We start from the raw sequence: 57,671 nt of genomic DNA on the forward strand, positions 1-57,671 counted from the left end.
TCGTTGATCTCGCCCGCCTCACCGTCGACGATGAGGTCCACGTACCCCTTGATCGAGGTCAGCGGCGTGCGCAACTCATGGCTGACCATCGACACGAACTCGTTCTTCATAACCGCGATCTCCCGCGCGGCCGTCACATCGTGGAGAGTGGAGACGCAACCGATGTAGCGCCCTGCACGGTCGATGACCGGGTTGGTCCGGACCTCAAGCACCCGGTGCTCCGGCACTTCGATCATCACCTCGGCCACGTCGTTGCTTCCCGGTTCGCCAAGGATCGGCGAGTTCTTCCGAAATACCTCACATGTCACACACGCCGCCGCTTTGTCCCGGTATGGGACAGGAGTACCATCCGGCCCCGGCGTCCCACACCGCAACCAGCAGCGAAGGTCCTCGGACCCGTATTGCGGGCAATCGAGCACGTTGCAGCTGCGGATGTCCCAGCACGGCTCGACGCTGTCCTCGTCGGGCAGCACCTGACCGAGCAGCTCGCCCATGCTCACATGCTGCCCGATGGCCTCCCGGACCTTGTCGCCGAGCATCTCGACCGCCGCAGGATTCGCGTACGTCACGCGACTGTCGGGGGCGAACACGAGCAAACCATCTCCTGCGCCGGCAAGAATCGCCTCTGCACGCTCCTGCTGGCTGACGAGTTCGGAGTCATCGCGCATCACGATCGCTACGCCGGCCTGACTCCCGCTATCGAAGGGAACCGCCTTGCAGCTGAGGACGCGGTTGTTCACGTTCACGACGACTGGCACTATGGGTGCGTCGCCGCCCTGGCTGACAAGCTCCCGCACCAAGTCGACGAGCTCCGGCACACCGATGGACGCCATGTCCTTGCCGACCACATCCCCACGAGAGATGCCAAGGAACTCCTCGGCGACCTCATTGAACAACCGTACACGGCTGTCGTCGCCGACGATGACATAGCCCTCGGAAGCGTTGGCCATCAGTGTGCGGATGTGGAGTTGCTTCCTGGCCTCTTCGCCGGGCTGCGCCACTGCGACCGCCCCTCTCATTGAACGAAACTGCGTATCACTTGGGTTTTCGACGCGAACAGACCTTCACCTGCCTTAAGCAGGAACGCCAGCTCAGCTGTCGTAGTAGGCCATCGAGACGCGCACATCGGAGGATCCATGGGAACGAAGCGCATCCTCATCGCCGACGACAACCGCTTCATCCGAACTCTCGTAAGAGCGGCCTTGTCTTCGCTCGGACACGAGATCATCGAGGCTGTCGACGGGCAGGAAGCATGTGACCTTGCGTTCTCATGCGAGCCGAACCTGATCATCCTGGATGTTGTTATGCCCCACATGAGCGGGTTCGAAGTGCTCGAGCGCATCCGGACCACCGACGGCGCGCCGACGTGTCCCATCGCGATGCTCACAACAGCGGCTACCCCTGGCGACCACAAGCACGCCGACGAGTTCGGTGCCGAAGGCTACATTACCAAGCCGTTCGACAACGCTGAGCTGCGACAGAAAGTCACCGAGCTGCTGGAGGACTGAACTCGGCCCGGCACCGCCGGGGGTGAGCCGTCCGAATCCATGTCCGGAGAAGCGGCCGCAAAGCGGTCACCCTAGGCGAGGTTGCGGTGCATCCGCTCAAGGAGTGACACCGCGGTCACGATCTCCTCGGCGGTCATCCCGCTGGTAGCCTGGAGCATCAGCGATTGGTTCAGCGTCAGCATGCCGGTGACGATCTGGTGGCCTTTGCGAGTGAGTCGCGCCATGTCCGGCGAATGATCGTCCCGGTCCCGGCGCAGCATCCGCTTGTTCTCAAGGTCGAGCAGCAAGCGACCGGCCTCGGGAGGTACGGCGATACGCTCGTCGGGGCCTATCTCGCGAAGGTCACCGGGGGAGCACGTCTGGGTGTAGACACACGCGAGCATGCTCCACTCGTCCACAGTCAGCCCGAAGCCACTGGCTGTCTGATGCATCCGGGTGCGGAGAGCCCCGTCGAGCTGCCCGAGCATGAAGCCGAGGCGAACCTCGGTCACGTGTTGGACCGTGCTGACCCCCACTAGCGTCCCACCCCCATAAGTCACGGACATGAATCAACCTTACCCGTGATCGAACCAGCCGTCACGCTGTTGGCTCCCTCATATCCGCAGTTCATCCCCAGGCTAGGCTGGAACCGGACAAGTGGCGCACCTGCCTCGGTGAGCGGCGTCGACAAGGCTCAGTCGCCAAGCGCATCCATCTCTCGAAGCATTGCCCGAAGCTGCAGGAGAATCGCGGGCACGCTCATGCGTACCGTCGAGACCACGACGTTGTCGTCAAGTCCAAAGTAGTGGTGGACGATCTTGTCCCTCATGCCCGCGATGCGTTTCCACGGGATGTCTGCATAGCGCAGCACCCACTCCTCGGACACTTGCTTGGACGCCTCTCCCAGAACCGTGAGGTGATGCATGACAGCTCCCCGCACCGGCCGCCGGGGATCGGGCAACTCATCGTCAGAAACACCCTGTGCGAAGGCGATGATGTACTCACAGGACTCAATCATGTCCCGAACCGGCGAGCCAATATCACGCTCCCAAGACATGCACTCTCTCCCCGTCAACGTACGACCGCACATGGGGGCGTAGCGATGCGAAGGAGCCCGCATCGGCCTTGCGGCCCAGAAGCTCAGTCAGGTACTCCTCGGACCCGAAGACCGTGTCCAGCGTTGGTACGGCGACCTCCACGATGAGGTCCACATCGCTGTCCGATCGCTGCTCGCCCCGTGCGAACGATCCAAAGACGTCAACTCCGGTCACCCCATAGCGCTCTTGCAGCTCTGCCGCATGCGCCCGAATGCGAACGATGACCTCGCCGAGGTCGCGAACTGGTGCCGAGCGATCGGCCCCGGACGTCTCTAGCACGGCGGCACCGTAACCCGCTTGCTCCTCGGCGGCCAGAGGCGACTCCGTGGCACCCTTGGCCTCCCCGCCAAGGAGAACCGCCGCGACGCCGAGCCCGAGGGCTGTCGCGACTCTCGTGAGACGCGACAGCGAAACGCACCCATACCGCTCACGCTCCCAGCGGGCGATCTGCTGTTGGTGGATGCCTAGCTGCGCGGCGAGCTCGCGCTGCGTAAGCCCGCGTGCGATGCGCGCAGCCACGAGTGCGACTCCGATGTCCTCTTGAACGGTCATGTCCCGAGGATACAACCACTTTGTTGTACTGACAATGATTTCGCTGTTCGCGTCCGCCGCGCGTAGGAGCTGCTAGTGCAGCTCCAACTCGCCGTTTTCGCCGATATCCACAGTGGCTGTGTCCCCTTCGCTCATGCGCCCTTCGATGAGCGCCTTGGCCACGCGGTCGACGACTTCGCGCTGGATGACGCGCTTGAGCGGCCGCGCCCCGTAAACGGGGTCGAAGCCATCGAGTGCGATGCGCTCGATGGCCGCAGGCGTGAGCTCAAGCGCGATCTTGCGCTCGGCGAGCCGCTCACGCACCTTGGCGAGCTGGATCTCGACGATGTCGCCGATCTGCTCGAGCGACAGCGAGTGGAACACGACAAGATCGTCGATGCGGTTCAGGAACTCGGGCCGGAACGTCGCCCGCATGGCTTCTTCGATCATGGCCTTCATGTTCGCGTCGTCGCCGGACTTGGCCATCTCCTGGATGAACTGCGACCCGACGTTGCTCGTCATGATGAGAATCGAGTTGCGGAAGCTCACAGTGCGGCCCTGGCCATCGGTCAACCGTCCGTCATCGAGCACCTGAAGCAGCACGCCAAAGACGTCCGGGTGCGCCTTCTCGATCTCGTCGAGCAGCACGACGCTGTACGGCCGGCGACGCACCGCCTCGGTGAGCTGCCCGCCTTCGTCGTAGCCGACGTAGCCCGGGGGCGCCCCTATGAGCCGCTGCACGCTGAACTTCTCCATGTACTCCGACATGTCGATGCGCACCATGGAGCGTTCGTCGTCGAACAGGAACTCCGCCAGCGCGCGGGCAAGCTCGGTCTTGCCGACGCCGGTCGGCCCCATGAAGATGAAGCTTCCGATCGGCCGGTCGGGGTCGGACAGGCCCGCACGGCTCCGCCGTATCGCCGAGGCAACCGCCGCGACCGCCTCGTCCTGGCCCACGACGCGCTCGTGCAGCTCTTCCTCGAGATGCGCGAGCTTCGCCATCTCTCCTTCCAGCAAGCGCGAGACGGGCACGCCGGTCCACGCGGCCACGACTTCGGCGATCTCTTCGTCAGTCACTTCCTCGCGCAGCATGCCGGCACCCGATTGCAGTTCGCGAAGGCGGCCGTCGGCCCCATCGAGTTCGGCCTCGAGTCCCGGGATGCGGCCGTAGCGAATCTCGGCCGCACGCTGCAGGTCGCCTTCGCGCTCTGCCCGCTCGGACTCCATCTTGGCCTCGTCGAGCTCCGCCTTGAAGCGCTGGACATCCGTGATGACGCTCTTCTCCGACTCCCATCGGGCCTTGAGACCGCTGAGCTCCTCTGAGACGTCGGCCATCTCCGCGCGCAGGACCTCCAGCCTCTCCGCAGAAGGCTCGTCGCTTTCCTTGGTCAGGGCGGCTTCTTCGATCTGCATCTGCCGCAGCCTGCGATCGAGCACGTCGATCTCGGTCGGCATCGAGTCGATCTCGATCCGGAGGCGCGACGCGGCCTCGTCGATGAGGTCGATCGCCTTGTCGGGCAGAAAGCGATCGGCGATGTAGCGGTCCGAGAGCGAGGCCGCAGACACGATCGCGCCATCGGTGATGCGCACGCCGTGGTGGACCTCGTACTTCTCTTTCAACCCGCGCAGGATCGCGATCGTGTCTTCCACGCTCGGCTCGCCCACATAGACCGGCTGGAATCGGCGCTCCAAAGCGGCGTCCTTCTCCACGTGCTGGCGGTACTCGTCGAGCGTGGTCGCGCCTATCGCATGCAGCTCGCCGCGTGCGAGCGCGGGCTTGAGCATGTTACTCGCATCCATCGAGCCCTCGGCGGCTCCGGCACCCACGATCGTGTGCATCTCGTCGATGAAGAGCACGAGCCGACCCTCGGCCTGCTCCACCTCGCGCAACACGGCCTTGAGCCGGTCCTCGAACTCGCCGCGGTACTTCGCTCCGGCCACCATCGCGCCGAGATCGAGCGCGACAACGTCCTTGTCTCGCAAGCTGCTCGGTACATCACCGTCGACGATGCGCTGCGCGAGCCCCTCGACGATCGCGGTCTTGCCCGTACCCGGCTCGCCGATCAGCACCGGGTTGTTCTTCGTGCGCCGTGATAGCACCTGGATCACGCGGCGGATCTCGTCGTTGCGCCCGATGACCGGATCGAGCTTGCCGTCGCGCGCAGCAGCCGTGAGATTGCGGCTGAACCGCTCGAGCGCCTGGAACTGCGACTCGGGGTTCTGGTCGGTGACGCGACTCCCCGCCCGCAACTCCTCGAGCGCTTCGAGCACCCGGGCCGACGTCACCCCGGCACCCTTCATGAGCCGACCGGCCTCACCGGAGTCCTCGGCGATGGCCACCAGCAGGTGCTCGGTCGAGACGTAGGCGTCCTTCAGCTTCTCGGCCTGCTTGAACGCCTCGGCCAACACCGTGCTCAGCCGAGGACCCACGCCTGCCTGGCCAATGCCCGCACCGCTGACCTTCGGCATGGCTTCAATCGCCGAGGAGACCTCGGCCTCAAGCGCATCCGGGCTCGCACCGACCTTCTGTACGATCGGCCGCACGATTCCCTCGGCCTGGTCCAGAAGCGCCTTGAGCAGATGCTCCGGCTCGATGACCTGCTGGGACGCGCCATCGGCGATACCCTGCGCGGCCCCCAGTACCTCCTGCGCCTTGATTGTGAGCTTGTCGAGTCTCATCTCGTGCCTCCATACGTGCCGCCCAGTCGAGAGCGGCTTCCCGCAAGCGCCCGACCGGGCTTCGTCTCTCCACCGTGGGATCCTAGTCTCTCCGCGCAAGCCCTCCGCGCCTGACCATCACGATCTCGGCACGATACTCCCGGCGCACCTGTTCGGTCTCGCGCTGCGCTCTGCGCCTGACGTCCTCCGTGCGTGCGTGCATGCGATCGATCTCTCCTCGGAGACGCTCGACTTCGCTCTCCAGCGCCATGATGCGCTCCACGCCCGCGAGGTTGATGCCCTCCTCCTGCGTGAGCTGCTGGATGAGACGCAACCGCTCGATGTCGGCCTCGGAGTACAGGCGTGTATTGCCGGCCGATCGCTGCGGCTTGATGAGCTCGCGGCGCTCGTAGATCCGCAGTGTCTGGGGATGCATGCCGGAGAGCCCGGCCGCCACGCTGATCATGTACAGCGGCCGTTCCCGTCCGATCCCTGATCGCTTGTTCACCATCTGTACACCTCCCGGGAGTGAGCGCCTGCCTGGCCCCTACCCGATGTGAGCCCTAAGGTCCTCGCTATGCGACGCGCCAAACTCCTCGAGCAACTCCTTGCCTTGCGCCGTGAGCTTGGTCGGGATAACGATGTGGGACTTGACCTTCAAGTCCCCCCAACCTTTGCCCTTGAGCTTCGGGGCTCCCTTTCCGGCGAGCCGGAAGACCTTGCCCTCCTGCGTGCCGGGAGCGATCTTGAGCTTGACCCTCTGGCCGGAAGGCGTCGGTATCGTGACCTCCGTGCCAAGAGCAGCCTCTGTGACCGACAGCGGCAGCTCCATGTGCACGTTCGCACCGTCACGCGTGTAGTAGGGATGCGGGCGCATCCGCGTCACAACGTACAGGTCGCCGGCCGGACCGCCCGACTCACCGGGCTCGCCCTTGCCCTTGAACCTGAGCTTGCCTCCGTCCGTCACACCCGGAGGTACGTTCACCGTGACCGGCTTGACCTTGACCACACGCCCCTTCCCCCGGCAGGTCGTGCACGGCGTCTCCACTATCGTCCCGGTGCCATTGCAGCGCGGACATGTGCGCGAGATAGCGAACATTCCTTGCCCCTCGCTCGTGTGCCCGGTCCCGCCGCACGTCGAGCATTTCGTGCGCGAAGTCCCGGGCTTGGCGCCGGTGCCTTTGCAGACAGAACAGGCCTCCGCCCGCTGGATATCCACCCGCGAAGAGACCCCTTCCAGGGCCTCTTCGAAAGAGAGGTCCAGGTCATATGTGAGATCGCGTCCTCGGCGTGCCGAGGAGCGTGAGCGTGAACCAGCCCCGCCTCCGAACATGCTTCCGAACAGGTCTCCCATGTCTCCAAGGTCGACGTTCTGGTAGGAGAACCCACCTCCACCCGCACCGGGCCATCCTGGGCCGGGACCGCCGGCGCCGGGCGGGGCATTACCGCCGAAGTACTGCCCGTATTGGTCGTACTGGGAGCGCTTGTCGTCGTCGGACAGGACTTCGTACGCCTCGTTGATCTCCTTGAATCTCTCCTCGGATCCACCGGCGTCAGGATGATGCTTGCGCGCCAGCTTGCGGAAGGCCTTCTTGACCTCCTCGGTCGAGGCGTCCTTCTTGACGCCGAGTATGTCGTAGTAGTCCTTCCTGCCGGCCATGGCCTACTCCTCAGGTGCGGACGGCCCCCCGGTGGCGACGACGACCATCGCCGACCGGATCACCCGGCCGTGCATCTCGTAGCCCTTCTGGTAGACCTCGATGACGGTGCCCTCCGCGACATCGGCGTCTTCCTTGCTGCCGACCGCATGGTGCCTGAGCGCATCGAACTGTATGCCAAGGGGGTCGACCGGAGTCGCGCCTTCCTTGGCCAGGACATCTAGCAACTGACCGAGTACCATCTCGACACCCGTTAGCAGGTCGCTGTCTCCTCCGGCCGTCGCGTGATCGATGGCTCGCTCTAGATTGTCGATTGCAGGCAACAGGTTCTCAACGAGGCGCTGCCCCGCACGCAGGGTCGCGTCGTGCTGCTCGCGCACCATGCGTTTGCGGAAGTTCTCGAATTCGGCCTGGACGCGCTGGGCCACCTCAAGGTTCTTCGTCGCCTCTTCGCGAGCGGCTTCGAGATCCTCGGCGAGGCGGTCCCCGCGAAGCTCGAACTCGGCACCAAGGTCTTCTTCCAGCTCGGGGTCGAACTCAGGTTCGGGGACCCGCTCGGGGCCCCGAACCTCGCGTGCGTCCTCGTCGTGCCGGCCCATGCTACTCATCTTCGTCGACTACCTCATAGTCGGCCTCGACGACCTCTTCCTCATCGCCGGCCGGCGCATCGCCGTCACCTTCGTCCGCCGGGGTGTCCTGATAGACGATCTCGGCAAGCTTGTACGAGACCTCCTGCAGCTTCTCGGTGAGGGACTTGAGCTCGTCGGCGTCATCGCCCTCGAGGGCCTTCTTGACATCCTCGGCAGCAGACTCGCACGCGGTACGCGTTTCCTCGGGCACCTTGTCGCCCAGGTCCTTCAGCGTCTTCTCCGTGGAGTACACGAGCGTGTCAGCCATGTTGCGGATCTCGGCATCATCCCTCTTCTTGCGATCTTCCTCTGCGTGGGCCTCGGCATCCGTGACCATACGGTCGACCTCTTCATCGGACAGCGCCGTGGAGCCGGAGATTGTGATCTTCTGCTCCTGACCGGTCCCCCTGTCCTTGGCCGACACATTCACGATTCCGTTGGCGTCGATGTCGAATGTGACTTCAACCTGCGGAATACCGCGTGGTGCCGACGGGATGTTCATCAGGTGGAACTTGCCGAGGGTCTTGTTGTCGGAAGCCATGTTGCGCTCACCCTGGAGCACGTGGATCTCCACGCTTGTCTGGCCGTCTGCGGCGGTCGTGTAGATCTCGGACTTGCGCGTCGGGATCGTGGTGTTGCGATCGATCATCTTGGTCATGACTCCGCCAAGCGTCTCGACGCCCAGAGAAAGCGGGGTCACGTCGAGTAGCAGGATGTCCTTGACGTCGCCTGCAAGTACTCCGGCCTGAATGGCGGCACCTACGGCTACCACTTCGTCGGGGTTGACGCCCTTGTGCGGGTCCTTGCCCGTGATCCCCTTGACCATCTCGACGACGGCAGGCATGCGAGTTGAACCGCCCACGAGAATGACGTGGTCAATATCCGAGGACTTCACGCCCGAGTCCTTGATCGCGGTCTCGACGGGCTTCTTGCAGCGTTCGAGCAAGTCGCTTGTCACCTTCTGGAATTCGGCGCGCGACAGGCTGTAGTCGAGGTGCTTCGGTCCCGCAGCGTCCGCCGTCACAAACGGTAGGTTGATCTGCGTGGTCTGCGTCGTGGAAAGCTCCATCTTCGCCTTCTCCGCGGCCTCCTTGAGGCGCTGCAGGGCCATCTTGTCCGCACGCAGGTCGATACCCTGGTCGGCCTTGAACTTCTCCGCCAGCCAGTCGATGACGCGCTGGTCCCAGTCGTCGCCGCCGAGGTGATTGTCCCCGCTCGTCGACTTGACCTCGAACACGCCCTCGCCGATCTCCATGACCGACACGTCGAAGGTGCCGCCGCCGAGGTCGAACACAAGGATCGTGTGGTCCTCGTGCCCCTTGTCGAGTCCGTACGCCAGAGCTGCGGCCGTCGGCTCGTTGATGATGCGCTTGACCTCCAGGCCGGCGATCTTGCCCGCGTCCTTCGTGGCCTGGCGCTGCATGTCGTTGAAGTACGCCGGCACGGTGATGACCGCTTCGGTCACCGACTCGCCGAGATACGCCTCCGCGTCTGCCTTCAGCTTCTGCAGAACCATCGCCGAGATCTCCTCGGGCGTGTAGTTCTTTCCGTCGATGTCGACGTTGCAGCGTCCATCCTTGCCCTTGAGCACGTTGTACGCGATCGTTCCGCGTTCGGACTTCGTCTCTTCGTACTTGCGGCCGATGAAGCGCTTGATTGAGCTGATCGTGTTCTCAGGGTTGGTGATGGCCTGGTTCTTGGCCGCCTTGCCCACGACGCGCTCGCCGTCCTTGCGGAACGCGACGACCGACGGTGTCGTGCGGTCGCCTTCCGAGTTGATGATGATCGTCGGCTCGCCGCCCTCAAGAACCGCCACAGCCGAGTTCGTCGTGCCAAGGTCGATCCCCAGTACCTTGCCCATAACAGATCTCTCCTTCCTGCTCGCCCTCCTCGGGCGCTTGACCTCCAGGCTCCGGGCTGAGCCCGGGTGTCTGATGCTAAAATCTTAGTCCTATGTTGTCAAGTTTCATTACAACGTAGTTGTATGCCCTGTCCGGCGTAGGCCGAACTGCTTCCGTGAGGTCTTTCGCGAACGAGTGTCTTTACATCGGTGCTGCCGATTTGTAGAGTACGGGCGAATGCTCAGGCACGTGCGACACAAGGGAGGCCCGATGCCGCGACCGATCATCAGTGAGGACGAGTGCTCTGCCTGCGGTATTTGCGTTGACGCGTGCTCCGAGGGCGTGCTTGAGCTCGTCGGGGACACGGCAGAGGCTGTCAACGACGACGACTGCACGGCGTGTGGGGCCTGCATGGAAGAGTGTCCGATGGGGGCTATCGAGGAAATCGAAGAGGACTAGCGTCCCGGGCGGCTTGCGGGAATCGAAGCGGGCCTAGGACCGCCGCTTCGTACTCGAGTCCAGCGCGTGACGGGGGTCGAGTTCCTTCATCTGTCTCCAAACGCGCCGCTTTCGCGAATCATCCACGAGCGACGCCTCCAGCCCGTCGACCGCGAGCGCTACGCGACCGTGCAATTCGATCGGTCGCCCGAACGCGAGATCCACTCCAAACGCCCTCCCCAGGTCATCACGCGCCTCGTCGTCAGTAGCGATGATGGTGACGGGGTCCACGGCCTCGAGAACCTGGCGCAACCGGCTCGCCACATCATTGTCCGTCGCGTCGGAGGTCGGGCGACAAAAAACAGCGAATGTCGAACCCGGGTCGAACCCAAGCCGCTCGATCGCCTTGGCGGCGGCCTCTCCGTCAGGCCCGGACATGACCGGCGCTCCCGAAAGCTCAGCCGGACCCGGTATCCCCTTGACGAATGCGACGCACGGGAATCGCTCACCGGCGATAGCGTTGTCGCTCGCCCCCCGAACCAGGGAGTTGGCACGGGCAAGTTCCGCTTCGACCTTGCGCTGAAACAGCTCAGGCAGCATTCCGGTATCGCTCACACCGTTCCCGCTTCCGCCATCCGAGGCCAAGCCAGCCCGAAGGCACCGCGCCCAGACGGCACTAGGATCTCTCGAACCACCGATATGTCTCTGCCAGCCCGGTCGCCAAAGGCTTGCGCGCGTCCCAGGCGAAAACGCTCCGCGCCTTCGAGGGATCAAGCGCGCTCCGCGCAACATCTCCCACGCGCTCAGCAGCATGTGGGAAGCGAGCTTCCACCCCGGCCGCTTCAGCCATCATGCGCGCCAGATCGTTCACGCTCGTTTCCATGCCGGTGGAGATGTTGAAAGCAGGCCCGCCGTCGCATGAAGCGCTCAGGCGCACATCCACGAACAGGGCCGCGAGAATCGCTCCGACCACATCGTGTACGTAGATGAAGTCGCGTGTCTGCTCCCCTGTGCCGTAGATGGTCGCTGCGGTTCCGGCAGCCAGATGCGCAGAGAAGATCGCGACGACCCCACCTTCCCCCTGCCAGTCTTGCCGGGGTCCGTAGACATTCGAGAAGCGGAAACTCGCGAAGTCCACACCGGACCCGACCAGTTCAGACGCGAGCATCTCCTCGGCAGCGAGTTTGGACTGGCCGTAGGGGTTGCTCGGGGATTTCTGCGATGTCTCCAGCAGAGGAACCGACGTCGGCTCGCCATAGACCGCCGCCGATGAGGCAGCGATCATCCGGATAGCCTGGCAACGTGCGGCGGCCCCCGCCACGCGGCGAGTACCCTCGGCGTTCACCTGCCAGTCCCTCTCCGGATCCACGATCGAAGCGGCCACACTCGCCTGGGCAGCCAGGTGCACGATTGCGTTCGGTCGGAACTCGCCGATAGCTGCAGGCATCTCGAGATTGGTGATATCGAGCTGCCTGAACCACACGCCCTTCGGAACGTTGTCGAGGCTGCCCGTCGAGAGATCATCGATAACGCCGACGGTGTAGTCTGGAACGAGCGCCTCCACGACATGAGAACCGATGAATCCTGCACCACCTGTGACGAGGACCCGCATACCGCCTCCTACTCCTGCTTCGCAGGGATATCGGTCTCGATCTTCCGCACCTCAACTAGTTCGGACTGGACGATCAGACGGTACCTGGCGCTATACGGTGGATGACATGCGGTGAGTGTGAGCGTAGGCACGTCTGTAGTGTCCAAGACCTCCACTCTGTTCGGCGTGACCTGAAACGTCTTGAACACAACGTACCGATAGCGCCGATACGGCGAGTACAGGTAGATGGTATCACCGGTGGCGAGCGCGTCGAGCTTGCGGAACGGAGCGCCGTAGGTCGTGCGATGCCCCGACACGCCGCTGTTTCCCGTGGGTCCGGGCAGGTCGGTGTAGTCGACCCATGCCGGCCCCCGCTTCAGGTTCTCGCGGGAGTGACCTTTCACGACAAGCGCATCGAGGCCCATGTCGGCGCTCACGAGGCGTCCGAACACGCCGCCGTCCTTGAGCGACTCCCAATACGCGACATCCTCGGCCTCGTATCCGTTCCAGTCGAACTGCACGGTTCCATCGTCAAGCAGCCTGTCTGGCGCTGGGGACGTGAGGACCGCCAAGGAAGAGACCTCCGACTCGAGGTCGGCCTGGCGCCACCCTGCGGCAAGGTCCGTGAGGCCGTAATAGGACAGGAGACCGACCGCTATTCCAAGGAAAACGTTCCCCATGCCGTGCGCGATGAGGCGAAGCGGGCGACCGCTCCCGCCTGAGGATGCGGGCATGAGGCGAGCTGCTGCTCTTGTCGACTCCATGAACCGCCTCGATCCGGTGGTCAGAACACCCGCAGGCTACTGCACTGCACTGCACTGCACGCACAAAGTGTGACCTGCGCCTCACGAACTCTGTGACGGAAACCACAACTTCCCTCTAAGGACTGTGTCCTCGCGTGCCGATATCACGAGTGTAAGACATTGAAAGCCGCATATCGCCAGTGCTCCCCGATAAAGGCACGGCTCGCCGAAAGACGAGCTTCGCAAAGTCACGGGTCTAACGGAAGGTTCGCCTTCCCACGACAGCCGGACCGCCGGGTACGACACCGAAGCCATTCAGGCCCGGTTCCGCCCAGCGCCATAGGGAGGAGTCGGGTCGATGTGCATCAGGGGCCGTACCGAAGGGGTGCACCACAATGAAGACCGCAATTCGAACGAATGCGACTCGCATCGGCGTCACGATGCTTGTCGCCCTTCTGATTGCCACTGCGGCGCCCGCCGTGGCCACCGCCATCAGCCCTACTCCTGCTGCAGGCGGACTTCGTGTGACCCAGCTTGCCCCTGACGCCCCGCTTGCACCCAAGGTCCAGGTCGCGCAGTCCGGCATCTCAGCTCTGTCCAAGGTGATGTACCTCAAGGAAGCCCCCCTGCCCGTGATTGTCAAGACCACCTCACGGGGCAGTACGACCATCCAGAGCGTGGCCACGAAGTCCTTGGCGAGGAACACAAAGAGCTCCGGCGGCGATCTCGCACAGGCACAGTCGATCCTCTCGGGGCTGATCGCGAAGTACCCGATACTCGCCGGCGCCACCGTGACCATCGGCGACGCTCGCGGATACCAGGCGATCGCGTACTACCAGTCAGGAAGAATCGTCATCAGCAAGAGCCGCAGCGCAAGCCTGTCCACCATCCTGAACCACGAGGTCTGGCACATCATCGACTGGAGAGACAACGGCAAGATCGACTGGGGCGAGAACGTGCCTCCCAAGTAGCAGACCCGCGCCACGATCGTTCAGCCACTCATGGCAATCGCCCGGCAGCCCGTCTCTCCCACGTACCGGCGCAAGGCCCCGACTCACCTGAGCCGGGGCCTTGCGTCACCAATGCCTGTGCCAAGAGGAATGGGCCGCGCTCGGCGGCCCATTCCGTTGTCATCGCCAGACCCTCAGCACTCGAGCGGCCCATGTGCGTTCATTGCATCATGCACCAATGCGACCGGCGCGCCGTAGCACGAAGCCGGTCACTATCGCGGCCATTGCGAACATGAGAAGCATGAGAACGCTACCACCGGTGAACGGCAGGAACGGCTCGCCGACCACTACTCGCCACGTGTCGCGATCGTTGTCCGGGTTCCGATCGTTCGGGTCCTTGATCACAACAACGTTGTCGACGTTCGTCTTGCCATCGGGCATTGTCTCGTCGATCTTCACGACGTACGTGACCTTGCCGGACTCGCCGGCGGCGAGATAGCTCTTGTTCCACGTGATCTTCCCGCCTGCGACGGTTCCCCCGCCTGCGTCAACGACCGTTGCGTAACGTTCGTCGTAGTCATCGACGATCTTGAATCCCTGCGACGGGCCGTCGCCCACGTTCTTGAACGTGAGGGTGTATGTGACCTTGTCGCCCGGCTTCGCCTTCGTCTTGTCGGCGGACTTCTCGATCGTAAGATCGGGAGGCGTGAACGGTGTCGTCGGATTACTCAGCAGAACGGTTGCCTCGGCGGTGTTGTTGTTCTCGTCCCAATCGTCCGGGTGCGAGATCACCACATCATTGTCGAGAGGCGTGATCACGTCGGCCGGAATCAACTCGGGGTCCTTGACCTGGGCCACATACGTGATCGAACCGGTGGCTCCAGCCGCCAGTTCGGTACCGACGGTCCAAACAAGCGTGTCGCCGTTGTCGACCGCACCAGCAGCGTCCACGACATCCACGAGCGTCTCATCGTAGTCGTCCGTGACGGTGAAGTCCTTGGCCGGGACCGAGCTTTCGTTCTTGTAGGTGACGGTATAGGTGATGAAGCCCAAAGCAGTCGCTGTTGGCACATCCGAGGCCTTGGCGATGGAGAGGTCCATCTCCGGGACGTCGACGTTCCAGTCGTGCGTGTCCACGAGCTCCTTCTCGAACTCGGGAACCAGGTCATCAACCAGGTCTAGCTCCAGATACGGGAAGTCTTCGTAGAAGTAGGCGATGTTGTAGATGTCGTTCTCAAGTGACGGCATGGGCTTGGTGGTCTGAATCGTGACGTGCAGTTCGTGGGTAACTCCGTCAGGCGCCACGTCGCCGACGTCCCAGGTGATCTCGTCACCCGAAACCAGGCCGCCTCCATCCACGTCAAGAATCGAGTAGAGAGCGGCATCCGCATCGGCGAAGTCGTCGACGATGAGCACGCCGAGAGCCGGGCCCTGGCCGTCGTTGCGATAGCTGATGGTGTATTCCACCTCGTCGCCCGAAGCCGCAACTGTCTTGTCGCCGGTCTTCATGTAGGTCATCTCGGCGTAGGCCGCGACATAGACATCCCAGTAGTCCTGGATGCTTTCCTGCATGTGGTGGAGAGTCGCCACGTTGTGAACGACGTTGAAGTTGTCGGGCATCGTATCGCGGAGCTTCACCGTGTAGGTCACGGAGTCACCGCTCTGAGCTGCAACGGTGCCGATATCCCATGTGATCGTGCCCGGAACGCTCGTGTCGCCGCCGCCGGCGTCCACAACGGACTGGACGTAGGTGGTGTCGTAGACATCGTCGAGCGTCACGTTCTCTGCGGCAGTGTTGCCGTCGTTGAACCAGCTGACTGTGTAGGTGACTTGATCACCGGGGTCGGCGTTCGACTTGTCTGCTTCCTTCAGGATCGACAGAATCGGCGCCGCATCGACGTCAACATCCCAGTCATCGGGATACTCGTCGCCGTCGTGGAGCAGTGTCGCGTCGTTGTGGACTACGTTGTACGTCGAAGGAACGATGCTGTGAACTCGAGCCGTGTAGGTAACGCTACCCGAACCTCCTGCGGGCAACGTGCCCATATCCCAGGTGATCGTGTCGCCGTCGTCCGTTCCGCCACCGGTGGACTCGATATCGACGAGAGCCTCGTCATAGTTGTCGACGATCTCCACGTCCTTCGCTGCGGTGTCACCGGCATTGGCCCACGACAGCGTGTAGGTCACGAGTTCGCCTGGCTGTGCGGCGGTCTTGTCCGCCGTCTTCTCGAAGCTCAGGTCCGACGAAGCGTCGACGTCTACCGTCCAGTCATCGGACTCGACGAAGTTCTCGTAGAACTCGTAGATGCTCGCCTCGTTGAAGATGTCATTGATGACGTCAGGCATGACGTCGGCTACCCGAATCGTGACAACCAGCGTGCCGCTGGCACCGGCCGCAAGATCGCCGAGGAGCCACTCGATGCTGTCGTCGCCGTCTTGCGTACCACCGTCGGCGTCAGTGATGGCGAAGAGACCCGCGTCGGCGTTTGAGAAGTCATCGACTATGCGCACGTTCTTCGCCTCGGTAGTCCCTGTGTTCCTGTAGTCGATCGAGTAGGTAACCGTGCCGCCTGTGACAGACTCAATGGCGTCAGCGCTCTTGCTGATATGCAGCTCCGCCGCCGCATCTACTGAGACGTCCCACACGGCCTGGTCGGCCAGTGCGTCGCCCTGATAGAGCGATACGGTGTTGTGGACGGTGTTTGTCACCTCAGGCATGACGTCCTTGACCTTCACCTGATAGGTGAAGCTACCGGTCGCGTCAGGAGCCACGTCGCCGAGATACCAGTAGATCGTGTCGCCATCGTCGGCCCCGCCGTCGGTCGAGACGACCTCGGCCAGGCTCTGGTCGTAGTCGTCGGAGATCCACACGCCGTGTGCCGACGTCGAGCCACCGGTGTTGGACCAATTCACCGTGTAGGTGACGGTCTCGCCCGGTGAGGCGATGATCTTGTCCGCGGTCTTGTCGACGTCGAGCGCGGTCTCGGCCGGCACGCGAACGAGGGCCTCGGCTTCGGCCACAATCTGACGATTCACAAGCAGGTCAGCGTAGTTGATTACGTAGTTGGAGATCTCCGGCATGTAGTCGAAGGCGGTCACGGTGTAGCTCACCGAGCGGGTGACCCCGTCGGCGGGCACGGTGCCGAGAGCGAAGAGGATCGTGTCGCCGTTGTCGATGCCGCCATTGGCGTCGAAGACGCTCACGAGCATCTGGTCATAGTCGTCTTCTATCGAGACGTTCTCTGCATCGAGCGAGCCGGAGTTCGTGTAGTAGAGCGTGTAGGTGATCGCTCCGCCCGGAACCGTCTCGGACGGCACTGCGACCTTGTCGAAGGACCAGTCGGGAGCCGCGTCGACCGAAACCATCTCGGTGTCTTCGTCGACCCATTCACCGTCTTCGAAGATCGCGGCCGTGTTGAAGATCTCGTTGTAGGCAGCCGGCATGACGTCCTTGAGCTTCACCGTGTAGGTCACAGATCCGCCGGACTTCGCTGCAACAGTGCCCACGTCCCACGTGATCGTGCCGGGAACGCTGTCGTCGCCTCCGTCGGCGTCGACCACGGAGTCCACGTAGTCGGTGTCGTACGTGTCCTCGACCGTCACATCGGTGGCTGCGGTCGTCCCGTTGTTGTACCACTCCACCAGGTAGGTGACTTCGTCACCAGGCTCATCGGGTGATACCAGCACGCTCTTCTCGATGGAGAGTTCGCTCGAAGCATAGATGTCGACATGCTCCGAAGCCTGGTCGACAACCTGCTGGTTCATGGAGATGCTGGCTGTGTTGTCGATGTCGTTCGAGAACCCGGGAAGGATGTCGGCAACCCGTATGACGACCTCGAGCGAGTGATGCACGCCATCTGCCGCGACAGGGCCGATCGGCCAAAGCAGTACGCCTCCCGGTCCCGGAATGCCGCCTCCACCGTTCAGCACGGAGTAGAGCAGCGCGTCGTCAGGGGCGAAGACGTCCATGACCGCGACGTCCAGCGCTGCCGTGCTCCCATCGTTCCAGTACTCGATCATGTAGGAGACGGCCTGACCCGGGACGGCGACGTCGACTGACGCGACCTTGGTGATGTGCAGTCTGGGCGCCGCAATGACGCGAACGTCTTCCACGGCGAAGTCCTTCGACACGCCGTCCAGGCGGATGTCCGCCCGGTTGTGGACGGTCTCGTTTGCTGTCGGCAGAACCCCGATCACAGTCGCCGAGTAGGTGATCACATGCCACGATGTGCCCGCAGGGAGGTCCCCAATGTCCCACGTCAGCTCGTCGCCGTCATCCGTTGCGGGCGCATAGCCTGTGGGCGTGACAAGCGTCTCGTCGTAGTCGTCGACGATCGACACGTCTCGAGCGGTCGTATTCCCGGTGTTGCGATACCGGAGGGTGTAGTTGATCACTTCACCTGGAGCCACCTCATCGCGGTCGGCCGTCTTCTCGATCTCGAGCTCGACACGCGGGATGAAGTTCAGTGCCGAGAACTGCACGGTCGTCGTGCGCGGTATCGTGATCGTCTTGGGCGTGACCAGGTTGGTCGAAACCCAGTCCCCGTTGACTACCTCGGAGAGCTCGTAGTCTCCGGGAGGGAGCTTCGAGAACGTCGCCACCCCGTCGGCGGTGGTTGCAGTCAGCGTGAACGGGTACGCCGGATCGAGGTACTTCAACTTGAAGGTGAAGGCGGGAGAGGTCAGCTTGGGATCCGGATCGCTCGTGTCCCCGTCGCCATCGAGGTCGTTGTACTTCGTGACCTCAAGATAGCTGTCGGGAATCGCCGCAGCGCCGACCGGGAACGGAACGGCCTTCTGGCCGATATTGTCGCCAGAGTGCCAAGCCCACAGGCGCGCCTGCGCGCTCGCACCATTGAAGAAGCTCGCCCCCTTGTAGGGAGTGGCCTTGGTCTGCCAGTACTCGGTTATGGCGAGATGCGCTTCGAAATAGACCGCTCCCACAGAGTGCGGAGGGATGAGGAACTCGGCGATCTCCGGAAGCTTGGTGACAAGACCCTTGTCGCCGTCCACTGGCACGTCCTGAAACTCCGGTGTCACCGAATGCAGCCCGGACGATGGGAATCCGTCCCCAGACGGAAGCGAAGACGCAACGTACCAGCTCCAGCCAAAGGTGTCGTCGATTGCGATGGCGCTATTGGCTGCAAGCGCCTCCTTGTAGTCCATCCAGTACTCTGCCGCCGGAACGGCCTGAGTCGTGTTTGAGGAGTTCTCTATCTTGAGCCGGAACGTTATCCACTCACCCTCGACGTAGCCCTCTTTGAGGTTCGAGTGGACCCAGGACCCGAAGTGGCGGCTGTAGCCCTCCATGGTCACGCTGCTGGGAGGGACGTAGTCCCAAGCGATCGACGAAGCAGCGAGCGGTACACTCGGAAGGGCAGGTGGGGTCGAACGGTCCGTCACAGTGGCAACTGCCGAGGAGACTGTCGCTGCAGGCTCGCTGTCTGCGACCGGCGCGACTGGCGCCTCCTCCGACTCAGCGCCCTCGGATTCCTCCGCCTCAGGTGCCGGCGCCTCAACAACGGGATCAGCCAGCTCCTCGACAGGCGGTGGTGATGTGGTCGCCTCCTGTGAAGCTGAGGTGTTCCCATCGGCTACCGCAGGAATCGCGGAGCCGATGCCTGTGAACGATACCACCACTGCAAGCAGCAGCAGTGTCGTCAACAAGCGCGCAAACGGGCCTTTACGGCGAATGCTTCGGGCCATGGTACTCCCACCCTCCTGAACGTGCGTTGCTGACGAATACGGCCGTCTCGGAAAAGAAAAAGGGACCTGCCCATCAGCAAACGGACCGGTCTCACCATTGACTCCGCGCCGGCTCCTGTGGTGACCGTCACGCTCCGGCGCCTCGATGTCTCCCGCTGTCCCAAAGTCCGAGGACGACTATGCTGTTTGCCGACTTTCGGCCTTCTACCTCCCGCCTTTATACCCCGAGGACGGGTCAGGCAGGGGGCCGAAACCCATCCTCCAAAGGGATGAAACCTTGGTCTGCGATGGTATGACCTGCACCACCCCCGGTTGGCGGCAAACGAAGAGAGGGCCGCATTCTCGCGGCCCTCTCGGGACTGACCCGCTCGGCGCTCCGCCTGAGCGAACCACCGCTCTTTCGCTGTTGTCACCTCCTGTATACCCGAACTTTGTCTTGTCTAAGCCCATGCCTTCGTTGGTACTAAGTCTAGAACGCTACTGCGCCCCCTCCTGATTCGCCGCGCGGACCTAGGTGGAGAGCGGCTTGCGCTTCTTGGGTGGCGGCCCGCAGCCATCGACTAGCGCACGCGCAAAGACCTCGTCCATGGAGTCGACCGGTATGATCTCCAAGTCATCGCGCACGTGTGGTGGCAGGAGATCCAGGTCCCGCACGTTCTCCTTGGGTATGAGGGCGGTGGTGATTCCCGCCCGGTGTGCGGCCAGCAGCTTCTCCTTGAGTCCGCCTATCGGCAGAACCCTGCCGCGGAGTGTGATCTCACCCGTCATGGCCAGATCGCGCCGCACCGGGCACTCGATAAGGCACGACGCAAGAGCGATGGCCATCGTGATTCCCGCCGAAGGACCGTCCTTCGGTATGGCGGCAGCCGGTACATGGATGTGCATGTCGTACTTCCTGTTGAAGTCCTCGTCAATGCCGAGGCTAGCGGCGCGAGTGCGGATATATGAGACCGCAGCCTGGGCAGATTCCCGCATGACGTCTCCGAGCTGTCCGGTGAGCGTGAGCTTGCCATCGCCCGGCATCTTGGTTGCCTCGATGAAGATGATGTCGCCTCCAACCTCGGTCCAGACCAGGCCGGTCGCGACTCCGATCTCATCCCGCTCCTCGGCCAACCCGTAGGAGAACTTGGGCGGGCCAAGGTAGGTGTGGATGTTGCGTTTGGTGACCCGGGTCTTGCCTTTCTTGCCTTCGACCACCTTCCGCGCCACCTGCCGGCAGATCATCGCAATCGTCCGCTCGAGATTGCGCACGCCTGCCTCTCGCGTGTAGCGCCGCACGATCTCCCTCACCACTTCGTCGACGATCTCGAGCTTGCCCGGCGTGAGCCCGTGTTCCGCAACCTGCTTGGGGATGAGGTACTGCCGCGCGATGTGCGACTTCTCGTCCTCTGTGTAGCCCGGGAAGTGGATGACCTCCATGCGATCCCGCAGCGCGGGCGGCACCGGGTCAAGGAGGTTCGCCGTCGTGATGAACATGACATTCGAAAGATCGAAGGGCGCCTCGAGATAGTGGTCCTGGAACGCGTTGTTCTGTTCCGGGTCGAGCACCTCCAGCAGGGCACTGGTGGGGTCGCCCCGGAAGTCCATGCCCACCTTGTCGATCTCGTCCATCATGAATACGGAGTTGTTCGTGCCTGCTTGACTGATGGACTGGATGATTCGACCCGGCAAGGCACCCACGTAGGTCCTGCGGTGTCCGCGGATCTCGGCCTCGTCGCGCACTCCGCCAAGGGATATGCGGATGAACTCCCGTCCGAGCGAGCGGGCGATCGACTTGCCGATGGATGTCTTGCCGACGCCGGGAGGTCCCACGAAGCAAAGAATGGGGCCCCTCATGCGATCCGTGAGCTTGTGAACCGCAAGGTACTCAAGCACGCGCTCCTTGACCTTCTCGAGACCGTAGTGGTCCTCGTCGAGGATCTGCTGAGCGGCGACGAGGTCGAGTTTCTCCTCGGATTCGACGTTCCAGGGAAGCCCGGTGAGCCAGTCGAGATAGGTGCGGATGACCGAGGTCTCGGCAGCTGCTGACGGCATCTTCTCCAGGCGACCGAGCTCCTTGAGCGCCTTCTCCGCCACCGGCTCGGGCATGCCTGCCTCGGCGATCTTGTTCTTGTACTCGTCGATCTCCGCCTGGATCTCATCGTATTGACCGAGTTCCTGTTGGATCGCCTTGAGCTGTTCGCGAAGGAAGTACTCTCGCTGCGTCTTGGTCATCTGCTCTTTGACGCGATTCTGGATCTTGGAGCCGATCTCCAGAATCTCCAGTTCCTTGCGCAAGAAGCCCGTCGCACGCTCGAGCCGTTCCCTGGGCTTGATGGCCTCGAGGATCTTCTGCTTCTCCTCGACCTTCAGGTTCAGGTGAAACGTGACGAAATCCGCGAGCCTTCCAGGTTCCTGGATGGTCGAAGCGGCCATCAAGACCTCTTGCGGAATCGGCTTGCCAAGGTCGGATGCTCTCTCGAAATCGTTGATGAGGGCCCGCATCAACGCCTCGGTCTCGACGTCGACCTCGACCGACTCCTCGATAGGTTCCACACGGGCAGCAAGGTACGGCTCGGTCTGCACCCACTCCACGATCCGGATGCGCTGTGCACCCTCAACGAGAGCCTTGGCTGTGCCGTCCGGCAACTTGAGCTCCTGCATGATGGTCGAGACGCACCCGATCTCGTAGACGTCGTCCGGACCGGGGTCCTGGACCTCCGCCTGCTTCTGAGTGACCAGGGCGACCATATGGCCCTCCCTCATCGCCTCTTCGAGGGCGTTGATCGACCGCTCGCGCCCCACGAACAGCGGGACCACGAGATTCGGGAAGAGAATCAGGTCCCGCAGCGGAATGAGCGGGAGCACGTCGGGGATCGTATGCGGTCCGCTGAGTTCAGACATGCGGGGAGATTCCTTTCGTCGGGTCATGCGATAATCATTCTGCCCGATTCTTCGACACCGTACACGCCACGTCCTGTGCACGATACCAGCTCAGGAACTGTGAGCTGACTTGGAGTCCGTTTTGATGCACGCCTCGACTGCGCGACGCCGGGCAATCGTCCCCGCCTTTGCGCTCATGCTGCTGGCATCGCTGACTCTGGCCACGATCGCCGGCAGCGCCCCGGCAACGCCGCCTTCGGGGCGAGAGGATTCGGGCGTACTCCCGGTAACCCTGGACACAGGAGAACTCGCCGTGCCTGCGGACGGCGAGTTCAGCTTCCGAGTAGGCGTCGAGGTTGATCGGCCGACCTCCTATCTCGAGGTACGTCTCCAAATCCGGCGCTCAACAGGTCGGCTGCTGTACCAGAAGACCGAGATTCGCCACGAAGTCGCCACCGGCACCGTCGATATCACCTTCTCGCGCGGACTTGCCGACCTCGATCTTGAAGCCGATGCCTATCCGATCGAGGTCCGCGTGAGATCCGACAGCGGAGAGGTCCGCGAGTGGACGATCGAAGACCGGCTCCTCGTGTTCGACAGGAACCGCACAGCCACACCCGTGGTTCTCGTGGCAGCACTCGACTCGCCCCCGATCTTCGACCCCCAAGGGCGGGCGGCGACCGACCCGTCAACGTCGGACGCCGCCCGTAGACAGACCGATGAGCTGTGCAGACTCATCCTCGGTAAGCCCGAGATTCGAGTCACACTCGCCGCTCCACCTCTGGTGTTCGAAGAGTGGGCACGGATCTCCCTCGGATACGATCTCGCAGCTCCTGAGGGTGTCGTCACCGTTCCCGCCGAGGATCCGACGCCCAAGCGTTACTCGGCGACGCTTGACGTGCTCCGGACGGCGATCGGTACCGGACGTCTCGAGCTTCTGAGTGTGCCGTATGCGCAGCCCGACACGGAGGGCCTGCAGGCAATCGACAGGATGCTCGACCTAACTCAGCACTACGAAAGGGGCCTATCGTCCTCCTTGGCGGCTCTCGAGACCACCCCGAGCCCGGGAACGATGCTTGCTGCCGGAGCCCTGCCCTCGGAGGCTCTCGCTGCGATCGGCGGTCGCGGGCTGACCTATGCGGTGACCACCACGGCGTCTGTGGAACCTCAGGGCGAGCTGGTCCCGGGACTGCATGTGATCGAACGCTCGAATCTGCGGGTGTTGCTGGTCGACCGAAGAGCCTCGGCAGGCCTTGCGAGCGGCGATCCACGCGGACTCGCGGACTCGGTCTTCGACCGGTACCGCTCGGAGACCCCCGGCCAGCCGGTCGTGGCCCTTGTGCAACTCGGTCGTAGAGGCGGGTCCGCGTCCGGCGATCTCGCTCGCTGCGCCACATCGCTCAGCTCGGCGAGCTGGGTGAGACTGGTAAGCGGGACCCAGGCGGCGGCGGGCGACGCCGGCGCGGACATACGCGTCACCGCAGCGCCGGACACCGGAACAGATGCCCCGGGAGGCTACTGGTCCGAAGTGAGCACCGCTCGGGCCTACGCGCAGGCACTCGTAGCCGCGGTCGGCGAGCAGGACAGCGGCGCCAACTCGACTGTCGCCGCCTCTCTGATTGCGGAGAGCCGATCTTGGGCCGGCTCTGATGGAAGCTGGAGCCTCGCAGACCGAGGCCGTGCTTACGCCGCAGCGGCCCGCAGAGCTAGCGAAGCGATCCTGGACGGGGTTTCTATCATCGCCAAGGACGTCACTCTGTCGAGCGCCCGGGGCGATATCCCCGTCGTCATCGCCAACGGCACTGAACGGGAGCTCGCAGTCACACTGCGGGCCGAACCATCAGGACTCGGACTCATCGGCGAATCCTCCAAGAGCTTGGTTCTGAGACCATCGGACAACTTCATTACCGTGCCCGTTGACCTGAAGTCGGCGCTGTCTGGCCGCCTCAAGCTCGGAGTGTGGGCCGGTGATGTCCGCCTGGACGAGACCACCGTGACAGTGAGAGCATCTTACCTGGACAGGCTGGTGACAGTGTCAGGCCTGGCTGTCATCCTGATAGGGTTGTTGCTCTTCATCCGACACCGCGTCAAGAGCGTCTCTCGGCGCGAGACTACACCCCCGGAATGACAAGATGACATCGATGGAGGCAGCTCGATGAAGAAATGGCTCGGTGTCGCCCTCGCTATCGCGGTCTTCGCGGTCATCGCGAATGACGCAGGACGGTATGCGACCACCGTCTACGAACTGTCGAACATCACCCGCAGCACTGCATCAGCGGCAGGCCGGACGAAGGGCTCGCGCGAAACCGTCGGATTGGCTGCTGCGGAGTACGCCGCGACGCGCGGCGTGACCGTCTACGCAGTCGATATTCGTGGCGAGCGCGTCTATGTCTGGACCGAGATGCCCTTGACTCGAACTTGGGCACTCGCACGCATCATGGGCGTCGTCGAGGGTCTTCCGGCCGGAAGCGCATTCAAAGTGAGATCGGAAGCCAATGCGCTTCGCAACTGACCAGGTCGAGATGAGAAACCCCTGACTGGGGTAGACTGACTCCCATGCGCACACTAGTCATCGACACCAACGTGCTTCTCGCCGACCCGGGCGTCCTGCTGTCATTTCCCGATGCGGAGATCATCATCCCCGAGACGGTCCTTGGCGAACTGGACAAGCTCAAGACGTCACGGGTCGATCCCGACCTCCGTTTCCGGGGAAGAGAGGTCAGTCGGATCCTGTTCGAGCTGTCCGAGCAAGGCAGCCTGATCGGCGGGGTGGACCTACCCGACGGGGGCAAGCTGCGCGTGGTGCCGCTCGATAGCGACTCAGAGCTACCCGAGAACCTCTCGACGCGCAACGCGGACGACAGGATACTCGCCGTCGCATTCCAGGTCTGCCGCGAGGACTGCGACTCGCTCACAATGCTCACGAACGACCTCAATATGCTTCTCAAGGCCCAGTCGCTGGGGCTCGCGGTAGAGCGCCACGGCGACGGTGTCGAGGGAAGCTTCGCGCGGCGCTACATCATTCGCCCGTTTCAGCGATACAGGATACCTCTGGCGATTCTCGCCATCGCACTTGCCGTGTTTGCGGCAATCGTCGTCGTCACGATCTATGGCGCCCGCAGCGCGCGCACGATCACCTCTGTGCCGACCGAGTTCCGGGAGCAGCTGTCGCCCAGCGAGCTCAAGATCCTCGACTACCTCCAGACACTGAGCCAGAACGAGAACGATCTCGACACCCGGCTGACACTCGCCAATCTCTACTACGAACTGCGAATCCAGACGGGAGACGTCCGATACTCGACGCTCGCAATCCGGCACTACGAGAAATACCGCGAGGCGAAGCCCGACGCCAACGACGTCCGAACCGACCTGGCCGCGTCCTACTTCTATGCCGGCCAGACCGACCGGGCTCTGCAGGAGGCAGTCAAGGTTCTCGAGAAGGAACCGGATCACATTCAGGCCAACTTCAACCTGGGAATCTTCTACTGGAAGGGACGGACCGACTACCCTGCGGCCGCCAGCCAATTCCAGAAGGTCATCGAACTCACCCAGGGCGGAGATGAGCGGGCGAAGAGCATCCGCGAAGAGGCCCAGACAGCGCTCGACCAGGTGAAGAAGGAAGCCGAGGCTGCGGGACAGCCACTACCGAGCGGGGGGACTCTCTAGAGTCATGGAGAACGTCGATATCGCAATCGTCGGTGGAGGACCTGCAGGGCTCACAGCCGCGCTCTATGCCTCGCGCGCACGCGCCCGAACCATCGTTTTCGAGCAAGGTATCCCTGGCGGCCAGATCGTCACGACCGACTGGGTCGAGAACTACCCGGGTTTCCCCAGGGGGCTCTCCGGCCAAGAACTCGGCGGCCTGATGCTTGAGCAGGCCGAGGAGTTCGGCGCCGAGATCAAGTCATTCACGGCCGTCGAGCGCATCGAGCCGTCAGACCTTGACTTCATCGTTACCACAGCCGACGACGAGCGCTACCTGGCCCGAGCTGTGATTCTCGCAACCGGGGCGGTGCCGAAGAAGCTCGGCGTGCCCGGTGAGGCCGAGTTCACCGGACGTGGCGTGTCCTGGTGTGCGACATGCGATGGCGCCCTGTTCAAGGACAAGATCGTCGCTGTCGTCGGCGGCGGCGACGCGGCCATCGAGGAAACGCTGTTCCTCACCAAGTTCGCCAAACGCGTGCACGTCATTCACCGTCGCGACGAACTGCGTGCTACCAAGTGCATCCAGGAGCGCTGCTTCGCCAACGACAAGATCGAGGTGCAGTGGAGCCGTGTTGTCACCGAGATCGTCGGCCAGGACGGCAAAGTGAGTGCGCTGCGACTGGCGTCGACAAAGGGGGAGCCGGAGTTGCTCCTGCCCCTCGACGGCGTGTTCATATTCGTGGGAGTGGACCCTGTGAACGCGCTCGCGCATGACCTGGCTGACATGAACGAGAGCGGCTACATCACGGCCGACCACGACGGACGCACGTCGTGGCCGGGCATATACGCGGCAGGAGACGTAACCGACTCCGAACTCAAGCAGGTGATCACGGCCGCCGCGAAAGGTGCGTCTGCGGCGTTCGAGGCACTCAAGTACATAGACGAGAAGGTCTGCTCTATCTGACCGCAAGGAAGGGAGATCAGGGGTATGAGCGACATGATGCAGGTCACCGACGCTGGCTTCGAGACCGAGGTCCTTGGCAGCGACAAGCCCGTTGTGCTGGACTTCTGGGCGCCGTGGTGCGGCCCGTGCCGCATGATGGAGCCAGTTCTCAAGGAGATCGCCGAGGAGCACGCGGACAAGATCGTCGTCGGGAAGCTCAACGTTGACGAGAATCCGGCCGTCGCGCAGCGTTTCGACATCCTGTCGATCCCCACGCTTCTGGTATTCGCTGACGGCGAGGTCGCAAAGAAGCTCGTCGGCGCCATGCCCAAGAAGCGTCTTCTCGACGAACTGGCCCCCTGGATCGGCTAGACAGAAGGAGGAACCAACATGTGTGAACACGGCATCAATGCCGAGCAACTCAAGCTCGCCATCGCACAGTCGGACGACGCCCTCGCCATGGTGCAACAGTGGCTCGAGCAGCTCCACCACCTGGCGGATCACGGGCAACGCACCGATTCCAGCATTGCCATCGCGCAGGCGAGCGTTCTCCTTGGCGAGGCTCGCGCCAAGCTTGAGGCGGGCGTGAACGGACTCGATTCCGATGCTTCGGACGGGGTCAATGTGGAGCTGGTCTGAAAGCGGTCCAGGTGCGCGACCAAGACGCCCGGCGGCCAGGCCCGCGCCGGGCGTTTGTGCGTCCACCGGCCCGAAGCGCTCCTCAGTGCGCAACTCGTATCACGCTGTTACAATCGTGCTCGTGAATCAGAAGCGGAAGGCCAAGAACAGCGTCATCCAGCACAGTCAGATCGGCACGACGCCGATCTTCTTCGAGTGTCCCCACTGCGGCTTCCTTTCCAGTGAAGAGAGGTTCGGTGCCGGCGAGACCCTGTGCCCCATCTGCAAGTCCCCGGCCGACGGACGCCGCACCTTTCCGCCGGAGCGCCTCCGCCGCCTCGACGCCCGCATCCGCCACTACCATTCCGAGGGCGAGTCGGAGATCGTCGTGATCCTAGTCGCCGCGTTCCTCGAGGCGATCCTCGAAGACATCATCGACCGAATACTGAGCGCCCGCGGCGCCGACCTGAAGGTACGCGAGGTCGTTCTAGACGGCCAGCGAGCTATCGGAGCTAGAGTCGGCCGTCTCTTCCCACACCTGACGGGTGAGCAGTTCGAGGAGGCCGCCGAGGAGCTTGGCTACCGGGAGTTCCCCAAACGGTGGCGCGACGTCCGCGCGGCGCGCAACGCGTTCATCCACGACTCGCCCTTCCGCGGCCCGCAGGAGACGCTTGACGCGGCGATGGCATGCGAGTCGATGGACCTCCTCGACCAGGCGTACAAGCTCTTCGTGCTCATGAACAACCGTTTCGTGGCGGAGTCCACGCCTTCGCTCCCGTTCAGCAGCCGCTCATAGGGACGGGCCATTGAAGGCGCTCTCGTTCCATATCACCGGTATCGTCCAAGGCGTCGGCTTCCGGCCGTTCGTCTACAACCTCGCCGTCGGCCTCGACCTTGCCGGCTGGGTGCTGAACTCCTCGGAAGGCGTGTTCTGCGTGGTCGAGGGCACTGAGCAGGCCGTCGGGACGTTCGCTGAGCAGCTCCGCTCACAGGCCCCGCCCATGTCAGTGATCGAGTCGATCGTGGCCGAGGAGGTGGAGGCCGAAGGGTTCGCGGGTTTCGAGATCCGCGAGTCACAGGCGGTCGAGGGGGCCATGACGCTCATCTCCCCCGACATCGCCACCTGCGACGCATGCGTCGCCGAACTCCTTGGAGCACACGACCGACGCGCCCGCTACCCCTTCATCAACTGCACGAACTGCGGACCCCGGTTCACCATCATCGAAGACATCCCGTACGACCGGCCGCAGACCACGATGCGGGACTTCCCCATGTGCGGCGAGTGCGCCGGGGAGTACGGCGACCCCTCCGACCGGCGCTTCCACGCGCAGCCCGACGCATGCTTCGTCTGCGGTCCGCGCCTCTACCTCAACGTCGCGCCAGGCGCGGGCGGCGAGCGCGATCTCCCTGCCGACGCAGCCTGGACCCCCGAAACCGAGGCTGTCCCCCGCCCTCACCGGGAGCTCTCCGCCGAGCGCGAGCGGTCTGACGCGATCATCGGCGAAGTCGCCCGCCTCCTTGGCGAGGGAAGAATCGTCGCGATCAAGGGTCTCGGGGGATTTCATCTGGCCTGCGACGCAACGAGCGAGGCGGCCGTGCAGCTGCTCCGGGAGCGCAAACACCGCCGGGGGAGGCCGCTGGCTATCATGGTCGCTGATCTCGCAGCCGCGCGAGCCATCTGCGAGGTCGGTCCCGAGGAAGAGGGCCTGCTCACAGGCACCATTCGTCCGGTCGTCCTGCTGCGAAGGCGCGACCCGGCCGGCGGCGCAGCCGACACGCCCATCGCACCCGCGGTCGCCGGTGATCTCCGCGAGATGGGGGTGATGCTTCCGTACACGCCTCTACACCACCTCCTCCTGCGCGAGGTCGGCCGTCCGCTCGTGATGACGTCGGGCAACCTGTCCGAGGAGCCCATCGCGACCGGCAACTCCGAAGCCCTGGAGCGACTCGGCGCCATCGCTGATGCGTTCCTGCTCCACGACCGGGGAATCTACTCGCGCTACGACGACTCCGTCGTGCGTGTCGTGGAAGGTCTCGTGGAACCGGTCAGGCGAGCGAGAGGCTACGCCCCCTTCCCCGTGCCTCTACCGTTTCAGACCGACATCGACATCCTGGCTTGCGGCCCCGAGCAGAAGAACACCTTCACGCTGCTCACGCGCGAGCACGCATTCGTGTCGCAGCACATCGGCGACATGGAGAATGCTGAAACGCTTGCGGCCTACGAGGAGACGATCGCCCTGTACAAGCGGCTCTTCCGCATCGAGCCGCGTCTGGTCGCACACGACCTGCACCCGGAGTACCTCTCAACGAAGTTCGCACGCACGCTCGATCTGCCCAAGATCGGCGTCCAACACCATCACGCGCATATCGTGAGCGTCACCGCGGAGCACGGCATCGGCAGCCCGGTCATCGGCGTGTCGTTCGATGGCACCGGGTACGGCTCCGACGGCCGCATTTGGGGCGGAGAGGTTCTCATCGGCGATTGGGCGACGTTCGAGCGGTTCGCGCATCTTTCCTACGTCCCCATGCCGGGCGGAGCAGGCGCGATCCGTCGTCCGGCGCGCATGGCAGTTGGCACGCTTGTCGCTCACGACCTGCTCGACCACCCCGGTGCCGCCCCGCTGCGCTCGCGCCTCGCGGACGGCGAGGAGACACTGCTCTTGCAGATGATCGACAAGAGCGTCAACTGCCCGCTCACGTCTTCGATGGGGCGTCTGTTCGATGCGGTCGCGGCCATCGCGGGTGTACGCGACGACGTCTCCTACGAGGGTCAGGCCGCCATCGAGTTCGAGGCCGTCGCCGACCCCGGCGAAGAAGGTGCGTACCTCTTCGAGCACGTCGAGCAGGGTGAAGGCGAGCCCTGGCTCATCGACCCGCTGCCCGTGCTCGTGGGCGTGCTGGAGGATGTCGCGAACGGCGCACCCCCTGGGATCGTGTCGCGCCGCTTCCATCGTGCGGTGGTCCACTGTATAGTCGACGTGTGTCAAGAGGCTTCATCGCGCAACGGTATCAGCGATGTAGCCTTGGCGGGGGGCGTATTCATGAATCGCCTTGTCCTCGGCGGAGCTGTGAGAGGGCTCGCCGACGCCGGACTTTCGCCACTCACCCACATCAGGCTGCCGATGAACGACGGTGCTGTGTCGTTCGGCCAGGCGGTCGTAGCGTGGGCGAACAGACATGAGGTATAAGGTGGCATAGGAGCCGTCTCCTCGAAAAGGGAGGTACGAAACAGTATGTGTCTTGCGATTCCAGCAAAGGTCACGTCCATCGGTGAGAACCGGATGGCAGAGGTGGACATCCTGGGTGTCTCGCGCCATGTCAGCCTCGACCTGGTGCCAGATGCGGTTGTCGAGGACTACGTTCTCGTCCACGCAGGCTTCGCGATCCAGATCGTCGACGAGCAGTTCGCCGAGGAGACCCTGGACCTGTACCGCTCTCTGAACATCCTCGAGGACGAAATGGCCGAGGGAGCATAGGTGTTCGACCTTAGCGGGTTCCGGGACCCGACCATCGCCCGGACGCTGATTGACGCTATCCATAAGACCGCATCGACCCCCGTCAAGCTCATGGAGGTCTGCGGCACGCACACGGTCGCCATCGCCAAGAACGGCCTTCGCGACGTGATGCCCGAAACCATCACGCTGCTTTCTGGACCCGGTTGCCCCGTCTGCGTCACGAGCAACGCCGACATAGACGCTGCCATCGAGTTCTCCAAGCAGCCCGGGGTCATCGTCACGACCTTCGGCGACATGATGAAAGTCCCGGGATCGTATTCGTCCCTCTCGGCCGAGAAGGGCGACGGCCGCGACATCCGTGTCGTCTACTCGCCTCTTGACGCCATCGACCTCGCCGAGCGCAATCCCGACAAGCAGGTCGTGTTCATCGGCGTCGGCTTCGAGACGACCGTGCCGGTGATCGCCTCGGCGATCCAGCAGGCCGCAGCACGCGGCGTTGAGAACTTCTCTGTCTTCTCCGCACACAAGACGGTCCCGCTGGCGCTTCGCGCACTCGTCGACGATCCCGACGTCGCGGTCGGTGGGTTCATCCTGCCGGGCCACGTCTCCGTGATCATCGGCCTTGAGCCCTACCGCTTCCTCGCCGAGGAGTACAACGTCCCAAGCGTCATCACCGGTTTCGAGCCGGTCGACATCCTCCAGGGCGTTCACATGCTCGCGAAGCAGGTCGCCGAGGGTCGCGCCGAGGTCGAGGTGGCCTATACGCGAGCGGTACCGCCCGAAGGCAATCCGGCAGCGGTAGCCAAGATCGAACAGGTCTTCGAGCCCTGCGACGCGGAGTGGCGCGGCATCGGGGTCATCCCCGGCACCGGGCTTGCCATCCGCGAGGAATACTCCGAGTACGACGCCCTCAAACGAGTCCCCATCTCGCCACCCGAGCCCAAGGAAATCAAGGGTTGCCAGTGCGGCGAGGTGCTTCGCGGGGTCACGCTACCCTTCGATTGCAGACTCTTCGGTCGCGCATGCACACCGGAGCATCCGGTCGGCCCGTGTATGGTCTCCTCGGAAGGCTCCTGCGCGGCGTACTACCGCTACACGGACTACGGCAAGTCGGAGAGTTAGCCCCACGAACTGCCCGTTCCCTACCAAGGAGAACCCATGCACCAGGACCGTATCCTTCTCGCCCACGGCAGCGGCGGCACGATGATGCGCGAGCTGATCGAGGACGTGTTCTTCCGCGACTTCGCGGACGACATTCTCCTGCGTGGAGACGACGCCGCGACGGTAGCTGTCAGCACGGGCCGGGTGGCCATGTCGACCGACACATACGTCGTGAGCCCGGTGTTCTTCCCCGGTGGCGACATCGGACGGCTCGCAGTGTGTGGCACCGTCAACGACATCGCGACGGCCGGCGCCACACCTCTGTACCTGTCGGTCGGGTTCATCCTGGAAGAGGGCTTCCCGATCGAAGACCTGCACCGCATCCTCGCCTCGATGCGTGACGCAGCTGCCGAGGCGGGCGTTCGTATCGTCACCGGTGATACGAAGGTGGTGGAGAAAGGTCACGGGGACGGCGTCTTCATCAACACCGCCGGCATCGGATCCCTGCCTGACGGTGTCGACCTGTCCGGCTCCAACTGCAAACCGGGCGACAAGGTCTTGCTCTCCGGCACCCTCGGAGACCATGGGATCGCAGTCATCTCGGTCCGCGAGGGCCTTTCGTTCTCGACCGACATCAAGTCGGACGCGGCTCCTCTGAACCACCTCGTGGCAGCCGTTCTGGGGGCCGCTCCCGGCACCCGGTGCTTCCGCGATCCCACCCGCGGAGGTCTCGCATCCACTCTCAACGAGCTGGCAAGCGCCTCGAAAGTGTCCATCACCGTCGTCGAAGCTTCGGTCCCCGTCCGCGAACAGGTCCAAGGCGCGAGCGAGATGCTCGGCTACGATGTCTTCCAGGTCGCCAACGAGGGCAAGATGGTCGCTGTGGTCCCGGCCGACCAGGCCGAGGACGCTCTTGAAGCGATGCGCTCTGCGCCCTACGGCGAGGACGCCGTGATCGTGGGCGAGGTCGCCGAGTCCCCCGCTGGCAAGGTCTATGTGCAGACCGGCTTTGGCGCCACACGCATCATGGACATGCTCGTTGGAGAGCAGTTGCCCCGCATCTGCTGACGCCACCCAACAGCCCGGAAACGCAAACGCACGCGGCATCTCGGGAACGATAGACTGATTCCATGACCTCTGTGCGTCGCAAAGAGACCCCCGCAGGCCTCGCCCGAGTCGCCATCGCCGCCACCATCTGGGGCTCGATCCCGGTCTTGGTGCGCGCGGTCGATACGAGTTCGGTTGTCATCGTCTTCTGGCGAGTAGCGTTCGCCGGAGCGACCCTCCTGTTGTACCTCACCTTCAAGAAGCGGCTCGGCGAGATCGTCCGTCTGCCGACCCGACGCAAGCTCGCGCTCATGGGCATGGGAGCCCTGCTCACCGTGAACTGGCTGCTCTTCTTCACGGCACTGCAGCTCACGGGAGTCGCTGTCGCGGTTCTCCTTGGCTATCTCGGGCCGGTCTTCGTGGCCGCATTCACCCCGCTCGTGGCCCGGGAACCGTTCGACCGCCGCGTCGTCCTTCCGCTCGCACTGGCGCTGGGAGGCACGCTGGTCATAGTGGCCCCGGGCGAGGCGAGCAGCCTGGGCAGTCCCGCGAGCATGCTCGGGGCCACGCTCGCGTTCACTTCTGCGATCACGTACGCGATCCTCGTCCTCAATGCCAGGCGGCTCGTCCAGGGCATCTCCGCGAGCGTCTACATGGTCGTGGAGTACAGCACCGCCGCCGTCCTCCTGCTCCCCGCCGCTGTGCTGCTTCCGGGACCACAGGCCGCAAGCGAATGGGGATCTCTCGCAGCGCTCGGCGTGGTCAATACCGCGCTGACAGGCTTCCTGTTCCTCTCGGCTCTTCGTAACGTTCGCGCCGACCACGCGGCGATCATCACCTACGCCGAGCCCGTGAGCGCGGTCCTGTTCGCCGCCGTCTTCCTCGGCGAACCGCTGACGCTTGCCACGCTACTCGGTGGGGCGGCTGTGATCGCCGGAGGGATCGCCGTGACACGTCTGCGCCCGATGGTGGCCGTTGAGGGTCCGCCTGTCATCCCCGAGCTGGCCGAGGAGGGTCTGGACGGGTCGATGGGGAACACTGGTATAGACTCTGAAGACACGCCCGCGGGATTCTCATAGCAGTTCGAAGAGGTGGCACATGGATGCGCTGCAACGTCTGATCGACGCCGATGCGGTGGTTCGGCTCAAGAACCGCGATCCGCTACTATTCTCCGACGATGTCGATGCGCGGCAGCCGATCATTCAGCGCCTGGGATGGACCGACCTGGCGTCCGCGGCCATCGGGCGGATCCCGCTCGTCGAGAACCTCGCGCGTGCTCTGGTGGCCGAGGGTGCGACCGACATCGTTCTCCTCGGAATGGGTGGGTCGTCGCTCGCCCCCCTCGTCATTTCACGCGTGATCGGTCCCTCGGAGGGCATGCCGCGGTTGCACGTACTCGATACGACGTCCCCTGTGGTCGTCCGTAAGCTGCTCGACGAGCTCGACCCCGCAAGCACGTTCTTCCTCGTGTCGAGCAAGTCGGGAACCACCATCGAGCCCCTCTCCCTCTACGCGGTCTTCCGCGAATGGATGGACGCCAACTTCGAGCGCCCCGCTGCCGGTCAGCACTTCATCGCGGTCACGGATCCGGGAACCCCGCTCGAGAAGATGCGCCAGAAACAGGTCATGCGTGTCGCGCTGTCGGCGCCCGCTACCGTCGGCGGTAGGTTCTCCGCCCTGAGCATGTTCGGGCTTGCCCCTGCAGGACTGATCGGCGTGGACCTGAAGCAGTTGATCGACACGGCCCGAACCATGCAGGACGCATGCCACGCCCCTGCCGAGGAGAACCCGGGGGCGCAGCTTGCCGCATGGATGGTCGACGGCTACGAGTCGGGGCATGACAAGCTCACGGTCATCGCCTCCCCCGAGTACCGGTCGTTCGGACTGTGGATCGAGCAGCTGGTCGCTGAGTCCACAGGCAAGAACGGCGAGGGCATCGTACCTGTCTTGGAGCATTCTATGGATCCGCGGCGAGTCTTCGGCGACGACAGGGCATTCGTTGTCATCCGACGACCCGACGATGCACACCTGATCAACTTCGTTCTTGAGCGCAGGGACACATGCCGACTGATGGAATACGAAGTCGGAGCGCCGCTGGACATCGGGGCCGAATTCGTGCGCTGGGAGTACGCTGTCGCCCTGGTCGGTCACCTCATGGGCATCAACCCGTTCGACGAACCCAACGTCGGCCAGGCGAAGGAGGCCACCGCGCGCGTACTCGCGGGGACCGCAGCCGCCCCCAGAGCAATCGCAGATGTCGACGGCGTGTGGGTGACGTATGCAGGCCCGCTCGAAGACGCAGTCGCGCCGACCAATCTCCACGAGGCGCTCCATCCGCTCGCTTCCGCGATGCGGCCAGACGACTACCTCGCGCTCCTCGCATACCTGCCCGACGACGAAGCCCTGTTCGCGCCACTGCGTGCGGCAGCCACCACACTCTCCTCGGCAAGGCAAACCGCAGTGTGCGTCGAGATGGGGCCACGCTACCTGCATTCGACCGGTCAGCTGCACAAGGGCGGCCGGGACAACGGCCTCTTCCTGGTGATCACCGCCCGTGACCGTGTTGATGTCCACATCCCGGGAGCGGACATGACCCTCGGCCAGCTCTTCCGCGCGCAGGCCGAGGGAGACCTCGTGACACTGGCAGCGCACGGACGCCGGGTGATGCGTTTCGACCTTCCGGACAGCACTCCCGAATCCGTGGCAAGGCTTGCGGCCGCGATTCAGTCACTTGCCTAGGCGGCGCACGATTGAGAGTGTGTTGCGACTCATGAATGGGCCTGGCCCCGCTTCTGGGACGAAGAAACGGGGCCAGGTAGTCCTGCAAGTCCCTGGGGGTTGGGACTTGAAGGTTATGTAAGCGGTCGATCAGCTCTTGCTCTGGAAGAGACCTCCGACCTTGTCGAGACCGTGCTGCTTCTCGTGACGCTCGTGAGCTGTTCCGTGGATCCGCATCCAGATGTCGTCTACGTTGGCCGGCAGCTGGCCGTCGATCTTGCTCACGATGATGATCGTGAGCAGAGCCAGCGGGAAGGTGAACAGCACGGGGAACGTCAAGGCGCCAAAGAACCCGAGTATGCCCTCCTTGCCGACCACCTTGAGCTGCTGGAGCATGTTCAGGGTGATGATGCCGATGGCGCTCGAAAGACCGACGACGATACCCGCCGTGGCCCCGCGCTCGGTCGTGCCCTTCCACCAGATGCCGGTAAGCAGCATCGGGACGAAAGCACTCGCGCCGACCGAGAAGGCCCACGTCACCATCATGGCGATAAGTGCCGGGTACGCTTTGTCCAGGCCGATGGCCGGAATCCCGAGACCGATGCCAAGAGCCATAAGGGCTATGACGACGACGGAGGTCTTGCCAACGAACACGCGCTTGGCCTCGGAAGCGTTCGGGTTGATGTACTTCTCGTAGACATCGTGGCCGATGGCCGAAGCCGACGCTATCAACAGGCCGCCGATCGTGGAGAACATGGCCGCGAACGCGCCTGCGGCCACAACGCCCATGAGCCACTCTCCGCCGAGAATCTGGGCGAGCGTCGGCATGAGAGCGTCGGACTTGACGAGCAGACCATCCACATAGGAGGCCGTGGCCGGCGCGGTGCCGTTCTGGAAGGCCTCCATGATGAACTGGCGACCCGCGAGACCTGCGATCGGGGCCATGATGTAGAACACGCCGATGAAGATAAGGACCCAGAAGGTCGAGCGGCGAGCCGCAGCCCCGGAGGGGTTCGTGTAGTACCGGTTCAGGATGTGCGGCAGACCGGCCGTGCCGAGCACGAGAGCCAGCACCATCGAGAACTGGTCGAACGTGTTGTAGCGGTGACCCGGCTCGTTGAAGAGCATGTCGCGCAGTGTGTGCAACTTGTTCTTCTGCGGAAGAACGATGTCGACCTTGGCCGTAGTGTCGCCCGCGTTCACAACCTCTTCCACTGCCGCGAAAGACGCGGGAGTCATGGCGGTCTTGGCCGCGTCCATCGGGGTCTTGCCCGATGTCGGATCAGCGGTCGTTGCCTCAGCGACGCTCATTGTCTTGACGTTGGTGAGCTTGGCGGCCGAGGCGTCCGCCAGGGCCTGCGGATAGCTGAAGCCCTTGCTGAAAGCGAAGATCACAACCATGCTCATCGCGAAGGCGAGCCACCAGAACTGGAAGATCTGGTTCAGAGTGGTCCCCTTCATGCCGCCCATGGCCACGTAGAACATCATGATCGCGGCTACGACGACGACGCCAGACGTGTAGGGTTCCATTCCCAGGAAACCGGTTCCCACGAGTACCTTCCAGGTGGTGCCGGCACCATACATCTGAGGTGCGATATAGAACAAGCTCGTCAGGAGAACAGCGAGCACGGTGATCAGACGGATGCGGCTAGAGCCGAAACGCCCGAAGGCGAAGTCGGCCACCGTGTACTCACCGAACCGGCGCAAGGCCGATGCAATGAAGAGAACGACGACCATGAAGCCGCCGGCGAAACCGGCTGCGTACCACACGCCGTCCAGCCCGGAGGCGTAAACCGCGCCCGCAACACCCAGGAAGGACGCCGCCGACAGGTAGTCGCCGGAGATGGCCGAGGCGTTTGAGAAAGAACCTACCTTGCGACCGGCAAGATAGAAGTCCGCAGTCGTGCGCGTGAAGCGGCGCGAGAAGATCGACAGACTGATTGTGAAGACGATGAGAATAACGACCAGAACGATAGCCAGAACGTTCAGATTGCCCATGGTGCCACCTCCTTCCTTAGCTGTTGGCTGCGATCTTGTCGGCCATGTCGGCAAGCGTGTCATCCAGCTTGTCGGCCTTCTGCGAATAGGTCCATGCCATGACCCACAGGAACACGTAGTACAGAAGCGAGATGAACAGGTAGTTCCATGTGAAGCCGCCCCAGATGGTCTTGGTGTACCAACCCTCGACCCATACGGAGAGCGCCGGAACAGCCAGTGTCACCGCGAAGAAGATCGCGCCGTACGTGAAGCTGAGCTTGCGCTGCGCCCGAAACACATAATCGACGCTTTCGATCGTATCGACGTGGTCGCCGTGCGTTGCCCGTGTGCCGGAAACGGCTGCGGCGTCTGCGCCTGAACTCGTCATATCGCCTACACCTCCTCATACAGGATCGATCGGCCGCCCATGCGGCCGTGTCTACGTAGCTGCTAGTCGGCCTTCACGACGAAGACCGGTCGGTCGGAACCCTTGACGACCGTCTCCGCGATCGAGCCGAGCGCGATGCGCTTGATGCCCGTGCGACCCGTGTCGCCGATCACGATCACGTCGGCGTCGAACTCCTCGGCCGCGGCGATGATCCGCTTGGCCACACCGCCCTTGACTACCTCGGCTTCGCACTCCACGTCGTTGCGCTCGCACATCGTCTTGGCGATGGCAAGCCCGCGGATGGAACTGTGCACGCCTTCGAACACGTCCTCGGCCTCGATCTCCTCCGGGAGCTCGAGAGCCTCGATGCCGGTGTCGACATAGATCGCCTTCACCTTGGCGCCGAACGTCTTGGCCATGACGACCGCCATCTGGGTCGCCGCGACCGCCGGTGCGGAACCGTCGACTGGAAGCAGGATGCGATCGACGTCGATACACACCTCGTCGATATCGCCCAACTTGATGTCCTCGGCAGCGCCTTTGATGCAGACCTTCATGCGTCTCACCTCCTTGGCAGACCCGGGGTGCCCGGGCCCATTTGTCTAACCTAACCCTAGCCGCGACGCGAGACCCGGGCGAGTCGAACGGCGTGCGCGGTGGAGAGACCTCGGTGAGCGGGACTTGAGGGTATGTGTACGGCGGTGAGTGGCCCGGTGCATGTTTGCCCGCGGCCGTTCACCAGACGCAACCGCCCACTCACCGACGCTATGCCCCCGTTTCCCCTGCTGGAACGCGGTATCGGTGTGCGCCTTCGTGATTGCGGCATGCGACCGTGAGCTTGTGGACAGGCCCTGGAAAGCACTGCAGGCGTCGCGACAGTCGGAATGCTGTCGCACCGGACGATCTGCGGCACAAAGCAGAATGAGCCGCCGGCGGAACCGCCGGTCTATAGCACGATGATCTCGGCCTCCGGTCGTTCGCCTACGCGGCAAACGACCGCGACCGTTCCGCGCCGATCGGGCGTCCGGTTGCGCGAGGTCGAGCCGGGATTCACGAGAAGCGCCGCCTGTAGGGACGTAATAGCAGGTAGATGGGTATGTCCCGCAACCACAACATCGATTCCGGGTTCCGGACGGTCATGCCTGGGACTGAAAGCATGGACGACGAAGAAGCTCATTCCGCCACACGTGGTTCGTGCCACCTGGGGCAGCGCCCATGACGGGAAGACCGGGTCGGTGTTGCCACGAACGGCAATGACGGGGGCGATCGTCTGGAGCTCGAAGAGGACGCTCTCACGCCCTACGTCCTCCGCGTGCAGAATCAGGGACACGCCTTCCAGTGCCTCTAGCGCGGCGGCGGGAAGAGTCCCATGGGTGTCCGCCAGGACGCCGATGCGTACATCGCCGCCCACTGCCGCAACCTCACAGACCGAGCACGCGCTTGAGGGATGGAACGCGACGGCGAGACACCGGCACCTGCGTCCCGTCCGTGTCGCCCAGGGTCAGCAGCAGGGTTCCCCCGTACATCGGGACGACCTCTTTGACCCGGCTCAGGTTGACAAGGTATCGCCGATGAACCCGGAAGAACCCTGTGGCCTCAAGCTTGTTCTCAAGATTGGCCAAAGAGATCGTGGAGAGATATCGCTCACCGTCGGTATGAAGGTAGGAGTAGTCGTCCTTGGCCATGATGTAGTAGATCTCCTCGACCTGAAGCAGCAGCTTCTTGCCGGCCTTCTCGACAGGGACGCGCTCGATGCGCGCCTGCTGATGACGCGTCGGCTCGAGGCGCTCGATCGCCTGCCTGAGGCGGGCGGCCTCGACCGGCTTGACCAGGTAGTCGGTCGCCGACACCTCGAACGCTTTCACCGCATGCTCGCTGTGGGCCGTCACGAAGACGATCGCGGGCTGCTTCTCGATCTCGCTCAGCGACTCGGCGAGCTCGACCCCTGACAAGCCGGGCATGTCGATGTCGAGAAACACGACATCGTACGGGATCGCCTTGATCAGCTGCAGCGCCTCGGCCGTGTTCGATGCCTCGCCCACGACTTCGACTCCACCGACTTCTTCAAGCAGAAACCTCAGCTCGGAGCGAGCCGGTGCCTCGTCATCAACAACCAGTGCCTTCAGCATTGCGGCCTCCAGAGAGGGCGGGTGTTTCCTCGAGTGGAATCGTGAGTGTGACGACCGTGCCCTCGCCTAGCCCGCTTTCCACGCGTAGTCCAGCGTCTCCGCCGAAGTGACCCTTGAGTCTATCGTCCACGTTCTTGAGCGCGATTCCAAGACCCTTGCCGAAACCGGCCTCCAGAACGTACGGGAGGTCCTCCTCGGCGATACCGACGCCGTCATCTGTGACGCGCACGCACAAACGTCCGTTGTCGATACGCGCATCGAGGCGGATGTGCAGAACACCCTCTGCGCGCATGCCGTGCTTCACGGAGTTCTCGATCAGTGGCTGAATGATGAACGCGGGCACCTCCACCCTTCCGGCTTCCGGCACTGCATCCTCGACGACGGCGATACGGTCGCCGAACCGCGCGCGTTCGAACCGCAGGTACGAGTTCACGTACTCCAACTCACGCTCAAGCGTGATGAGCGCGTCGCTTGCCTCCAGGGTCCGCCGATAGAAGGAGGCGAACTCGCGCAGGAGATCCCGCGCCTGGTTGGGGTCGGTCCGAATCAGCATCGCGATGGTGTTGATGGTGTTGAAGAGGAAGTGCGGGTTGATCTGCGCCTGAAGCGCCTTGAGTTCCATGCGCGTGGCGAGCTGGGTCTGCCTGTCGAGCTCGGAAAGCGCGAGCTGGGTGGAGAGCAGCTTGGCCAGACCTTCGGCGTTGGTGACCTGGGTCTCATTGAGCAGCCGTGGCGTCGTGTAGTAGAACTTCAGAGTCCCAACGGGCCGCCCGCGCATCTCGAGAGGCACCACGATGGCCGCACGCAACAGACAATCGCGGCGTGGACATCCGATCTCCTCCTTCGTTCCCACTATCCGGTGCTCGTTGTGGTCGATCGCTTCACGCGTGGCACGTGTCAGGATGGGCCCACCGACTTCATGATGGCCCTCGCCGAGCCCCGCGAATCCTAGCACTCGTTCGGTGTCGGTAATCGCGACGGCGGCAGCCTCGGTCTGCTCGAGCGCGATGCGGCACACGGCGTCGGCCGTCTCGACATTGAGTCCTTTGCGCAGGTAGCTCAGACTCTCATTGGCAATCTCAAGAACCTGATGGGACTGCATCGCCCTCAGATGGTCCGGGCGGTTGATGAAACGGGCCACAACGCTCCCCATCGCCACCAGCGTCAGTCCCGTGAGAGTCGACGTCAGCATCCAGCGCGGAGCATCTACAACGACAAGCACGTACCCGGTCACCACGGCGAGAACTGTGACACCGAACAGCATCAGGCTGTCGATGATGATCGTTCGGCGAGGAGTCATCAGCGCCACGCTCAGTCACCCTTCGGCGCGGTTGGGCCGACCGCGCGAATCAGAAACACAAGTCGCCCAAGGAGTTCCCGCATCCCTGCCGCACGGTACAACGCCCGTGACGCGGCGTTCTCTTCCTGGGTACACAGGCTCAGATACCGTGCCCCCGCGCGGCGAGCGTAGAGCATGGCGTCCGACAGAAGCTCGGATCCGATGCCCGCGCGCCGGTGTGCGGGCAAGACCGCCAATCTGCCCAGAGTGGCCGCGCCGCGCTCAACCGTGCAAAGAGTATATCCGATGACCTGGGCGTTCACCTCCGCGAGCACTATCCGGTCTCGGGAGAGGTACTCAGCTATCTGCTCCGGCCCGTACTGCCAGAACTCATCGAACGACGCGTGGTCGACATCGAGGATCGCCGACAGGTCGGCAGCCGTGCACGGTCGAACCCGGCAGCGCGCGGGCACGCTGTCCCCAACCGGTGATCTGTTCAGGTCACACCGCATGGCAACGATGCTTTGCGCGAGCTGCATGCCGGCACGTGTGTAGTCAGGCGCAGCCTCCTTCGGCACGAGCGGGCTCAAGATGCGGCCGAGACCCTGCTCACGCGCCACCCGCGCGACCTCGTCAACCGCGCCGGGAATCTCGTGTCGCGAGCACCACAGGCCCCGAATCGCCAGGATGTCGAGATGGCGCCGCCAACGCTCGACTACAGCTCCCGTTCCGCCCGGGCCAACGAGAACCCGCCAAGGGCCACCCATCCGAAACGCCTCCAGCGCCTCCGGGTCATCGAAGAGATGCGCCGCCTTCAGCGCAGGCCACAAGCGGTCGACCTCGTCATCTTTGGCGACGTGAAGGCGCGGCGCCACGGTACTACATCCATCCGAACTCATTGGCGGCCAGTATCGCTCCGGTGGCGCCCAGAAGGACCGCGAAGGCGATTCGGACGTGACGCTCGTTCGCGGCTGCGGTCAGCCTCGCGCCAACGAGGACGCCGGGGACTACGCCAAGCGCAAGCCATGCCGCGAGCGCGACGTTGACGTGTCCGAGGACCCAATGAGTCGCGGCTCCCGGTACGGCGAGCACGGCGATCGCCACGAGGCTCGTACCGATCGCCCGTTTGATCGGGAAGCCAAAGACCCGCGATAGCATGGGAACGAGCACGAACCCGCCACCGAGCCCCAGAAACCCGGAGTAGAGCCCGGTGATCCCTCCGAGAAACGCAAGCTTGACTGAGGTCACATCCGTCGATTCCGCCACAGGCGGGCAGGAGGGCCCGTCAACGGGAAGGTCCGCCGCATGGCGGAGCATGTCGACGGCCATGTAGCCGATGAGCAGGGCCGTCACGATCATGACGACCGAACCTCCGGCGCGAGCACTTCCCCACGCCCCGACGATCGTGCCGACGATCCCCCACGCCCCGATGAGCAGCCCCACGCGTGAATCGGCCATACCGCGCCGTGCGTACGACCATGCTCCGGTGATCGCAGTCGGGATGATGACCACAAGCGGCGTTCCCACTGCGACGAGCGCCGGCTCGGCCAGCAGCAAGCGTATCGCCGGTGTCGTGACAACGCCACCGCCCACGCCGAAGGCCCCGGACAGCAGCCCTGCCAACAGGCCGACACCGACCGTCAGAGCGTGTGCGGCCACGGCACCTAGCCGTCGTCGCGAACGACCGGGAAGCGACCTGTGATCGCCGAGCGGTCTACCCGACGCTCGCCGGTGAACAGCGACTTCAGGGCGATCTCGTCCCAGATGCGGTCCATAAGAATCGGCCACCGCCTCTGGAAGTCGAAGTAGTTCTGGCAGTTCTCGCGGGCATAGTCCGAGGCGTGACGGGTGGCCACCCGGGCGATGCGGAAGTACCGGCCGCCTTCCGGGCGAGACAGACCCCTGAGCAGGGAGGTCATCACCGCTCTCCAAGTCACCGAGGAGCCGATGAACGAGCCGGGATACGGATCCATCGCCTCTGGTGTGATCTGGCGCAGGTCGACCTGGGACTTGGCGAACTCGAGTTTGCGGTGCTCGTAGATGAACCGGTAGACATCTTGCCTGAACTGCAGCGCTTCGCTCGGGAGTTTGGGCGGCTTGTGTACGACCGACCACTCGCCGTCGAGGAAGACGTCTCCTCCATGCATGCGCGCATTGATGACGTAGTCGATGTCTTCGCCACGAACAACCCAGGGGTCGAAGGACACGTTGCAGAACATGTCTTTGTGGAGCGCGAAGCACCCTCCGAACGCCATCGTGGCGGTCCTGATTCTTGGAGGCGCGTCCACGATGCCAAGCGCATGGTTGTACGCATCGTTCTGCCGCCAGAACATGTCCGACCAGTGCGGATCCACGTAACGCTGGTACTGGCCGTCCTCGTCGGTGTAGTAGCCCGTCTTCGCCAGTACGACCTTCCCGTCGTCAAGCGTCGTGCCTATGCCCTCGAGCGCACGCGCAAGGAACCCACGGTCCGTGATGATCTGGTCGTCGTCCACAAAGACCACTGTGTCGCATCCAAGAACAGCAGCAGCCATGAGGCCGACATTGCGCACGGCGCCGTAGCCCACGAGCGTCACCCCACCTATCATGTCGGCGAACTCAAGCTGCTCGAGACGACGGTGCAACGAGCCAAGCTCCGCCGGTCCGAAGACCAGCGCGTCGATGGCGGGAAAGTCCTCGAGAATCGCACGCACGCGGTCCTCGGCGGCATGCTCGATGGAAGGATCTGTAGCCGCCACGATCACAACGACCCTGCCAAGACCTTCGACACCCTCGAGTGAGCGCAGGCACGCTGCGAGAGTGCCCTCCTCGTCGATAGGCGTGGGGTGATCGTAGACGGTAAGCAGGTCCTCTGAGACGCGACCGCGCTTGCGCGTCCAGAACGTCGGGATGACGACACACGGAGTAGACACCTGTGTGGATACCTCTTTCGTCGTATGACTCCTTGGCGCCCTCTGACGCCTCATGAATCATACATCTTCCAGGGTCGACTTGGCCTTGGGTTCCATGTGCGAGAACGACAGGCTATCGGCCTCAGGCAGGGGCACTATCCTCGGCTTGCTGTTCGACATTGTCCGGAGTGACCATGCATCTCTCGAGCGCATCCGCGAGGACGCGATAGGGACGGGAACCCACCAGCAGTTCGTTGCAGATCAGCGCCGCGGGTGTCGAATCGAGTCCGAGATTCATCGCCACATGTCGGTACTGGTGAAGACGCTCGTCGTAGGCACCCGTGTCCCACGCAGTGTCCACGTCGGCGAGCAAGAATCCGAAACCGCCCGCGATCTCGTGCAAGACCTCCGGATCCCCGATGTCTCTGCCTTCGGCGAAGTACGCCGCGAAGATCGCCGCGTGAGTCCGTCTGTGCCCGTCTTCGCCCAGGTCGCGCGCCATCTCGCCGAGAACAAGCGCCTTGTGGGTCTTTGGCAGAAAGGGAGGATCCAGCATGGGGAATCCATCCGTGCGGGCAATGCGCTGGAGGTGCTCTTCGACTCGATCGCCGAATCCGCTGGCCTCGAGTTCACTCACCTGGTAGCCCTCCTCGGGCATGTCTGGACGGAGCTCGAACGGAACGAGGAACCACTGCACCCCTGGATACTCGTCGCGCAAGCGGTCGAGCCGATGCTGGTCCACGTAGCAGAATGGGCACGCGTAGTCGAAGAAGATCAGAACGCGTGGAGCCTGGTGCCTCGGGTCGTCGTGCTCGTGGGCTTGCGCCACCGGGCCTCCCCTACTCGACGATGTTGAGATCACGCCCGCACTTGGCGCAAGAGCCGCCGCGGGTTCTCCTGTCGAGTATGGTGTACCCGGAACGCCGCACGGCTACCGAGCGGCACGACGGACAGATAGTGTCTTCACCCTGAGGGTCCTCGACATTTCCGACGTAGACATGGTGCAGCCCGGCCTCCTGCCCTATCGCACGGGCCATGCGCAAGGTCTCGATCGGAGTCGCCGGAAGATCGGCGAACTCGAGGTACGGGAAGAACCGCGTAACGTGCCAAGGAGTATCGGCACCCAACGCCTCGGCGATCCACACTGCCATCGTGCGAAGCTCCTCGGCGGAATCGTTGATGGTCGGGATGACGTTGGTCACGACCTCCACGTGCATCTCCCACTGCGTCTTGGCGCGCACGGCCGCCTTCATGATCGGTTCGACCGAGGACACCTTGCAGAGGCGGCGGTACGTCTCGTCGGTCGCCCCCTTCAGGTCCACACGCCACACATCGAGATGTGGGCCAAGGAGATCGAGCCCCTCGCTGGTGATGTAGCCGTTCGTCACCATTACTGTGAACAGGCCGGACTCGCGACACAGTCTCGCTACATCTCGCACGTACTCGGCCCAGATGACCGGCTCGTTGTATGTGAATGCGACCCCCGGGCACCGGTACTTGCGCGCCATGTCGACGACGGCCTCGGGGGAGAGCGTATGCAGCTCGACCTCATCGGCGGCCTCGCCCGGACGCGCGCGGCTGATTCGCCAGTTCTGGCAGTGGCCGCACTTCATCGAACAGCCGATGCTTCCGATGGACAGAACTGCCGTGCCCGGGAAGTAGTGATACACCGGCTTCTTCTCGATGGGGTCAGCCGCGATCGAGGAGATCGTGCCGTAGGTGAGAGCGATCAGCGTCCCGTCCACGTTCTTGCGGACCCCGCAAACACCGGTCGCACCCGCAGAGATCAGGCAGCGATGCGGGCACAATCCGCAGCGGATCCGGTCGCCCTCTTGTTCCCAAAGAAGCGCGGTATACACGTAGTCTGCCCTTATCCCGCCGCCAACCGGACCTGGTTTCGGCCCGAGCGCTTCGCTGTGTACATCGCGCTATCGGCTGCCTCGAGGAGCGTGAGAGGCTTGGTCACGTGCCCGCTCGCTGCCGCCACCCCGATCGAGACGGTGACTTTCACCGTGTCGCCGACGAACGACAGCTTCGACACCGCCTCGCAGAGCTTCTCGCCAACGACGTAGGCCTCCGTCTTGCCGATCCCCGGGAGGATGATCGCGAACTCATCGCCACCGTAGCGGATCGGTATGTCTGTCTCGCGGACCAGTTCTGTGATCAGTCTTCCGACGCCGCACAGCACCTCGTCACCCACCGTGTGACCGCTGCCATCATTGACCGCTTTGAATGCATCTATGTCGAGCACGAGTAGTGACACCGGAGTGCCGTATCGCTCGGTGCGCGCAACTTCCTCGGCAAGCCGCTTGTCGAACACACGCCTGTTCCACAGACCAGTGAGGGGGTCAACGGTCGCGGACTCCTCGAGTTCCTCGACGTTCTGTCGCATGCGTTCCTTCTGCAGCGGAAAGCACATTTCCCACGTGGACCGATCCGAGATGATGGCGATCGCGTGATCGGCGCACGTGTCGTAGCCGCACGCCCCGCAGTCGAGAGGTTCGTCGTGTGAGATGAACCCGGTCTGCTGAAGCTCCGCATCGATCTCCTCGGCGGAAGGGCGCTCTTGCTTGACGGGCGCGGGCTTGAACGTGCGCAGAACGTCGATCTGGGGCAGGTACGAAAGCAAAGCCCTGCTGCTTATGCCTGACGAACGCCCGGAGGAACGCTCGGCGGACATCACATTGCGTTTCGCGAAGACGGACATGCCGGGCTTGACCGCGGGACCGTCGATGCAGCCCTCGCAGTTGAGAGCGTCGATGACGGAGGGGGCCGCCTCGCCGCGCTCGATCGCCGCAAGCAGCCGATCGAGCTGACGCAGGCCGCGCACGGTCTGAACCCCGGCGTCGGTCACGAGATGGCTTTCCAGGGTGCGCCGCGGGAAACCGTCGATGAGAGAGATCTCCTTGAGCGGCTGCGGTCGCCTCGTGCCAGCATGCGTCGCCATGGAGAGCGGGGGACGCGGCTTCAGCTCCGCCAATAGCTTCTGGAGCTCGAGGAAGTCGATTGCAACGTCGACGGCGCCCGCGAATCCAGATTCGTAGATCTCGTCTTTGCGGGCGTAGCACGGCGACACGTACACGACGGCGGTGTCGGCGGGGTAGACCGCCCTCACGAGACGGGCCTGTGCGACATATGGAGGGACGATCGGCGTCAGCGTCGAGCTCAGAGACGGATGGTACCGCCGAACCCAGTCGGCTACGACGGGGCACGTGGAGCGCAGCGTGAGCGAGGGGCACGGCCGGGCATGCGACCGTTCGTACTCAAGGGCAACGAGCTCCTCGCCAAGGAGTGTGGTCTCGACCGCGTGGAACCCGACGGACTCGAGTGTCCTTTCGACTTCCATGGGGGAGAGAGGGTGCATCGCAGCGACGAACTCGGTCGCAAGTATCGCAACGACGGGGCGTCCGGTCGCAAGCAGGCGCACTACCCTGCCGGTGTCGTCGCGAACGCGAAACGCATCGCTGCTGCACTCGGACACGCAGGCTCCGCACTTCACGCAACGCTCTTCGATGACCTCGCAATGCCCGGCAACCACGCGAATCGCCTTTGCCGGGCAATCGCGAACGCAGCTCCAGCACTCGCGACAGGAGGTCTCGGTGCTCCGGATGAGCGGCTCAGCCGGCGCGACGAGACCCGGCGCGACCCGAGGCGCCTGGCTCTCCTGATGTGTCGTGCGGCCCCCGAACATACCGGTTCACCCTCCGTGTGGGTCACTGATCCTCTTCGGCCAGCCGTTTCGCAAGTCCCGCCGCCTTGAGAACGGCGAGAAGCGGCCACCCGAGGGCGTACACGATGATGCCCTCACAGACACCGATGGTGACGACGCCATAGGCGTACATCACCAACCATGCACCCTCCAAGTCTACTCCCAACAGCGGAACACGGTAGAGTCCGAGTCCGGCAAGCAGGAACGGAAGGTAGGCAGGCACGATCAGGGCGTTGAAGATCACCGGACCGGCAAGCGCCAACGCAGTCCGTGCGCGGAATCGCCAGGTCCAGAGTGCACCGGCGAGAGTCGCGATCGAGCCGAACACAACGTCGAGCAAGGCGATGGGGCCGACGGTCGCCAGGTTGAATGCGTTCGCCACCAACGTGCCGAGGAACAACCCGGGGATCGCGGCAGGGGTGAGTACCGCGAGCACGGTAACGGCCTCGCTCGGTCTGAACTGGATAAGGCCCCACCCCAGGTATGCGGGGAACTGCAGCACCACGATGGTCATCGCCGCGTAGACGGCGGCAATGAGACCAGAGCGCGCAATAAGCCGTGTGTGCTTCATCGGGACCTTCCACCACAGAACGGTTGCGTGCGGGGATTCTAGCACGGACCTGCGGGACTCACATGAGCGCTAGGCGGGAAGCTGATCCTCAGGGGCCGGTCTCTGGACGAACAGGCCCGTGGAGGCGGCAAGGGCCTTCCGGTCGAGGGCGTCCACCAGTGCCTCCACGATCTCCGGATCGAACTGCGTTCCCGCGCCCGCACGAAGCTCCGTGCGCGCCTCGGCGAAGGTGCGTCGCGGCCGATACGGCCACTCGGAGGTGATCGCGTCGAAAGCGTCGGACACCGCAAGTATCCGCGCCAGAAGCGGAATCTCCTCACCGGCTAGCTCGGCAGGGTATCCGGCGCCGTCCCAACGCTCGTGGTGGTGCAAGACCACCGGCTTGACCGCATCGAGGAAGTCGATCTGCTCGAGAATCCCCACACCGATCTCCGGGTGCCTGCGCATCTCCGCCATCTCGTCGTCATTGAGCTTGGTCGGCTTGAGCAGTATCTCCTCGGACAGTCCGGTCTTCCCGATATCGTGCAGAAGCCCGGCGAACCGAAGCACCTCGATGTCTTCGATCGCCAGACCGATCTCCTGGCCGACAAGCATCGCGAGTTCCATGACGCGCCCCGCGTGGCCAGGAGCAGCGTGCTCGGAGAGATCCAAGGTCGCCGAGAGCGCCGCGACCGTCTTCGCATAGTCGTCACGCACCCGGGCGAAGACGGCGACCCGCTCGAATGTCTTTGATGCGTGCTCGGCCATTCCAAGCAGAAGGCGATGATCGAACGACTGGAAGGATCGTCCGTTCCCTGCCGCCACGAATACATAGCCCATCACATGCTCGTGCACCATGATCTCGACCGACAGCACCGACCAGGTCCCGTCGTCGGGCGCGTCCGGAGCGAGCCTCCCGAGTGATGTGATGTGCCTGACCGAGGAGAACGGCTCGACGGCAACATCTCGTCCGGTGGCCTCCCCGAGAATCCTCTCGACCGACGCCTCCGTGAGATCGGTCCCGAACGCGACTGTCGCATCGTCGAGACCCCACCCTGTGATGACGCAGCCCGCCAGATCGAAGTCGAATGTCTTGCTCAGCACGCTCAGCGTCGCCGTCGCGACCTCCGCCAAGTCCGTGCAGTCAGCCAGCCACTTCGAGAACTCGCCGAGGTGCATGAGCTCGTGCATGGTCCGATAGGCGTCATCCCTCCCGTGGGCCGTCTCGATCACGCTCGCGGCCATCTCGGCAAATCGCTCGAGGAGCCTCATCTCGTCTCCCCGGAGCTTCCTGTCTTTGCGGCACAAAGCGATGTTGAGCACGCCCTGCACCGAGTCAGCCCGCACGAGAGGAACGGACACGGCGGTCGTGATGCCACGACCGGGCTTGAGGCTTCGATTCGCTTGACCGTCGCGATCGCCGTTCACCAGAACGCTCCGGCCCGTCGCGGCAACGCGACCCGCGATACCGTCTCCGACATGGATGATAGCCCCGAGAGCATCCCTGCTGGCGTCGCCGCGGGCGGCCACCACCTCAAGCATGTCGGTCCCGGGGCGGAGGAGCATCAGTGAGCCGCTGTCGGCAGCAACGATTGCCATGGCGCGAGCGACGATGACGTCGAGGACTTCGTCCAGACGGTACTCGATCTCGTTGAGCTCCTTGCCGACTTCGACGAAGACCTCGAGTTCGCGTGTTCGCTCTGCCCAGCTCTTGTTCTCAAGCGCCCGTGCGACGGCACCTTGGGCCATCGCGCGGGTCATGACCACGAGGGACTCCACCTCGCGCTTGGTTCGAACAGGTATCTCTCTCACGGCCTTGCGCGCCCCGAACTCCGAAACACCGCGGGCCAGCAACCTCTCGAAAAGACGTTTGCGGTCGCGTGTAGAAGACACGAATCCGCCAACAATGACCACGCAGGTCCGTCGATCATCGATCTCCACGGGGGCGACGTAGGCCGGGAGTCCGGCGCGACAGGTGATCCGGGAGATCTCTGAGGACTTGATCTCAGGGGCTTCCCCGAAGCACGTCGCGTGTGCGTCCCTCGCACCCGTCGCGAGCTCGCAATACTCGCAACGGCCACGCGAACAGACCAGCGTGCGCGCATCGGAATCGAGGACGTCGACAATGAGACCGGTGGCCTCAAGGAGAGCATCGATCGCATCACGCCACGCGCGTCCGCCGAAAGCGCTGTTGAGTACATCTCTTCCGGGTGCCACAAATCCCCCGATACAAAGAAGCTCGGCCCTGGTCGGGTTATCGGCATCGACCCAAGCGCGCTTGAGGCATCACGACTGACCTCGCGGCCCCCTACAGCCGCCCTCGTGGAAGTCTGACCGTGAATGTTGAGCCAGCCCGCCCGACACTCTTCACCTCGATCGTACCGCCGATCGCGTCCACGACGCTCTTGGCAATCGGCAACCCAAGCCCAAACCCACCCGTCTCCTTGGATCTTGAAGCATCACTGCGGTAGAAGCGGTCGAATATGTTGGGGATGTCCCGCTCGGGAATCCCGATGCCCGTATCTGAGATCTCTATGAGCACAACCTCACGCCTCCGCCTCACGGACACCCCGACGGACCCGCCGAGAGGTGTGTACTTGGCCGCATTGTCCACGAGAATCGAAACCACATCTTCAATGCGGTCGGGATCTCCGACCATCATGAGCTGACCTTCGTCCGGCCCAACGAACTCAAGGCCTTTGTCGATGTATCGTGTCGCGGCGGCGGCAAGAACCTGTCTGCAACGCGAACTCACGTCGAAACGGACGTTCTTGAACTGTATCGCCCGCTCGCTGCGGACCAGCGCGAGAAGGTCGCTGCACAGGCGAGCCATCCGCCTCGATTCTCGATCGATCGCGCTGATCGCCTCCTCGCGCACCTCAGGGTCTTCCCCTCCCCACGCACGCAGGATGTTCGTGTAGCCCCGGATACCGGCCACAGGTGTCGCGAGTTCGTGCGAGGCGTCCGCCACGAACCTGGTCTGCGCCTCTGCACGAAGCCGAAGGCGCTCGATCAGACCGTTTATCGACCGCGCGAGATCACCGATCTCGTGCTCTCCTTGGTCAGGTAGCCGAAGATCGAGGTTCCCCGCGTCGATAGCGTCTGCTGCTCTCCGCAGGTCGTCAACGAGCTTGAGCACCCAGCCCATGCTGGTCTGCATCATCAAGACCATTACCAGCATCGCAGAAACCGCAAGCACGGACATCGGTAGACGAATGGCATCGATGACTGCCTCTTCCCGCACGGGGAAGTACGCCAGGTCAAGGACTCCGCGCGTGTCTGCCGGCAAGTCCACGGGCACGTGCAGCACGAACACGCCGAGTCGCACCGGCCCCACGAGCCCCCTGATGACACTGCCCTCATCGAGGGTGACCTCTATCGTCTGCCGTTGCGACAGCGCGTCATCGCGCTGGGCCCCGGCTGCCGCAGGCAAGGGAATGTCGCTCGAGGACCACGTGGCCTCCAGCTCACCCGTGGCCGGGTCCAGTACGTACAGGACCGCCTCGCCGTCCTGCAACACGCCCCGCGTCAGAATGCGCGGCATACTTGCCATTACCAGGCGGAGCGCCTCCCGTTCACGCGCGGGCCCCTCAAGTCCTTCGGCGGCAGCGGCAAGCTTCCCGGCGGTGATCTCGCTCTTCAGCGCCTCGGTCGCCGCATGACCCATACTGGCGGTTGCGCCCCTCGCCACCATAGCCATGCCATCGGAAACGACGACATACGTAGTCAAGGCCACGCCGCCGATGACGAGAGCCGCAAACAGGATCGAGACAATCAGAAGCCAGGACCGCAGCGATGAACGCCGCATGGTCAGCCCCTCGCGAAGAAGTACCCGACACCCCGAATTGTCTGGATGGTCGTGTTGTCGCGATCGCCTATCTTGTTGCGAAGGTGGCAGACGAAGACCTCGATGACATTGCTGTCCGTCGCATGCTGGCCACCCCATACAGCCTCGAGAATCTCGTCCCGCGAGATGACCCTCCCCGCGTTGCCGACGAGATACGCGAGGAGATCGAACTCCTTGGCGGTCAGGTCGACTGTCTCACTGTTGACAGTGGCGCGACGGGAGTCCGGGTTGATCTCGACTCCACTTGCCTTGACGATGCCCTGCGGGCGCTCGAGCTCAGTGCGACGGAGCAGAGCGCGCACGCGAGAGAGCAGCTCGGGGATCTCGAATGGCTTGCGGAGGTAGTCATCGGCGCCTGAGTCGAACCCGGCGACGACATCCTGTGTCTCGGCACGGGCCGTGAGCATGAGAATCGGGAACGCCTTGCCTTGCTCCCGGAGCTGGCGAGACACCTCGATCCCGTCGAGGCCCGGCAGCATGAGATCGAGAATCAGCAGGTCGGGGTCTTCGTCAGCGACGGCGGCCAGAGCCGCGGTGCCATCGGCCACCTTGCGCACCGAGAAGCCCGCGTGTGAAAGCTCCAGCTCAACGAATCGGGCGATTGTCACATCGTCCTCAACGACTAGCACAGTCGGCTGACTCATGCTGCTCCGTTCTTCCACACTCAACCACCCCACAACAGAATACAGCACACAGCCCTCGCGGTCAGCCCAGTAGCAGACCCGCGATCTGCACGGCGTTCAACGCCGCTCCCTTGCGCAGTTGATCGGCGACGACCCACATGGACAAGCCATGCTCGACGGTCGTGTCCACCCTGAGTCTGCCGATGAACGTATCGTCGGTCCCCTCGAGCTCGGCCGGCATCGGATACGTGCTGTCCTTAGGATCATCCACAAGCTGCACCCCGGCCGCGGCCTGAAGCGCGGCTCTGGCCGCACCCAGCGTGACCTCGCGCTCGAATTCGATGGTGATCGCCTCGGAATGGCAGCGCAGCACCGGGACCCGCACGCACGTCGCATGTACCGCAAGCTCGGGTGCGTGCATGATCTTCTTGGTCTCGACGACCATCTTCCATTCCTCTTTGGTCGACCCGTCTTCCATGAACGCATCGATCTGCGGGATGCAGTTGAATGCGATCCTGTGGGCGAACTGCTCGACGTGAAGCTCACGGCCTTCGAGGAAGTCCCTGCTCTGGTCGTAGAGTTCGTCCATTGCGGCCTGTCCGGCACCGGAGGCGGCCTGGTAGGTCGATACGATGACGCGCCGGATCGGGGCGAGACGTGCCAGGGGCGCGAGAGCCACGACCATCTGGATCGTCGAGCAGTTCGGGTTGGCGATGACGCCGGAGTGCCACCGAACGTCCTCGGGATTCACCTCGGGCACCACGAGCGGCACGTCCTCATCCATGCGGAATGCCGAGGAGTTGTCGATCATCACACACCCGGCGTCCTCTACCGCTGCGCGCATCTGCCTGGAGATGCCCGCGCCTGCAGAGAACAGCGCGATGTCGACTCCCTCGAAGGACGACTCAACCATCTCCTGGACCACGAGTGCAGCCTCGCCGAAAGGGAGCGACTTGCCGGCTGAACGGGACGAAGCCAAAGCGATAACCCGATCGGCTGGGAAGCCAGTCTGCTCGAGCACCTTGAGCATCTCGATGCCCACGGCGCCGGTAGCGCCGGCGACCGCGACGACCGGCCGCGAGGGCATTGTCCTATCCCACGACATGGCTAGTCTCCTCCGCCGCAGCCCGGGGCGACTTCCGCCACTACTTCAGCGTCGGACAAGCCGAAGCTTCCGTGCAGCGCGCGCACGGCGACGTCAGCTTGATCGCGAGATATCACGCACGATATCCGAATCGATGATGTGGAGATCATGTCCAGGTTGACTCCCGCGTCAGCGAGCGCACTGAACATCTGCGCGGCCACGCCGGGGTGAGTCTTCATGCCAGCGCCTACAAGCGATATCTTCGCAATCGACTCGTCGAGCAGCCAGTTTCGGGCCCCAAGATCAACGGCGACAGCCTCGGTGGTATTCCTGGCACGGATGAGGCCCTCTTTCGGCACGGTGAACGAGATGTCGGTCGACCCGGCCTCCGAGACGTTCTGAATGATCATGTCGACATTCACGTTGTCCTCGGCGAGTCTGTTGAAGACGATCGCGGCGACGCCCGGCCGGTCAGGAACACCGCGGATCGTGACCTTCGCCTCGGACGTGTCGTGGGTGACCCCGGAGATGATGGCCTGTTCCATCGTGTCGTCGACCTCCTTGACGATGGTGCCTGGCATGTCGTTGAAACTCGAACGGCAGTGAAGCGTCACGCCGTGGTTGCGCGCGAACTCGACTGCCCGGAGTTGAAGCACCTTGGCGCCCGTAGCGGCCATCTCGAGCATCTCCTCGTAAGAGATCACGTCGATCTTGCGCGCGTCCTTGACGATGCGCGGGTCAGCCGTGTACACGCCATCGACATCGGTGTAGATCTCGCAAAGGTCGGCCCCGATGCCGGCCGCTATGGCGACGGCCGTGGTGTCGGATCCTCCTCGGCCAAGCGTGGTGATCTGGCCGTCAGGAGTCATCCCCTGAAAGCCGGCCACGATGACGATCTTGCCCTCTTCGAGTGCACTCCTGACCCGATCGCCTCTCACCTCTTGGATCTTCGCCTTCGTGTGGCCGGCATCTGTCACTATGCCGACCTGTGCGCCGGTGAAGGAGATCGCCTCGTGCCCCAGCGAGTGTATGGCCATCGCCAGGAGTGCGATCGTGACCTGCTCGCCGGTCGCAAGAAGCATGTCCATCTCGCGCACCGGAGGCTCTACGGTGATCGCCTCCGCCAGCGAGACGAGCTCGTCTGTCACGTCCCCCATCGCCGAGACGACGGCGACGACGCTGTCGCCCGACTCGCTACGCGCGACCAGTCGACGCGCGACGTCCAGGATGCGTTCAGTGGTGCCGACGGATGTCCCGCCGAACTTTGTCACGACAAGTGCCATCGGAAATCCCCCGGAGGTCCTGTCCTGCTCCGGCGGCGTACGCCGCCCGAAGGTTGCGCCATAGTGTAGCATCGCCCGGACCCGGCACGACGCGAGTTGACAGCCTACGCTGTGTAGAAGCCGAGTGCTGCAGAAAGGCGGCGCATTCGCTCGGACAGCATCGCCAACGAATCCGCGTGGAAGTGGTCGACAAGGGTGTGCCCTGACGTACGGGTGACGGCCTTGTCGACGATGCGCAGAGCGTTGCGCATCGTCTCGATCTCCGCGTCCAACAACTCGCACCCGTCAAAGCGAACACCGACGTGCCCGGAACTCACGGAGATCGGGTAGCCATCACTGGCAAAGGCGGCATTGATCTCGCGCTCGACATTTGAGGTCAGACGAGGTCCGGCGAGCTTCCTGAAGCTCTGCAACATGCCTTCAGCGAGCGCGACGAAGATGGCACGAGCCTCCTCCGGCTGAACCTCAGCCACATCGAAGAGTTCGTCAGCGACGATCTCGTGATGATTACCGAACCGCATGATCTCGACAAACGTGGCAACGATTCGGGGGTCGAACTGAGTACCCGAACAGCGCTCGAGCTCGGCGATCCCCTCTTCGATCGTCCGTCCGCGACGGTAGGGCCGATCCGAGATCATGGCCTCGAACGCATCGGCGACCGTGAGAATCCGGGCAAGGAGTGGCGTCTCCTCGGCCTTGAGACCGGCTGGATAGCCCGCCCCGTCCCATCGCTCGTGATGGTGTCTGACAACCGGCGTGATCGGCCAAGGAAAGCCGACGGGCTTGAGGATGTTCGCACCTATGAGGGGATGGTGGCGCATCTGGGACATCTCGTCGTCGGTCAAGCTGCCCGGCTTGAGCAAGATGGCTTCCTGGACGCCGATCTTGCCGATATCGTGCAGGTAGGCAGCCATCTCAAGCGCCACTCGCTGCTCGTGCGAGAGACCGAGCTCTTCCCCGATCATTCCCGAGTACATCGCTACGCGGTCTGAGTGGCCGCGGGTGTAGGGGTCCTTGGCGTCAACTGCGGCGGCAAGCGATCTGACAGTGGAAAGGTACGCTTCCTGAAGGCTGGAGAACAGCTCGATATTGCCGATCGCAATGGTCACGTGGTTCGCGATGGTTGACAGAAGCCGGACATCATCGCTGTTGAATCGGAACTCCGGATCGTCGCTGCCAACGATAATCGCTCCAATCGCGCCCTCCGCGGAGGTGAGCGGTACGCACAGCGCCGCAAGAGCCCCGGACACGTGATCGACCTGATCGCCCTTGCCCTGATCCCCGGTAGGGTTGAAGATGAGCGGCCGACCCTCGCGGATGACCCACTCCGACATGGAGCTGCGCAGGGCCTCCTCGTCGGGCTCGAAGGTCGACGGCCCGCGCCAGGCGCGAATCGCGAGCTGCCCCGAGTTCCTGTCACGGATGGTCACGTAGCCGATGTCGAGGTTGAAGATGCGCAGTGCGGAATCCAGCACTGAGTCCAGCAAGACGTCCATCTCAAGGGTGGCCCCGAGGGCGCGACTCATTTCGTACAACGTCGCGAGCTCGAGCACCTTCTTGGTCAGTGATTCGCTGCGTTCTCTGAGAGCATCGGTCATCTGGTTGAAACTCTCCGCGAGCGCAGAGACTTCGTTGGCACCGGAGACGCGTATCTTCGTCGAGAAGTCGCCGTCGGCGATACGTCGCGCGCCTTCGGCAAGATCCGCGAGCGGGTCGGACACCCGGCGGGCAACCCAGCCACCCAGACCGACGAGCGCGAGGACTGCGAAGACCGACCACATCGTGATGAGATTCGTCGTGGTCTGGCCCGCCCGGTCGCTGACCTCCTGGCTGACAACGGAGACCAGATAGCCATAGCTGCTCGGGAATGGATCGTCCTGCAACTCGACGCGCTGGGCCCAAACCCGGTAGTTTCCCTCGTCGGTCTTGAGCCTCGCCGTTCCGGGGCGCCCGGGCTGCGCTGCCTGGAGTGCTGTCGCCAACGCGGGTGCCGGTTCGTCGAGCGCATCCTGGAGAGCCCGGTACGCCTCTGCACTGGTCGCTCTCGATGGCACGATCGTCCGCGCGACCTCCCGGGTCTCACCGTCATAGAAGGCAACAGCTTCACCAACGCCGCTGCCGAGCGAGTCCAGGAATGCCTGGTCGACAATCTCCGATACCGCGAGTGTATAGGTCTCCTCGCCGCGCGCTCCT

At 63.6% G+C, this 57,671-nt stretch carries 49 protein-coding genes and 1 riboswitch (2 of these 50 cut by a window edge); of the genes, 16 read left to right on the forward strand and 33 right to left on the reverse strand.

Translation table 11 applies throughout. From position 1 onward, the window contains the following. On the reverse strand, positions 1 to 1,001 hold the beginning of the coding sequence (locus Q8K99_13635) for a response regulator (GenBank protein MDP2183593.1). 1,345 nt of this gene lie to the left of the window's left edge; the window shows 1,001 of its 2,346 coding nt (coding positions 1–1,001); it begins with the start codon at positions 999 to 1,001; its stop codon lies beyond the left edge, outside the window. Between the two features lie 135 nt (positions 1,002 to 1,136). Here Q8K99_13635 and Q8K99_13640 point away from each other — a divergent pair, with 135 nt between their 5' ends. Beyond that, positions 1,137 to 1,508, forward strand: coding sequence for a response regulator (locus Q8K99_13640; protein MDP2183594.1), 372 nt, complete (start codon positions 1,137 to 1,139; stop codon positions 1,506 to 1,508). Positions 1,509 to 1,579: 71 nt separating this feature from the next. On the opposite strand, the gene Q8K99_13645 is transcribed toward Q8K99_13640, so the two are convergent. The 8 genes from Q8K99_13645 to dnaK all read right to left on the reverse strand — a co-directional run bounded on the left by Q8K99_13645 (position 1,580) and on the right by dnaK (position 9,921). Beyond that, on the reverse strand, positions 1,580 to 2,023 hold the full coding sequence (locus tag Q8K99_13645; GenBank protein ID MDP2183595.1) for a MarR family winged helix-turn-helix transcriptional regulator: 444 nt from the start codon (positions 2,021 to 2,023) through the stop codon (positions 1,580 to 1,582). A gap of 158 nt (positions 2,024 to 2,181) precedes the next feature. Next, positions 2,182 to 2,544 (reverse strand): DUF86 domain-containing protein, encoded by a 363-nt coding sequence (locus Q8K99_13650; GenBank protein MDP2183596.1) that lies wholly within the window; start codon positions 2,542 to 2,544, stop codon positions 2,182 to 2,184. After that, complete coding sequence (locus tag Q8K99_13655; GenBank protein MDP2183597.1) at positions 2,528 to 3,136, reverse strand: helix-turn-helix domain-containing protein; 609 nt, start codon at positions 3,134 to 3,136, stop codon at positions 2,528 to 2,530. The genes Q8K99_13650 and Q8K99_13655 overlap by 17 nt, the downstream gene beginning before the upstream one ends. Before the next feature lie 72 nt (positions 3,137 to 3,208). After that, positions 3,209 to 5,794 (reverse strand): ATP-dependent chaperone ClpB, encoded by a 2,586-nt coding sequence (clpB, locus tag Q8K99_13660; protein MDP2183598.1) that lies wholly within the window; start codon positions 5,792 to 5,794, stop codon positions 3,209 to 3,211. Between the two features lie 82 nt (positions 5,795 to 5,876). Next, positions 5,877 to 6,284: a MerR family transcriptional regulator gene (locus Q8K99_13665; GenBank protein ID MDP2183599.1), complete on the reverse strand. Its 408-nt coding sequence runs from the start codon at positions 6,282 to 6,284 to the stop codon at positions 5,877 to 5,879. 36 nt (positions 6,285 to 6,320) lie between these two features. Further along, positions 6,321 to 7,433 carry a molecular chaperone DnaJ gene (dnaJ, locus tag Q8K99_13670; protein ID MDP2183600.1) on the reverse strand — a complete coding sequence of 371 codons (1,113 nt, stop codon included), beginning with the start codon at positions 7,431 to 7,433 and terminating at the stop codon, positions 6,321 to 6,323. Between the two features lie 3 nt (positions 7,434 to 7,436). Continuing rightward, entirely contained in the window at positions 7,437 to 8,039 is a 603-nt protein-coding gene (locus tag Q8K99_13675; GenBank protein MDP2183601.1) for a nucleotide exchange factor GrpE, read from the reverse strand. Next, positions 8,032 to 9,921 (reverse strand): molecular chaperone DnaK, encoded by a 1,890-nt coding sequence (gene dnaK, locus Q8K99_13680; protein ID MDP2183602.1) that lies wholly within the window; start codon positions 9,919 to 9,921, stop codon positions 8,032 to 8,034. The genes Q8K99_13675 and dnaK overlap by 8 nt, the downstream gene beginning before the upstream one ends. A gap of 250 nt (positions 9,922 to 10,171) precedes the next feature. Here dnaK and Q8K99_13685 point away from each other — a divergent pair, with 250 nt between their 5' ends. Then, entirely contained in the window at positions 10,172 to 10,360 is a 189-nt protein-coding gene (locus Q8K99_13685; GenBank protein MDP2183603.1) for a 4Fe-4S binding protein, read from the forward strand. Positions 10,361 to 10,393: 33 nt separating this feature from the next. Here the strand turns inward: Q8K99_13685 and Q8K99_13690 are convergent, their stop codons facing one another. The 3 genes from Q8K99_13690 to Q8K99_13700 form a co-directional block, all read right to left on the reverse strand. Then, positions 10,394 to 10,954, reverse strand: a complete 561-nt coding sequence (locus Q8K99_13690; protein ID MDP2183604.1) for a hypothetical protein — start codon at positions 10,952 to 10,954, stop codon at positions 10,394 to 10,396. Between the two features lie 61 nt (positions 10,955 to 11,015). After that, positions 11,016 to 11,951, reverse strand: a complete 936-nt coding sequence (locus tag Q8K99_13695) for an NAD-dependent epimerase/dehydratase family protein (protein MDP2183605.1) — start codon at positions 11,949 to 11,951, stop codon at positions 11,016 to 11,018. A gap of 8 nt (positions 11,952 to 11,959) precedes the next feature. Further along, positions 11,960 to 12,694, reverse strand: a complete 735-nt coding sequence (locus tag Q8K99_13700) for a class E sortase (protein ID MDP2183606.1) — start codon at positions 12,692 to 12,694, stop codon at positions 11,960 to 11,962. A gap of 184 nt (positions 12,695 to 12,878) precedes the next feature. After that, positions 12,879 to 12,971: riboswitch (cyclic di-GMP riboswitch) on the forward strand. A 97-nt stretch (positions 12,972 to 13,068) separates the two neighbouring features. Here Q8K99_13700 and Q8K99_13705 point away from each other — a divergent pair. Next, entirely contained in the window at positions 13,069 to 13,644 is a 576-nt protein-coding gene (locus Q8K99_13705) for a hypothetical protein (GenBank protein ID MDP2183607.1), read from the forward strand. 207 nt (positions 13,645 to 13,851) lie between these two features. On the opposite strand, the gene Q8K99_13710 is transcribed toward Q8K99_13705, so the two are convergent. Then, a complete protein-coding gene (locus tag Q8K99_13710; GenBank protein MDP2183608.1) occupies positions 13,852 to 19,329 on the reverse strand; it encodes a hypothetical protein in 5,478 nt (1,825 codons plus the stop codon). Positions 19,330 to 19,839: 510 nt separating this feature from the next. After that, entirely contained in the window at positions 19,840 to 22,212 is a 2,373-nt protein-coding gene (gene lon / locus Q8K99_13715; GenBank protein MDP2183609.1) for an endopeptidase La, read from the reverse strand. A gap of 124 nt (positions 22,213 to 22,336) precedes the next feature. On the opposite strand from lon, the gene Q8K99_13720 reads away from it, so the two are divergent. From Q8K99_13720 to Q8K99_13780, 13 genes are all read left to right on the forward strand, one after another. Then, positions 22,337 to 24,319, forward strand: coding sequence for a DUF6049 family protein (locus Q8K99_13720; protein ID MDP2183610.1), 1,983 nt, complete (start codon positions 22,337 to 22,339; stop codon positions 24,317 to 24,319). A 27-nt stretch (positions 24,320 to 24,346) separates the two neighbouring features. Continuing rightward, positions 24,347 to 24,703, forward strand: a complete 357-nt coding sequence (locus Q8K99_13725; protein MDP2183611.1) for a hypothetical protein — start codon at positions 24,347 to 24,349, stop codon at positions 24,701 to 24,703. 44 nt (positions 24,704 to 24,747) lie between these two features. Next, positions 24,748 to 25,857 (forward strand): PIN domain-containing protein, encoded by a 1,110-nt coding sequence (locus Q8K99_13730; GenBank protein MDP2183612.1) that lies wholly within the window; start codon positions 24,748 to 24,750, stop codon positions 25,855 to 25,857. Between the two features lie 4 nt (positions 25,858 to 25,861). Then, a complete protein-coding gene (gene trxB / locus Q8K99_13735) occupies positions 25,862 to 26,800 on the forward strand; it encodes a thioredoxin-disulfide reductase (GenBank protein MDP2183613.1) in 939 nt (312 codons plus the stop codon). Between the two features lie 24 nt (positions 26,801 to 26,824). Continuing rightward, positions 26,825 to 27,151 carry a thioredoxin gene (gene trxA / locus Q8K99_13740; GenBank protein ID MDP2183614.1) on the forward strand — a complete coding sequence of 109 codons (327 nt, stop codon included), beginning with the start codon at positions 26,825 to 26,827 and terminating at the stop codon, positions 27,149 to 27,151. Between the two features lie 18 nt (positions 27,152 to 27,169). Then, complete coding sequence (locus tag Q8K99_13745) at positions 27,170 to 27,418, forward strand: hypothetical protein (GenBank protein MDP2183615.1); 249 nt, start codon at positions 27,170 to 27,172, stop codon at positions 27,416 to 27,418. An 85-nt stretch (positions 27,419 to 27,503) separates the two neighbouring features. Then, positions 27,504 to 28,193, forward strand: a complete 690-nt coding sequence (locus Q8K99_13750) for a hypothetical protein (GenBank protein ID MDP2183616.1) — start codon at positions 27,504 to 27,506, stop codon at positions 28,191 to 28,193. A 10-nt stretch (positions 28,194 to 28,203) separates the two neighbouring features. Then, entirely contained in the window at positions 28,204 to 30,585 is a 2,382-nt protein-coding gene (gene hypF / locus Q8K99_13755) for a carbamoyltransferase HypF (GenBank protein ID MDP2183617.1), read from the forward strand. Positions 30,586 to 30,630: 45 nt separating this feature from the next. Then, complete coding sequence (locus Q8K99_13760) at positions 30,631 to 30,873, forward strand: HypC/HybG/HupF family hydrogenase formation chaperone (GenBank protein MDP2183618.1); 243 nt, start codon at positions 30,631 to 30,633, stop codon at positions 30,871 to 30,873. Beyond that, entirely contained in the window at positions 30,874 to 31,974 is a 1,101-nt protein-coding gene (gene hypD, locus Q8K99_13765) for a hydrogenase formation protein HypD (GenBank protein MDP2183619.1), read from the forward strand. It begins immediately after the preceding gene. 36 nt (positions 31,975 to 32,010) lie between these two features. Then, complete coding sequence (gene hypE, locus Q8K99_13770) at positions 32,011 to 33,021, forward strand: hydrogenase expression/formation protein HypE (protein ID MDP2183620.1); 1,011 nt, start codon at positions 32,011 to 32,013, stop codon at positions 33,019 to 33,021. Positions 33,022 to 33,083: 62 nt separating this feature from the next. After that, positions 33,084 to 34,079: an EamA family transporter gene (locus Q8K99_13775; GenBank protein MDP2183621.1), complete on the forward strand. Its 996-nt coding sequence runs from the start codon at positions 33,084 to 33,086 to the stop codon at positions 34,077 to 34,079. Between the two features lie 19 nt (positions 34,080 to 34,098). Beyond that, complete coding sequence (locus Q8K99_13780; GenBank protein ID MDP2183622.1) at positions 34,099 to 35,739, forward strand: glucose-6-phosphate isomerase; 1,641 nt, start codon at positions 34,099 to 34,101, stop codon at positions 35,737 to 35,739. 129 nt (positions 35,740 to 35,868) lie between these two features. On the opposite strand, the gene Q8K99_13785 is transcribed toward Q8K99_13780, so the two are convergent. The 19 genes from Q8K99_13785 to Q8K99_13875 form a co-directional block, all read right to left on the reverse strand. Beyond that, positions 35,869 to 37,716, reverse strand: a complete 1,848-nt coding sequence (locus tag Q8K99_13785) for a cation acetate symporter (protein ID MDP2183623.1) — start codon at positions 37,714 to 37,716, stop codon at positions 35,869 to 35,871. 16 nt (positions 37,717 to 37,732) lie between these two features. Then, positions 37,733 to 38,083: a DUF485 domain-containing protein gene (locus Q8K99_13790; GenBank protein ID MDP2183624.1), complete on the reverse strand. Its 351-nt coding sequence runs from the start codon at positions 38,081 to 38,083 to the stop codon at positions 37,733 to 37,735. Between the two features lie 62 nt (positions 38,084 to 38,145). Beyond that, entirely contained in the window at positions 38,146 to 38,640 is a 495-nt protein-coding gene (locus tag Q8K99_13795) for a universal stress protein (protein ID MDP2183625.1), read from the reverse strand. A 389-nt stretch (positions 38,641 to 39,029) separates the two neighbouring features. Next, a complete protein-coding gene (locus tag Q8K99_13800; protein MDP2183626.1) occupies positions 39,030 to 39,494 on the reverse strand; it encodes a metallophosphoesterase family protein in 465 nt (154 codons plus the stop codon). A gap of 10 nt (positions 39,495 to 39,504) precedes the next feature. Next, complete coding sequence (locus tag Q8K99_13805; protein MDP2183627.1) at positions 39,505 to 40,212, reverse strand: LytTR family DNA-binding domain-containing protein; 708 nt, start codon at positions 40,210 to 40,212, stop codon at positions 39,505 to 39,507. Further along, positions 40,190 to 41,512: a histidine kinase gene (locus Q8K99_13810; GenBank protein ID MDP2183628.1), complete on the reverse strand. Its 1,323-nt coding sequence runs from the start codon at positions 41,510 to 41,512 to the stop codon at positions 40,190 to 40,192. The genes Q8K99_13805 and Q8K99_13810 overlap by 23 nt, the downstream gene beginning before the upstream one ends. A gap of 11 nt (positions 41,513 to 41,523) precedes the next feature. Continuing rightward, a complete protein-coding gene (locus tag Q8K99_13815) occupies positions 41,524 to 42,366 on the reverse strand; it encodes a GNAT family N-acetyltransferase (protein MDP2183629.1) in 843 nt (280 codons plus the stop codon). A 4-nt stretch (positions 42,367 to 42,370) separates the two neighbouring features. Continuing rightward, the gene (locus Q8K99_13820) at positions 42,371 to 43,150 is read right to left on the reverse strand and encodes a sulfite exporter TauE/SafE family protein (GenBank protein MDP2183630.1); all 780 of its coding nucleotides are present in this window, start codon (positions 43,148 to 43,150) and stop codon (positions 42,371 to 42,373) included. A 5-nt stretch (positions 43,151 to 43,155) separates the two neighbouring features. Continuing rightward, on the reverse strand, positions 43,156 to 44,403 hold the full coding sequence (locus tag Q8K99_13825) for a hypothetical protein (protein ID MDP2183631.1): 1,248 nt from the start codon (positions 44,401 to 44,403) through the stop codon (positions 43,156 to 43,158). Between the two features lie 121 nt (positions 44,404 to 44,524). After that, positions 44,525 to 45,211, reverse strand: coding sequence for a DsbA family protein (locus Q8K99_13830; protein ID MDP2183632.1), 687 nt, complete (start codon positions 45,209 to 45,211; stop codon positions 44,525 to 44,527). A 10-nt stretch (positions 45,212 to 45,221) separates the two neighbouring features. Beyond that, positions 45,222 to 46,241, reverse strand: a complete 1,020-nt coding sequence (amrS, locus tag Q8K99_13835; GenBank protein ID MDP2183633.1) for an AmmeMemoRadiSam system radical SAM enzyme — start codon at positions 46,239 to 46,241, stop codon at positions 45,222 to 45,224. Positions 46,242 to 46,252: 11 nt separating this feature from the next. Beyond that, positions 46,253 to 48,073, reverse strand: coding sequence for a diguanylate cyclase (locus Q8K99_13840; protein ID MDP2183634.1), 1,821 nt, complete (start codon positions 48,071 to 48,073; stop codon positions 46,253 to 46,255). A 22-nt stretch (positions 48,074 to 48,095) separates the two neighbouring features. Further along, entirely contained in the window at positions 48,096 to 48,662 is a 567-nt protein-coding gene (locus tag Q8K99_13845) for a QueT transporter family protein (GenBank protein ID MDP2183635.1), read from the reverse strand. Between the two features lie 69 nt (positions 48,663 to 48,731). Beyond that, positions 48,732 to 50,858: an HD domain-containing protein gene (locus tag Q8K99_13850; protein ID MDP2183636.1), complete on the reverse strand. Its 2,127-nt coding sequence runs from the start codon at positions 50,856 to 50,858 to the stop codon at positions 48,732 to 48,734. 91 nt (positions 50,859 to 50,949) lie between these two features. Then, the gene (locus tag Q8K99_13855) at positions 50,950 to 52,449 is read right to left on the reverse strand and encodes a HAMP domain-containing sensor histidine kinase (protein MDP2183637.1); all 1,500 of its coding nucleotides are present in this window, start codon (positions 52,447 to 52,449) and stop codon (positions 50,950 to 50,952) included. A 2-nt stretch (positions 52,450 to 52,451) separates the two neighbouring features. After that, positions 52,452 to 53,132, reverse strand: coding sequence for a response regulator transcription factor (locus Q8K99_13860; GenBank protein MDP2183638.1), 681 nt, complete (start codon positions 53,130 to 53,132; stop codon positions 52,452 to 52,454). A 61-nt stretch (positions 53,133 to 53,193) separates the two neighbouring features. Continuing rightward, entirely contained in the window at positions 53,194 to 54,216 is a 1,023-nt protein-coding gene (locus Q8K99_13865; protein MDP2183639.1) for an aspartate-semialdehyde dehydrogenase, read from the reverse strand. A 2-nt stretch (positions 54,217 to 54,218) separates the two neighbouring features. Then, entirely contained in the window at positions 54,219 to 55,478 is a 1,260-nt protein-coding gene (locus tag Q8K99_13870) for an aspartate kinase (protein ID MDP2183640.1), read from the reverse strand. A 104-nt stretch (positions 55,479 to 55,582) separates the two neighbouring features. Continuing rightward, positions 55,583 to 57,671: the 3' portion of an HD domain-containing protein gene (locus Q8K99_13875; protein MDP2183641.1), read on the reverse strand. The gene runs 500 nt beyond the window's last position; 2,089 of the gene's 2,589 nt are visible here — the last part of the coding sequence; the start codon falls outside the window, past its right edge; it ends in the stop codon at positions 55,583 to 55,585.

It is taken from the genome of Actinomycetota bacterium (genome assembly GCA_030682655.1).
GTDB lineage: Bacteria > Actinomycetota > Coriobacteriia > Anaerosomatales > JAUXNU01 > JAUXNU01.

Coding starts and splice junctions, on each gene's coding strand:
- Q8K99_13775 (MDP2183621.1), top strand. CDS start 33,084: ATGACCTCTGTGCGTCGCAAAGAGACCCCCGCAGGCCTCGCCCGAGTC.
- Q8K99_13725 (MDP2183611.1), top strand. CDS start 24,347: ATGAAGAAATGGCTCGGTGTCGCCCTCGCTATCGCGGTCTTCGCGGTC.
- Q8K99_13870 (MDP2183640.1), bottom strand. CDS start 55,478: ATGGCACTTGTCGTGACAAAGTTCGGCGGGACATCCGTCGGCACCACT.
- Q8K99_13710 (MDP2183608.1), bottom strand. CDS start 19,329: ATGGCCCGAAGCATTCGCCGTAAAGGCCCGTTTGCGCGCTTGTTGACG.
- Q8K99_13705 (MDP2183607.1), top strand. CDS start 13,069: ATGAAGACCGCAATTCGAACGAATGCGACTCGCATCGGCGTCACGATG.
- clpB (MDP2183598.1), bottom strand. CDS start 5,794: ATGAGACTCGACAAGCTCACAATCAAGGCGCAGGAGGTACTGGGGGCC.
- Q8K99_13860 (MDP2183638.1), bottom strand. CDS start 53,132: ATGAGTCAGCCGACTGTGCTAGTCGTTGAGGACGATGTGACAATCGCC.
- Q8K99_13840 (MDP2183634.1), bottom strand. CDS start 48,073: ATGTTCGGGGGCCGCACGACACATCAGGAGAGCCAGGCGCCTCGGGTC.
- Q8K99_13810 (MDP2183628.1), bottom strand. CDS start 41,512: ATGACTCCTCGCCGAACGATCATCATCGACAGCCTGATGCTGTTCGGT.
- trxB (MDP2183613.1), top strand. CDS start 25,862: ATGGAGAACGTCGATATCGCAATCGTCGGTGGAGGACCTGCAGGGCTC.
- Q8K99_13675 (MDP2183601.1), bottom strand. CDS start 8,039: ATGAGTAGCATGGGCCGGCACGACGAGGACGCACGCGAGGTTCGGGGC.
- Q8K99_13785 (MDP2183623.1), bottom strand. CDS start 37,716: ATGGGCAATCTGAACGTTCTGGCTATCGTTCTGGTCGTTATTCTCATC.
- Q8K99_13795 (MDP2183625.1), bottom strand. CDS start 38,640: ATGAAGGTCTGCATCAAAGGCGCTGCCGAGGACATCAAGTTGGGCGAT.
- Q8K99_13855 (MDP2183637.1), bottom strand. CDS start 52,449: ATGCGGCGTTCATCGCTGCGGTCCTGGCTTCTGATTGTCTCGATCCTG.
- Q8K99_13655 (MDP2183597.1), bottom strand. CDS start 3,136: ATGACCGTTCAAGAGGACATCGGAGTCGCACTCGTGGCTGCGCGCATC.
- lon (MDP2183609.1), bottom strand. CDS start 22,212: ATGTCTGAACTCAGCGGACCGCATACGATCCCCGACGTGCTCCCGCTC.
- Q8K99_13730 (MDP2183612.1), top strand. CDS start 24,748: ATGCGCACACTAGTCATCGACACCAACGTGCTTCTCGCCGACCCGGGC.
- Q8K99_13845 (MDP2183635.1), bottom strand. CDS start 48,662: ATGAAGCACACACGGCTTATTGCGCGCTCTGGTCTCATTGCCGCCGTC.
- Q8K99_13650 (MDP2183596.1), bottom strand. CDS start 2,544: ATGTCTTGGGAGCGTGATATTGGCTCGCCGGTTCGGGACATGATTGAG.
- Q8K99_13745 (MDP2183615.1), top strand. CDS start 27,170: ATGTGTGAACACGGCATCAATGCCGAGCAACTCAAGCTCGCCATCGCA.
- hypE (MDP2183620.1), top strand. CDS start 32,011: ATGCACCAGGACCGTATCCTTCTCGCCCACGGCAGCGGCGGCACGATG.
- dnaJ (MDP2183600.1), bottom strand. CDS start 7,433: ATGGCCGGCAGGAAGGACTACTACGACATACTCGGCGTCAAGAAGGAC.
- trxA (MDP2183614.1), top strand. CDS start 26,825: ATGAGCGACATGATGCAGGTCACCGACGCTGGCTTCGAGACCGAGGTC.
- Q8K99_13665 (MDP2183599.1), bottom strand. CDS start 6,284: ATGGTGAACAAGCGATCAGGGATCGGACGGGAACGGCCGCTGTACATG.
- Q8K99_13720 (MDP2183610.1), top strand. CDS start 22,337: ATGCACGCCTCGACTGCGCGACGCCGGGCAATCGTCCCCGCCTTTGCG.
- Q8K99_13760 (MDP2183618.1), top strand. CDS start 30,631: ATGTGTCTTGCGATTCCAGCAAAGGTCACGTCCATCGGTGAGAACCGG.
- Q8K99_13780 (MDP2183622.1), top strand. CDS start 34,099: ATGGATGCGCTGCAACGTCTGATCGACGCCGATGCGGTGGTTCGGCTC.
- Q8K99_13865 (MDP2183639.1), bottom strand. CDS start 54,216: ATGTCGTGGGATAGGACAATGCCCTCGCGGCCGGTCGTCGCGGTCGCC.
- Q8K99_13640 (MDP2183594.1), top strand. CDS start 1,137: ATGGGAACGAAGCGCATCCTCATCGCCGACGACAACCGCTTCATCCGA.
- Q8K99_13700 (MDP2183606.1), bottom strand. CDS start 12,694: ATGGAGTCGACAAGAGCAGCAGCTCGCCTCATGCCCGCATCCTCAGGC.
- Q8K99_13695 (MDP2183605.1), bottom strand. CDS start 11,951: ATGCGGGTCCTCGTCACAGGTGGTGCAGGATTCATCGGTTCTCATGTC.
- Q8K99_13790 (MDP2183624.1), bottom strand. CDS start 38,083: ATGACGAGTTCAGGCGCAGACGCCGCAGCCGTTTCCGGCACACGGGCA.
- Q8K99_13805 (MDP2183627.1), bottom strand. CDS start 40,212: ATGCTGAAGGCACTGGTTGTTGATGACGAGGCACCGGCTCGCTCCGAG.
- dnaK (MDP2183602.1), bottom strand. CDS start 9,921: ATGGGCAAGGTACTGGGGATCGACCTTGGCACGACGAACTCGGCTGTG.
- Q8K99_13685 (MDP2183603.1), top strand. CDS start 10,172: ATGCCGCGACCGATCATCAGTGAGGACGAGTGCTCTGCCTGCGGTATT.